This is a genomic window from Chitinilyticum piscinae (assembly GCF_015223195.1).
GTDB classification, from domain to species: Bacteria; Pseudomonadota; Gammaproteobacteria; order Burkholderiales; family Chitinibacteraceae; genus Chitinilyticum; species Chitinilyticum piscinae.
Map to the genome: position 1 here is coordinate 1 of NZ_JADFUA010000010.1, position 56016 is coordinate 56016.

A 56016-nucleotide genomic window follows, 5' to 3' on the forward strand; every position below is an offset into this window, starting at 1 on the left:
TTGCTCTGGCTTGTACTTTTTTTGTACCCATGAGCTAGGGGGGACATGTCAGGATTGAGCAGAATGTAGATTTCATGCGGGTTTGAAGGGCAAAAACTGGACTACTCGAAGTTCAAGTACAAAACATCGAATAAGACGTATGGGCTCACAAACCATACAAGGAAAGGGGGATATGGCAATACCCAACCAAGTATTAGCAGTACGCACTGCCACTGAGCCGGCAGAAAAGCGCAATTGCTGATACAAGCCCTGAAACGGCTACGATTAACATATCCCTGTTCATCGTAGCCGTCGCCATTTCATGCCCCTGCCCTCGCTCTTTCGCAACCGCAACTTCCTGATGCTCTGGCTTGCCACCATCATCGGCAATTTCACGCTAGCGGTGGCCATGCTGGCCGAGACCTGGTATGTCGTCAAAACGCTGGGGGCCAAAGAGCAACTGGGCTACGTGATGATCGCCGCATCCGTGCCCCGCATCCTGCTGATGGCAGTCGGCGGTGTCATGGCCGACCGCATCAAGCGCAGTCATATCCTGATGATGTCAATGGGGGTTCGCGTCATCCTGCTTCTGGCCGTGGTGGCACTGCTGAACTTCCAGATGCTGGGAATTGTCGCAATTACTGTGTTTGCCTTCCTGTATGGCGCTCTGGATGCCTTCTTCTGGCCCGCGCAAGGTGCGCTGGTACCCAGCATCGTGCCGGAACAGGAGCTGACCCGGGCCAACTCGATCATGCTGACCACCAACCAGATCGGGCTGGTCTTCGGCCCGGTACTGGGCAGTGCAATGCTGGTGTGGTTCGATTATCAGGAAGTTTTTGCGATTTCTGCTGGAGGCCTGCTACTGGGCGTACTAACCATGCTGGCAATGATGGAACCGCCAGTTACCCCGCAGAGCAAGCAAAGCAATCTGCTCGTCGAATTGCGCGAAGGCATCACTTACACGCTCAATACACCGGAACTGCGGGCGATGATGATCATCTACGCCTTTGCCAACCTGCTGTTCATGGGGCCGCTGTCGCTGGGGATTCCACTGGTGGTTACCGAACATCTGGATGGCCTGCCAGAAACGCTCGGTTATCTGCAAAGCGCGGGGGCCGCAGGCATGGTGGCAGGCGGTCTGCTGCTGACCATGTGGCCTCCACGGAAAAAGCGTCTGCTTATGATCGCCTTGGTCATTACCGTCGAAGGCGTATTACTGGCACTCCAGGGGCATACCTACTGGGTGTGGGCGGCAGTCGGGGTACAGTTCCTGCTCGGGCTGGGCATTGCCTCCAACAATGTACCGATGATGTCAGTGATCCAGCAATATACCGACCGGGAGAAAATCGGTCGGGTGATGAGCCTGAACACGATGGCTGCGATGGGACTATCGCCGCTTTCCTATGCAATGGTTACCGGCCTGCTGGCGATTCATGTGAGTATTGGCTGGATCATGCCTGTCTTTGGGCTCGTGATGTCAGCAGCAATGCTGTGGTGTATCGCTGCAATGCCCGTTGTACGGCAAAGCGACTGAGGCCCTCGTTCTTCAAAAGGCAATTCTTTACATCGCGCGACAGTGCAGGCAGGATGCCGGCACAAGGAGATAAACCATGTGGCGCGTTTTTACTTTGCTGACACTCTGCTTCGTCAGCATGGCCGTACAGGCTCGCAGCGTATTACCGATATTCCAAAAACAGGTTGGCGACCTGGTTGAGCTGCGCTCGGAAGCCTACCGGTTTGCCCAGCAAAACGGCATCCTCACCCAGAAAGAACCCAAGCTGACCCGAGCCCAAAGCAATCAATTGCGTGAACTCGCTCAGCGTTATATCAACCTGCGGGCTGAACTCTTACCCAATGCGCGTGCCGTGGCTCCGCTTTTTCAGCTGGGCACACGCATCACGCTGACCAGTGATCGCCCTACAGGTGAAGATGCCAGCGCGGTAACACTCAGCACCAGTCGTGGTGGCCTGCAACGTCAGATCTGGATCAACCCCGAAGATCGTGCCGGACGTGAACTCCTGCTAGATATCCAGTATGGGCTGACAACCGCTTTGGTGTTGATGGACAGCTATCAAATCGCGGTCGAGCCCTATGCCAGCAACAAAAGCATCGATTACCTGCTGACTTATGATGTGAAAAGCGACGCCAATCTGCGCCAGTTGGCAGATAACTACCATTCAACGACTTTCCGCACCCAGATAAGTAGTGCAACCCGGTTTATCGATGAATACATGGCTTGGCGACGCAAGTCAGGCAAACCGGCCTCACCGGAAGAAGACTATCTGTATAGCCTGACCCAAAGCACCGTATGGTATGTTGCCCTGCATGGCAGCAAGGGTATTAGCGTGGTTGATCGCTTGAATTACCTGGGCCGCGATCTGGAAATTCGCAATCAGAATATCCAGAACATACTCAGCCAAGGGCTGAGTATGGGCTTTGGCAACATGGTCGGGGTAGTCCAGACTCGCAATGGAAAATTAAGCCGGATGAGCGCAGCAGAGCAGGCAAACCTGGCCGCAGAGCTGAAACCGCTGGATATATTGCTGGAAAAAACCCCATTTCGTCTGACTGATAAAATGATTCCCGGGCATTATGGCCATGTGGCTATATGGCTTGGCAGCGAAGCTGAGTTACGTGAAATGGGTGTATGGGAACGCATTCCCTCCAGCTATCAGCAGCAGATCCGTCAGGGTGGACGGATTGTCGAGGCTCTGCGGAGCGGCGTAACTATCAGCACCTTGGAGCACTTCCTGAATATTGATGATCTGTTGGTATTGCGCGATCGCCGCCCGCTCGATACGCGCTACCGTCAGCAGGCGGTACTGACGGCGCTCGAACAGGTGGGCAAGGAATACGACTTCAATTTCGACGTGATGACCCACGAAAGGATTGTCTGCTCCGAACTGGCCTACGTCGTATTCCCGGACGTTGCTTGGCCACTCGAGCGCACACTTGGCCGCTACACCATCAGCCCGGATAATGTAGCCCAGCTGGCTATCAGCACACCGGCGCTACTTGATCCGGTAATCTTGTACCGTGACGGCACACGCAGTAGTGCGGAACTTCGTGAGCAGCTGCGCACATTGATTGGGACAAATGAGGCCAGCAAAACCGCCGCCATCAGCATCCCGCAACCACGCAATAACAAGAAATAGAGTCAGATCGATGACCTGCCTGCCGGAGTTCATCAGGCAGGCAGGGTAATCTGTGCCAGTAACCCACCATCGGGATGGTTAGCCAGCGTCAGCGTACCGCCATGGGCCTGAATGATGTTGCGGGCAATCCCCAGCCCGAGCCCCAGCCCGTGCCGATTGCTGTTGCGTCCGTGATCGAGCCGCACATAGGGCTCATACAGGCGGGCAAGCTCTTCCTCGGCAATTCCAGGGCCGTGGTCACGCAAGGAGATCACGATTTTGCTGACCCCCTCATCGCAACGGATATCCACCTGCTGGCCATAGGTCAGGCCATTATTCAGCAAGTTGGAGATAGCGCGCTTGAGTGCCAGGGGTTTGGCCATAACAGACAATCCCGAAGGCTCGAAACTGGCATGCTGTCCTGCCAGTTGGGCATCTCGCACCAGCCTGCCAAGCAAGGCATCCAGACTGACCCGTGTCCGGTTTTCGTGAATGTCGCTATCTTTCACGGTCTGCAGAGCGCCCTTCACCATGACATCCAGCTCATCCAGGTCTTCATGGAATTCGCAGCGAGCCAGCGGATCATCAAGCATTTCGGCTCGAAGCTTCAGCCGTGTGATCGGCGTGCGCAAATCATGTGAAATCGAAGCGAACAGTTTTTCCCGATCTTCGATATAGCGCTGAATCCGCTCCTGCATCGCGGAAAATGCCCTTGCCGTACGAACATATTCCCGGCTGCCCGTTGGAGGAAGTACCGGTTGATCACCTTTGCCAAAAGCTTCCGCGGCATCAGCCAGATCATCCAGGGGCCGGGTAAGCCAGCGCACCACCAGCAGCGACAACAGCATGACTGCAGCCAGCGTAATCAGCTGAAGCACAATTCTATCGAGCGTAAAAGGATTGTTGTTCTCAAGAAAATAGGGATCCGGCATGACCGTCGCCAGATACAACCAGTTTCCGGGCTCGATTTCAGTCTGGATCACCAGGACAGGTGCCGGACGCGGCTTGATGAGCAAAATATGCTGCACCCAGTTATCGGGAAGATCCTGCACCAATACACGGTCATCAGAAACCGGCAGACTCTCAACCGGTGCAAACGCAATCTCGAAACGAGACGGGGGCGGCAACTCACGCCGCAGTACCGTACCGACCTCATCGGTCACCAATCTGATCAGCGGTTCATCCAGTTTGAAAGGCAGGAACACCGGCTCCCGGTTCACGTTAATAAAAAAACGCGTGCCGCCCATTTCATGCAGCTGCTCCAGCATCAGCGGGCGATATTTGGGCGGCAGGCTTTTGAAGAAGCGCAATGCACTAGCAGCGCTGAAAGCAATGTGCTGGGCAGCAGAACGTGTTTCAGTTTGCGCGTTGTTGCGCAATTGCGTGGCCCACAACAAGCTGACGAGCATCTGCGTACCGAGCACGCCTGCAACCATCACCAGCGACAAGCGCCCATACAGCGACTCAGGCCACAATTTATCCAGCCAGCGTCGCAGCAGCCGGCACTCAGGCAGATGCAACACTCACCTCGGCGGAGAAGACATACCCGGCTCCTCGGACTGTCTTGATAATGGCCGGCTGCTTGCCATCATCATTCAGACGCTGCCTCAAGCGGCTGACCTGGACATCGAGGGAACGATCGAGGGGGCCTGCATCTCGCCCCCGGGTTTCTTCGGCCAGCAAATTGCGATCAAGAATTTCGCCGGGGTGTTCGACAAACAGCTTGAGCAACTGAAAATCCAGACCGGTCAGTTTTACGGTGTCTCCGGAGGGATCGGAAAGTGACCGTTCGATCATATCCAGTGTAAAGCCGAGGAAACGGTAATAACGAACCGGAGCAGCCGTTTCCCCACCTGTCCGGCGCAAGATCGCCTTGATGCGGGCTAGCAGCTCCCGAGGGTTATATGGCTTGGCAATGTAATCGTCTGCCCCCATTTCCAGGCCGACAATCCTGTCCGTTTCATCAGAGCTGGCTGTCAGCATGATGATGGGGATACTGCTACGCTTGCGTACCATCTGACAAAGCGCGAAGCCATCGGTATCGGGCAGCATCACATCAAGAATGACCAGCGAAAGTTCGTCGCGATAGGTCTCGAATTCGCTTTCAAAACTGCTGCCATCATGCGCTAGCCGGACAGCGTACTGGTTTTTCTCCAGATACACCTTCAGCAGGTCGCGAGTTTTCTGGTCATCATCCACGATCAGGATCTTGCGCATAGCTACTTTTTCCCTTCCATGGCCAGTGCCCTTGCCTGAGCCTCCAGCCTGCGCTGCACCTCGGCAACGCTGATTGTTTCATCCATAAAGAAGCGGTGTATCTGGGCAACCACGGCGTCCTTGAACGGCTCATCACTGGCCATACGATGTACCAGACTAGGCGCCTGCATCGCACTTCCTCTTGCAAAGGCCTGCCAGGATGCACGAGAACAGACATCAAGTGCCCCGATATCCTGATCCTGCCTGACTGGGATTGATCCCTTGAGCCTTGAAAAGCCCAGCTGCACGGCCGGTTGCTGCAAGAGTTGAGCCATCCTGAATTGTAACGGTTTCAGCTTGTCATCCACCGCAAACATCGCCAACGTATCGATACTGTAGAGATGATAGTCTGCCGTTTCTGGAACCGGAACACAGCTGAATTCGTCACCAGTAGAAAGTCCAAGCGCATTAAGCTCCCCCTTGAACCAGTCCCCCATCACCACCATTCCAACCTCGCCGGCGGCCAGCTGCCTTGCCACATCTGTCCATGGCCGCTCTCGCAATGGCCCCATGGCACTGCGCAAGTCGCGCAAACGCTGCAATGCCTTTGCCAGCCGGGGATCCTGATAAGCCCTGAGATTACGCTTTACCAGCAGTTCACGATAATATGCCGGCCCGCCCTCAGCCAGCAGCAAGGTTTCAAAAAGTGTCGCAACTTGCCAGGCCTCGCTGCTCTGCCCCAAAGGGGTAACCCCTGCGGCCTGCAACCGCCGAACTACTTGGTCAAACTCCTTCCATGTGCGCGGTGGCCGCAAACCAAGCCGCTCGAAGATCTGCCGATTGTAATGCAGCGTATTGATGCGATGGATTCCCAGCGGCACCCCCAGGACATGCCCCTTGTACTGCACCAACTGCCAGGTTGTAGGGAAAAAGTGATCCTGCCAGTTGCCAGCACGGGCGACCTCATCCAGTTCGACGATCAGACCCAACTGGGCCCACTCTGCCAAAGACGGGCCAATCAGCTGAGCCACCGCAGGAGGCTGATTGGCGAGAAAGCGGGTTTTCAATACCTTGACAGCGCCGACACCGGCTCCCCCTGGAATTGCGACGTCCCTCCAGGTGATACCATCCTCTGCCAACCGGCGTTCAAGGAAAACTGCGGCCTTTCTTTCACTGGCGGAAGTCCACCAATGCAATACATCGAGGGTTTCCGCGCGTGCCGATGAACATACGCCGCCCACAAACACGGCGATGGCCATCACGGCAAGCCAACAGCCTTGTCTGATCTTTGCAGCTTCGCTCACGCACGCTCCCCCATTACAAGAGATGACTATAACGTAAGCAACTACTAATGAATGTAAAAAAATATGTCTACCACACAGCCAACTGACTAGGCATAAGAACTCCAGCCTGCCCCGCCTGTCATTACATCAGTGGCAAGCGGGCCTGGCTGCGCACCAGCTCAACAAAATCCGGCTCAGGAACAGGCCTGCTGAATAAAAACCCCTGAATCGAATCGGTTTCAGCCTCTCGCAGGAATTTGAGCTGCGCCTGTGTTTCCACCCCCTCAGCAAGCACTGACATTCCCAGTGTTTTACCCAACCCGATAATGGCGAGCACAATCGCCGTATCATTGGGATCATCTGAGAGGTCACGGACAAAGCTCTGATCAACCTTGAGCTTGTCAAAGGCAAAGCGCTTCAGATAAGACAAGCTGGAATATCCCGTACCAAAGTCATCAATCGACAGCTTCACGCCGAGTGCGTTGAATGCATCCAGTGTTGCAGCCACCTGATCGACATCCTGCATCACCACCGATTCGGTCACCTCCAGCTCCAGCCGCTCTGGCGGCAAGCCATAGCGCTCGAGACAGTCACGCACCTGTTGCACCAGCCCCGGCTGGCTGAATTGCATCGGCGAAAGGTTCACCGCCACGGTCAGCGGCGGCAAACCCTTGGCAACCCAGCTCGCCGCATGCCTGCACGCCTCCTCCAATACCCAGGACCCCAGGGGCACAATCAAGCGGCTCTCTTCCGCAACAGGGATGAATTTCCCAGGCGGAATCATCCCCTGTTCGGGATGCTGCCAGCGAATGAGCGCTTCCGCCCCGACGATCCGGCCATCTTCGAGGCTCGCCTGCGGCTGGAAATACAGCACAAATTCGTTTTGCACCAACCCGCGCCGCATGCTCGTTTCCAGCACCAGCCGTTCAGAGGCACGGGTATTCATGTCCGCAGTGAAAAACTGATAATTACCGCGCCCACTGGCCTTGGCTTGATACATGGCCACATCAGCATTTCGGATCAAGGTATCAGCATCAGCACCGTCATCGGGAAAGATACTGATACCGATAGAGGTCGATGAGGCAAAGCCCCCTGCCTCCAGCTCGAACGGCACCGCAAACGATGCAAGAATCCGGTCGGCTATCGCACTGGCCGCCAACGGACCGGCAATATCGGTAAGCACGACTACAAATTCGTCGCCACCGAGACGGGCAAGGATGTCGGCCTTGCCGACTTCGGCACGCAAGCGGCTTGCCACTTGCGACAGCACCATGTCGCCGGCAGTATGACCCAGCGAATCATTGATGGTCTTGAACCGATCCAGATCCAGGAACAACACGGCAAGATGCCGACCAAACCTTTCTGCGGCAGCCAGTGCAAGGCGCAACTCGTCTCGCAGCAGATTACGATTGGCCAAACCGGTGACCAGGTCAAAATTCGCCAGCTCGGTTATCCGCTCCTGCGCTTCCTTGCGTTCGGTGATGTCAGTCATCGTCCCGATCAGGCGTGTTGGCTTGCCGCGATAGTCGAATTCAACAAAACGGCCGCGCGAGAGGAACCAGCGATATTCGCCGCTTTTCAGGCGACGCCGGTATTCAACGGCAAACTGCGTCGAATTGCCGACAAAGTAATCACGCAAGGCGCCAATTGTCTGCTCGCGATCCTGTGGATGCACCTGATCCTTCCACTTGTCAAAGGTTTCGGCCAGCTCACCGGGCTGATAACCCAGCATCCTGTCATATTCCGGGCTGGTAATGGCGGCACGCCGTCCTTCCAGTGGCAAATCAAACAGGCCGGTATTGGACGCCTCCAGTGCCAGGCGCAGCTGCTGCTCACTTTTGATGACCGCCTGCTCGGCAAGGCGGCGCTCCGAAATGTCGCGCACCACTGCGCAGTTATATTCCTCGCCGTTGAACTGCACGTAGTTGGAGTAGGCCTCGACGGGAAAAATCTCACCCGCTCGCGTGCACAGCTCCAGCTCATCAAACAAGTGTTTCTTCTCGCGCAGATGCTGCCAAAACTTGGGCCAAGAGTCGGGATGAAATTCAGGGTTGATATCGCGGAAACGCATATCCAGCAACTCACGCTCGCTATACCCCAGTCTGCTTGAGGCAGTGGCATTCACGTATCGGATATGTCCCTGCATATCGAGCCAGATTGCCATGTCAGCGCCCCGCTCAACCGCAACCTTTGTCAGATACAGATCGGCTTCGGTACGTTCCATCCTGCGCAGTTGGGCAAAGAGGTAAACCAGCAACGCCAGAGCCCCTACGCACAACAGCACGGCGACGCCAAGGTTGATGGCAATCTCTTCGTACCATGGCTGCAGAGCTCGTTCGGTTTCCAGCGTCAGCAACACTCCGAGTGGCCAGCCGTTCACCTTGCGCCAAGCCATCAGACGGTTGATCTGGTCAACCTTACCGGTTTCATACTGCACTCCGGAGGGCTGCTCCCGGTAGCGATCGGCAAAAAAATCCATGTGGGCAATGCTGCGCCCGAGATCAGCATTATCCGGAGGGAAACGCGCCAAGGTGACGCCATCATCACGAAACATGCGGATGATCACGCCGGGCTTGCGACTGACCGAAGCAAAAAAGCGCTGCAGTTCATCCTGATTGATACCAGCCACCAGAACGCCGCCGAACGAACCATCCCGGTTAAGCAAAGGCACACCAAATTGCAGACCATCGCGCTGCCCGCTCGGGTCGGGCTGATATTCGCCCAATACAAAGGGGCGCTCGGGGCGCGCACGGGCATTGCGAAAATACGGCAGCTGGCTGACATTGAATGCCGGAACAGGATGCTGCAGGCTGGATCCGAGCAACAAGCCCTCTTCATCAATCACAGCCAGCGAATTGAACAGTGGATTGATGTCCGACTGGCCTTTGAGGAATGCATGCAGGCAGGCTCGGTCACGTCCGGCTACACAGGATCGGAATACCCCATCCTCGCGAATCTGCTGCAACGTGCGCTGGCTGCCCTCCATGGTTCTGGCAATGTGTTCGTCGACTGAAAGCGTCAGAACATCCAGCTCGTTTTCCGTCGTGTGCAGTGTCTCATGGTAATCACGCAGACTGGACCAGCCGACCACTGCCAGCGCCCCCAGCAATACCAGCCCGGACAGCACGGCCAGCAGACGGCGAATCCGGCTGAACGAATACCGGTGGTCGTCACGATGGTTATTGGTCAGGGCAGTGGGCACAGCAAAGTCCTTGCACGGAAAGCCGGTCTGCGAATGCGCGCCGGTGCTTTATTATTGGTCATTCTTCCGAAAATGCTGGTGACTGAGCAAGCTTGACGACTGACTGCGCCGGCATCGGCGAGACAAAGCCCTATTGAATTGACATTGCATTTACACGGGAATGACAATCAACACCAACCCCTGCCTGCGGACCCACCATGCCACTGGACACCCTGCTCACCTTCATTGCCACCACCATGTTCATATCGGCCACACCGGGCCCCAATATGCTGCTGATGCTGAGTCACGGCGCACGATTCGGCTGGCGTGCCACGTTAGCCACCATGGCCGGCGCCCTCAGTGGGCTGGCGCTGCTGATCGGACTGTCGGCGCTCGGACTGGCTGCGGTTCTGGCGGCATCAACCACGCTGTTCACGATTCTGAAACTGGCTGGCGCCGCTTATCTGCTGTATCTCGGCTGGCAGTGCTGGCAGGCTGGCGTCGAACTGAACCTGCCAACAGCCTTTGGCGAAACGGGACTGGCACGCTATCGCACCGGGCTGGCCGTGGCACTCTCAAACCCCAAGGCCATCCTGTTTGCCAGCGCCTTCCTGCCACAATTCATCCAGCCCGCGCTACCACAAGGGCAGCAATGGGCGGTACTACTAGTGACCTTTTTCCTGATCGAATCGGGCTGGCAGCTGGCTTATGCCGTTGGAGGCGTTAGTCTGGCGCGCTGGCTATCCGCCCCGCGACGCGTGCGATTTTTCAACCGGAGTTGCGGTATTGCCTTCTGGGCAGTTGGCGGCATGCTGGCATTGGCACGCCGCTAGATACATAACAACCTATATACCACCATCCATTTATTCATAGAGCCCGTAGGTGCATACCCATCAAATCACAAAATCCATATTGTCGATGAGTCGGGTCTTGCCCAAGCGGGCGGCCACCAGAATCACCAGTTCGTGGTCTGTATGTGTCGCGGGTTTCAGGGTCTTGCTGTTGCGCACTTCAATGTAATCGACCTCAACCCAGCCACGCGCCTTGAGATCGTCAATCGCCTCCTGTGCCAGCTTCGCATAATCGCGCTCGCCACCACGAATGGCCATTTGCATGCGATCCAGATGGAAATGAATGCGCGGCGCCTCCGCCCGCTCGGCCTCGGACAGATAGCCGTTGCGGCTTGATAACGCCAGCCCGTCGGCGGCACGGCCAGTATCGACCGGTACGATCTGCACCGCCATGTTCAGATCTTCGACCATGCTCTGGATCACGAACAACTGCTGGAAATCCTTCTTGCCAAAGCAGGCCACATCCGGCTGCACGATATTGAACAGCTTGGTGACGACAGTGGCAACGCCACGGAAATGCCCGGGGCGGAAAGCGCCGCACAGCTCGTCCTGGATCGCCGGCGGTTCGACCTTGTATTGCTGGATCACGTGCGGATACAGCTCCTTCTCGTCCGGCGCGAAGATCACCGCGTTATCGCAATGGGTGGCGACCAGCGCGGCGTCTTGTTGCAGCGTGCGCGGATAGCGGTCGAAGTCCTCGCCCTGCCCGAACTGCAGGCGATTGACGAAAATGCTGACAACGACCGCATCCGCGTGCTTCCTGGCCTCGTCGACAAGCGCCATATGGCCAGCGTGCAGATTGCCCATGGTCGGAACAAACGCCACGCGGGATTGCTGTTTGCGCCAAGCCCGCAGCTCAGCGATGGTGTGGATGATTTGCATGGTAGAGATCACTCAGAGTTCGGTAATCATTGGCAGTCCCTGTGGGACCAGATCAATCGGATGTTTGCGAAAGGCACTGGCAACCGGCAGTGCGCGCAATGCCGATACCAGTTCGGCAGGTGGCTCGGGCCACAAACCGGGGTAGGTGCATTCGCCGGGGTAGTCGACCGGATAGGCCAACTTTTCGTGGCCGGGGGTAAACTCGCAATCGATACCGGGCTTGCTGTTGCCGCGCGGATCACAGCGATACCAGCCATGATCGACCAGCCATACGGCAGCAAAACCGTGCACACAATACGGCGGATTGGGACCATCGAGCGTCAGGCGCTGATATCCCAGCGCTGCTGGCAGGCTGTTGGCGCGCCACAGGGCCACCAGCAGGTGGCTTTTGGCATAGCAGAACCCAGTGCCGGCCAGCAAGGTTTCCGAGGCACTCACCGGCACCTCGTCGCGCCGGAAGTCCAGGCAATGCTCGACACGATCACGCACCCAGTCGAAACAGTGGCCTGCCGTAGCCTGCGCATCATCGGCACGCAGGGAAGTCGCCAGCGCCATCACCGCAGGGTGGCGAAAATCGATGATGACACTGTCAGCCAGGCAATCAGCCGGCGCAGGCAGGCTCATCAGAAAGAATGCTCCTCAGCCGGAAAAGTCGAGGCCTTGACGGCCTTCACATAGGCTTCGACGGCCCCCTGAATGCTGTTCGCCCCCTGCATGAAATTCTTGACGAAGCGCGCCTTTTTACCCGGATATACGCCTAGCATGTCGTGCAACACCAGCACCTGGCCATCGGTATCTGCTCCGGCTCCGATGCCGATGGTCGGTACACGTACCGCGGCAGTTACCGCACGCCCCACGCTGGCCGGCACCATTTCCATCAGGATCATGCCAGCACCGGCCGCCTCAAGTGCCTGCGCATCGCGGATCAGCGCCGCACCGGCATCATCCTTGCCCTGCACCTTGTAGCCACCGTAAACATTCACCGACTGCGGCTGCAATCCAATGTGTGCACAAACAGGTATTCCCCTGGAAGTCAGAAATTCAACTGTCTCCAGCATGATACCCCCACCTTCGATCTTGACCATCTCCGCGCCAGCGGCCATCAGCTCGGCCGCATTGGCAAAGGTAGCCTGCGGGCTGACCTGGGATGTACCAAAACTCATGTCGGCCAGCACCAGTGCATTGGCATTGCCGCGCGCAACGCAGGCGGTGTGGTAGACCATGTCACGCTGCGTCACCGGCAGGGTCGAGCCGTGCCCCTGGATGACATTACCCAGCGAATCACCGACAAGCAGGATGTCGACACCGGCATTGTCCAGTAACGCGGCAAAGCTCGCGTCATAACAGGTGAGCATGGCGATTTTCTGGCCGTCCTGCTTCATTTTGGCCAGGGTTGTCAGCGTGATCTTCATGGTCGGTTTCCCATTTTCACAAGGTGCGGCTACTGCTTTTGGCGGCAGCCGGAATAATCGGTTCCCGGCGCGGAGCGGATGCTGCACCGCGCAAGAGGTGCAAGTGTACCCAGCCTCAGTCCAGCCGCGTCAAGTTCTGGTCAGCGACCGCAGCCAAATACTCACGCGCAGCCCCCCGGCCCGGGATGATGATCTCCGGGTCAAGCTCCAGCAAAGGCAGCAATACGAAAGCCCGCTCGTGCATGCGCGGATGTGGCAACGTCAGCGTCACGCTGTGCTGTACCTGTCCGCCATGCAGCAGCACGTCCAGGTCCAGCGTGCGGGGCGCATTGCGAAAGGAGCGGACACGTCCCAGCTGCTGTTCGATATCCAGCAAGGCCTGCAGCAAGTCTTCCGGCATCAGCAGGGTAGTGACTCGAGCCACCGCATTCACGAAATCGGGCTGATTGGCATAACCGACTGGCGCACTGGCGTAAAACGACGACGCAGTGATGCTCAGAATGGCCGGATGCGCACTCATTGCCGCGAGCGCGGAGCGCAGCTGGGATTGCGGGTCGCCCAGATTGGCACCAAGGGCGACATAGGCAGTAAAGGGGGATGTCATGCAGCAACCCGGATCATGCGGCCCTACCCTTGCCGGGATGAACCGCACTGTCGAGGAAAATAATCGGCTTACTCGCCGCTCTGACCACCAGCCGGCTTGCGGCGGCGCGGCTTGCGGCGTTTGCCGGCAGCAGCCGGCTGGCCGTCACGCGGCACCGCAGCGATCAGGCTGGAGCGCGTTGCTTCATCGGCAAACTGGAATTTGCGCCACCATTCGGCCAGTTCCTTGTCGGCCAGGCCGCACTCGGCACGCAACTCGAGGAAATCATAAGCAGCACGGAAGCGCTGCTGCTCAAGCAACCTGAAAGGACGTTGGCCAACACGTTGTTCGAAACGCGGCTGCAGCAGCCAGATTTCCTTCATCGCGGCACCGTAGCGGTTGGGGATGGCCAGGCGGCGGGTCACCTTGGCCTCGACATCATTCATCGCATCGACCAGGGCCGGGACGGCGTGCTCGCCAGCCGCCTTTTTCTTCTGCCACAGGGCTTCGACTTCGTGCCACAAGAGGGTCGCAAACATGAAGCCGGCGGATACCGGCTTATCGTCACGGATGCGCGCATCGGTGTTGTCCAGCGCCTTTTTCAGAAAGGCCGCGGTTTCGTGTTGCGATACCAGCTTGTCCAGCAGCGGGAACAGCGGCTTGTGCAGCGCGTTGGCGCGCAGTGCGGTCAGGCAATCCCAGGCACGCCCGGACAGCAACAGCTTCATCATTTCGTCGAACAGCCGCGCCGAGGGGATGTTCTCCAGCAAGCGGGCGTGCTGGGCAATCGGCGCCAGCGTCGCCGGCGCAATCGTCAGATCCAGCTTGGTCGCCAGCCGGATTGCCCGCAGCATGCGCACCGGATCTTCGTGGTAACGCTTGACCGGGTCACCGATCATGGCCAGCTTGCGGCTTTCCAGATCAGATACACCATGATGGAAGTCAATGATCACTTCCTGATTCGGGTCGTAGTACAGCGCATTGACAGTGAAGTCACGCCGCGATGCGTCCTCCTCGATCGTGCCGTACACATTGTCGCGCAGAATACGGCCACTTTCGTCCGTCGGTGCATCACTCGCGCCGCGGAAGGTCGTCACCTCGATGATTTCTTCGCCATCACGGTCGTAGAAGGGCACATGAACGATGCGGAAACGCTTGCCGATGATGCGCGAGCGATGAAAGACATGGCGCACCTGCTCGGGAGTAGCGTTGGTCGCCACGTCGAAATCCTTGGGCGACTTGCCCAGAACCAGATCACGTACCGCACCGCCGACGATATAGGCCTCGAAGCCCGCATCCTGCAAACGGTCACAGACCTTCAGTGCTGCGGAATGCAGCTGCTCACGGCGGATGCCGTAATGCTTGGCATGCAGAACTTGCTTGCCGGGACGGCGCAACACTTTGCCGATCAGTTTACGAATCATGGGGCGGCCTGAAAAACGAGCGCGATAAAACCGCATAGTATAACGCCAGAATGCGTGCGTTTTATTTATTATCCTCCAGAGCCCTCGCTCGGCCGACTGTAACGCCCGTGCCACCCCGGCACTGTCGCTTGCCCCAGCCCGGGCATTCGCCGATGCTGAGGGCATTTTCGCCCGCAAGGATCGCGCATGACCGCCTACCGCTACCAGCTGCTGAATGTATTTGCCGAAACCCGCTTTGGCGGCAATCCCCTGGCCGTGTTTCCCGATGCGCGCGGGCTCGACGACGTGCAGATGCAGGCCATTGCCCGCCAGCTCAACCTGTCCGAGACAACCTTTGTCTTCCCTTCAGCGACGGCAAGCGCACGGGTACGCATTTTCACCCCCGGCTACGAAATGCCCTTTGCCGGCCACCCCACCCTGGGAACCGCCTGGCTGGTAAATCGTCTGCAGGGTACTGATGGCGAGGTGACACTTGAGCTTCCGGCCGGCCTGATTCCGGTCACGGTATCGGAAGATCGCGCGACACTCACGGCACAGCCGCCGCGCTACCGTGCAGGCCCGGACCGCGCCGCCTGTGCAGCCATGCTTGGCATCCAGGCCGAAGAGCTGGCTGGAGAGCCGCTGTTTGTGGACTGCGGCGTCGAGCAGCTGATTATCGAGCTGACCAGCCGCGAAGCCGTGAGCCGCTGCAAACCCGAACGGACAGCGTTCGAGGCACTGGCAAGCAATCGCGATGGCATCAGCGGCACCTATGTGTGGGCTCGCGACGCTGAAATCTGGCCGGCCCGCTATTTCTGGTCACAGCATGAACAGCTCAGCGAAGACTATGGTACGGGCTCGGCCTGCGCCAACCTGGGAGGCTATCTGCTGCGCCAGCAGCCCGCACTCCCGATCGAGCACGTCATTACCCAAGGGTATCTGACTGGAAGGGAAGCTATTCTGCGCCTGCAAGTCGATACAAGTTGCAGTATCAAAGTATCCGGCCGAATCATCGACATCGGCGGCGGTGAATTGCTGCTGGGGTAACGGCAAACGATTCCGGGCCGCATGGTGCGGCCCGGCAGCGCATCAGCTTGCGGCCAGATCCTCGATGTAATCCAGCCACTGGGTAATCCAGGCGGGCAGTGGCATGACCTCGTTCCAATAAACACAGACCGAATAAAGACAGCGATCGAAGTAAACGACCATCAAGGCCATTCGCGTGCGGATGCAGCCCAAAATGCCGCATCCAGCACCCACTCCCGCTGCTGCTCTGGCTCTCCCGGATTCGCCAGCCACACTCGCAACACGGGAGTTCCATGCACGGGCAACATCATCTGCCAGCCCGCCAGCGTCACTTCGCGACCACTGCGCCACAGGCTGTCATCCGGCCCGGCCGCCTGATCCCGACTGAAGCGGGACAGGTCATCGAGCGTTAATGCGCCTGCAGTACCCGCCAGCAGGCTGCGGATGCGCTGCAGACGGATCACACTGCTCTCACCCTGACGGTCCAGCCCAGAAACCAGATCCGGGTCGAAATAATGGTTGGTGTGCGCCAGTCGCCCCATGGTTTCACGGGTGAGCAGAAAGCGCCCCTCTGTGCCGACTTCGACCAGCAGCATTTCGTGCGCATCACCCAGCAGATAAAAGCCTGCCCTTGCCGAGCCAAACAGCGCCGGTGCGGCAGCCACTACTTCTGCCACCGAGTGGTAGCGCTCCAGAATTCGGGCAATCTGCCCGTTTTTGCCCGGCTGCGTGGCTCGCAGCGCACGCAGCAGGCCGCTGGCCGCCGCAGTCACGACGGTCAGCCCTGCCTGATTGACCCCAGCCTTGATCCCGGGTTCGCGCCCACCCACGGCAAACAAACCCAGATAGGGCAGCCCTTGCGCAGGATGGATCAGGCGCAGCACTTGCCGATGATCCGGCGCCCAGTCGCGGTTTTTGGCCAGCAAAACACCCTGTGAACTCGCCTCGCCCCAGAGGGTGCAGGCAGGGCTGGTCAAGGGCACCCACAACAGTGGCAATAGCAGCAGAATGGCAGAACGCGGCATGCAAATCTCTCCGGACGTGTCCAGCCCAAGACTAGCAAACAAATTCACGCGCCAATGTGAACGCTTGGTCATGGGCAGGGTCAGATGCGGCACGTATAATCGCCGCTCCCGATCCCGCCCCACTGAATAGAAGCACCCGCCCATGAAGTCCCGTACCCTGCTCGTCTCTGTCTCACTGCTGTTTGCCGGTCTCGCCCAGGCTTTTACGCCTCCTGCTCCCGACATTGCCGGCCGCGCCTGGCTGCTGATCGACGCGCAAAGCGGCCAGACACTGACCGTCAAGGACGAAAACACCCGTATCGAGCCGGCCTCGCTGACCAAGCTGATGACCGCCTACGTGACCTTCAAGGCCATCCGGGAGGGCAAGCTCAAGCTCGACCAGAAACTTACCGTGTCGGAGAAAGGCTGGAAAACCGAAGGTTCGCGCATGTTCCTCGATCCCAAGGTACCCGCCACGGTCGATGACCTGATCAAAGGCATGATCGTGCAGAGCGGCAACGATGCTTGCGTGACACTGGCCGAGGCCATCGCCGGCAGCGAGGAAGTCTTCGCCCAGGTCATGAACAAGGAAGCGAAACGCCTGGGCATGACCGGCTCGAACTTCGAAAACAGCACCGGTCTGCCAGGCGCGAACCACTACATGACCGTGCGTGATCTGGAAATCATCGCACAGGCCATCATCAAGGACTTCCCCGAGTTCTACCCGATCTATGCGATCAAGGAATTCAAGTACAACAATATCAGCCAGCCCAACCGCAATCTGCTGCTGTACCGCGACCCGAATGTCGACGGCATGAAAACCGGCCACACCGAATCGGCAGGCTACAATCTGGTCGCCTCGACGCACCGTGACGGCCGCCGCCTGATTTCCGTCGTCGTCGGCACCAGCAGCCCGGAAGTTCGCGCCACCGAATCGGGCAAGTTGCTCAACTGGGGCACGCAGTTCTTCGACACCCCCAAGCTCTATTCGGCCAAGCAGGCGATCAGCCAGGCCAGGGTGTGGAAGGGGGAGAGCAATGAAGTGGGCGTCGGCTTCCTCGAAGACCGCTACATCACGGTTCCCAAGGGCGACGCACAGAAACTGAAACTGGAACTGGTCACGACCGAACCGCTGATCGCGCCACTGAAAGCCGGTCAGCAGGTTGGTACCGTCAAGGTGACACTGGATGGCAAACCGCTGACCGAACTGAAGGCCGTCGCACTGAATGACGTCCCGGAAGCCGGCTTCTTCGGCCGCGCCTGGGATGCGATCAAGCTGTGGTTCAAGGGCCTCTTCGGCTAAGTCTGGAGCACGGGTATCTGACGCAATCAGTTATTTGTTAGGCCCTACAAGCCCATACCCGGACAGGCATACGTCCTGTCCGGCACAAGGGCTACACTGAAGGCATCCTCTCTTCCCGCGTGGAGACTGCCATGCCCCTGCCCACCTTCAATGCCTACCTGAACGGCCGCTTTGCCCCGCTGGATTCGCTGGCGATTTCACCAATGGATCGCGGCTTCCTGTTCGGCGACGGCGTCTACGAGATGATTCCGGTCTATGGCCGCCACGTATTCCGGCTGGATCAGCATCTGGACCGGCTTGACACCAACCTTGCCGCAATCGGCCTGACCAACCCGCATACCCGTAGCGAGTGGCACAAACTGATCAGCCGCCTGGTCAACGAGGAAATCTTCGAAGATCAGCAAATCTACCTGCAGGTCACCCGCGGCGTAGCGTGGCCACGCAACCACGCCTTCCCGGCAGCCACCACTCCGACCGTTTTCCTGTTTGCCGACGAATTACCGGCGCCGGCTCGCGAGCAGGTTGAAACTGGTGTGTCCGCCATCACCATTGAGGATCTGCGCTGGCAGCGCTGCAACATCAAGGCCATCTCGCTGCTGGCCAATGTGCTGGCCAAGCAGGCGGCAGTCGACGCTGGTGTCGCGGAAGCCATCCTGCTTCGCGACGGCCAGCTTGCCGAAGGGGCTGCCAGCAACATCTTCATCGTGAAAGAAGGTATCCTGCGCGCCCCACCCCCGTCGACCCAGATGCTGACCGGCATCACGTACGACGTGGTGATCGAGCTGGCGCAAGCACACGGGATTCCTGTCGAACTGGCCGCAATCAGCGAAGCAGCATTGCGCAATGCCGATGAAGTGCTGCTGACCTCATCCAGCAAGGAAGTACTGGCAATCACCACCCTGGATGGGCTGCCGGTGGGCACTGGCAGCCCCGGCTCGCTCTACCGACAGCTTTTCCTGTATTATCAGGACTTTAAAACCGGCGTCATGCGCGCCGGCAAGGATTTTGCATGACCAAGACCACATCGCCCCAATCGCTCCCTGCTTCGGCACGTCTGGAAGACCTGCTGGATTTTCCGGCCCTCATCCCCGCCAAGGCGGTCAGCCACAAGGGTGTCGCCCGCGACGAATTCCACACCGCCTTGCTGGAGCTGACCATCCTGCACGTACCCGGCTTTCACGGCGAGCTGATCAGTATCCGGGAATCCAGCTCGGGCAATTATTACTCGGCCACGCTATCGGTGACTGTCGAAACCGCCGACCAGTTCCGGGCGCTGGATGCTGCACTGCGCGCACATCCGCTGGTGAAGCTGGTGCTGTAACCCCAAACCGATTAACCACCGGGGCCAGCCCCGGCTGTCGCTGTGACTGCTTTTGATGTCTCCACTGATCAAACACCTCGGCCTCGTCGAATACCCAGCCACCCTTGCCGCCATGAGCGAATTCACCATGAACCGGCAAGCAGATACCCCCGATGAAATCTGGACCCTGGAACACCCCCCGGTATTCACTCAGGGCCAGGCGGGCCGGCCTGAGCACATCCTGATACCCAGCGACATTCCCGTGGTGCAGATCGACCGCGGCGGGCAGGTGACCTATCACGGCCCGGGCCAGCTGGTGGTCTATACCTTGCTCGACCTCAAGCGGCTGGGCCTGGGCGTGCGCGAATACGTGCGCATGCTGGAAAATGCGGTGATCGGCCTGCTGGCCGACTACGGCATCACCGCCTATGGCAAGGTCGATGCGCCCGGCGTGTACGTGCAGATGGAATTCGAAGAAGCCAAGATCGCCTCGCTGGGCCTGCGCATCCGCAATGGCCGCTGCTATCACGGGCTGGCGCTCAATGTAGACCTCGACCTCACGCCGTTCCACTACATCAACCCCTGCGGCTACCAGGGACTGGCCGTCACCCAGATGGCCGATTTCGGCATTGCCGAGACACCGGCGTCGTTAGCCGCTAAAATGGCCGACAAAATTACTCAACAAATCAGCAGGCAAGGCTGACCCGGCCTTCGTTCTACCGGATTCCCATCATGAGCAACGACAGCAAAACCCCCTCGAATGCCGCCGGCGTCAAGCACAAGGGCGAGGCCAAGACCGCGCGCATCCCGATCAAGATCGTGCCGCTGGAAGAAAAGCTGAAAAAGCCGGACTGGATCCGCGTGCAGGCGCCGACTTCCGGTAGCCGCTTCTACGAGATCAAGGACATTTTGCGCTCCCAGAAGCTGCACACCGTGTGCGAGGAAGCGACCTGTCCGAACATCGGCGAATGCTTTGGCAAGGGCACGGCCACCTTCATGATCATGGGCGACATCTGCACGCGCCGCTGCCCCTTCTGCGACGTCGGTCACGGCCGCCCCAATCCGCTCGACCCGCAGGAGCCGCAGAATCTGGGCGAAACGGTCGCTGCGCTCAAGCTCAATTACGTCGTGGTTACCTCCGTTGATCGCGACGACCTGCGTGACGGCGGCGCCCAGCACTTTGTCGAGTGCATCTCGAAAATCCGCGAGCTGTCACCGAAAACCCAGATCGAAGTGCTGGTGCCGGACTTCCGTGGCCGTCTCGAAATCGCACTGGAGCTGTTCGGCAATGCACTGCCCGACGTGATGAACCACAATCTGGAAACCGCGCCGCGCCTGTACCTGCAGGCCCGCCCGGGATCGGACTACCTGCATTCGCTGAAGCTCTTGAAAGACTTCAAGGCCATGTACCCGCACGTGAAGACCAAGTCCGGCATCATGGTGGGCCTGGGCGAAACCGACGAGGAAGTGCTTCAGGTCATGCGCGACATGCGCGAGCATGATATCGACATGCTCACCATCGGCCAGTACCTGCAGCCGTCCAACGGCCACCTGCCGGTGCTGCGCTACGTGCACCCGGACAAATTCAAGGAATGGGAAACCCAGGCCTATGAAATGGGCTTCCTGCACGCGGCCGTGGGCGCGATGGTGCGCTCGTCGTATTTCGCCGACCAGCAGGCGCACGGCGCCGGCGTTACGGCCGAATAAGGGGTACCAGGGGCGGCAACGCCCCTTTCTTTTTGCCCATGCCCCGCAGACCGGCACCCCCCCAGCACTTCTGGCGCGACCCCGCCCTGCCCTTCGCCGAAAGCCGCCGGGCGCAACAGAGCCGCGCATGCTACCGGCCGCATTCGCATCCGGCGCTTTCCATCGGCACAGTGGATGCCGGCAGCAGCATCCTGCTGCTACCCGGGCAGCCCGCGCACCCCCTGGCAGCCGGTGATGTGGTCGTCATCCCCGCGCACTGGGTGCACTCCTGCAATCCCGCTCCCGGCTGTGCATGGAGCTACCAGATGCTGTACCTGGACGAAGCCTGGTTAATCCAGCTTTTTGCCGAAGCAGATCAGCCGGCAGGTCCGCAACAGCTCGTACCAGCCAGAGCGCTCTGGCAAAATGATCCGCTGCTCTATCGTGCCTTCTGCGAACTCAATACCCTGCTATTCAGCCCGGCCCCCGCCGAGCTGAAAGAAGCACAGCTGATCGACTTCGCCGGACTGGTCATCCGGGGACTGCTGCCCGCCACGCAACAGCAGCCAGACTGGGTTTCACTTCTACAGCAACAGCTGCGGGCCCATCCAGCCGAGCCCTGGCCACTAGCCGAACTGGCCGGCCTTGCCGGGGTCAGCCGCTATCATCTGGTGCGCACCTTCAAGAGCCGGACAGGGCTGACACCCCACGCCTACCTGCTCGATTGCCGCATCAATGCCGCACGACAGCGCCTGCCGGACTGCAGCTCGCTGGCACAACTTGCCAGTGAGCTGGGCTTTGCCGACCAGAGCCATTTCGTCCACGCCTTCAAACAGCGGGTTTCGGTGACCCCGGGTGAGTACCAGCGACTGCAGAGCTGCGCAATTTCCTGCAATACCCTCTGACTCTACCTCGCGATACTGCGGCTTTCACCTCCGAGGAAGCCATCATGAGCTGGCAACATTTTCTGGCCATAGCCAGTGCGCATTTCCTGGCACTGCTCAGCCCCGGTCCCGATTTCTTCCTGCTGGTACAACAATCGCTCAGCAAGGGACGGACCGCCGGAATACGCCTGGCCGCCGGCATCGCCATCGCAAATCTGGTCTTCATCCTCCTGGCTGTCGCGGGCATCGCGCTGATCCGTGAAGATGGCATCCTGTATGCCTTGCTGTACTGGGGGGGCTGCGCCTATCTGGCCTGGCTGGGCTGGCAATTCTGGCAGGCAAGACATGCCTGCCTGACGCTGGGCGAGGCCGGAAACGCACCTGAGCAGACGAGCCCGAGCTTTCGCACGGGCTTGCTGAGTGGCCTGCTCAATCCGAAAAATGCCCTCTTCTACCTCGCGCTCTTTACCCTGCTGGTACCTGCAGACACCTCGCTGCTGGCACGCGGCGCCACCGGACTGTGGATGTTTGCACTGGTGTTCGGCTGGGATTGCCTGATCGTCAGGCTGCTCACCAGCGGCGGTCTGCCCCAGCGCTTCAGCCCGCGGCTGGGCTGGCTTCACCTGAGCAGTGCCCTGCTGTTATGGGGCGTCGTTGGCACGATGTGCTGGCACGCACTGGATCGTTTTGCTTTTCACTGAAGCCCCGAGCGCCCGCTGGTGAATTGGGCTGTCATTCACAGTCAATACTTGGAAAAATGCTTGCCTGTCTTGCTCCGCCAGCTATAAAGCAAAAACTCATCAGTTCGCTAGCCACGAAAAGGAACTCCCAATGATGTTTCTGCTCCGCCTTGCCACCACATTGCTTCTATCGCTGTGTGCTGCCTTTGCATTCGCGGGCAGCTTCGCCATTTATAACAACTCGGATATTACTCTTCAGTTCCAGACCTATGACCCTGCACGGGGCACCTGGAAAGAGCAATCATTAACCCCTTACGAAAACAAGAGTTACACAATTACTGAAGGTGTGAATCGCGCCAAATTCCGGATAGCCACCCAGAATCGCGGCCAGGTTGAATACCTGGTTGGGGTTGGCGGAGTCTACCGATTGAGCTGGAATCAGAAACGCGGCTTATGGGATTTGAGCTGGGATACTCCGGGCTATGGCGATACGCGCAATCCAGCGCAACCAGCTGCCCAAAATAGTGCATACCGACTGGGTGATGCCGTGCTCGTCAAATGGAAAAACAAGTGGTACAACGCTACCGTCATCCAGGTGAATGGCCCACACACCTTCATCCATTACGATGGCTATGACAACGGCTGGGACGAATGGGTCGGCAGTGACCGCATCCGGCCACGCTAAGCTCCTGCGCCCCCGTTGAAACTGTGGCGACTGGAACGAGGTCATGCCGGCGATGTTGCGCTAGCCCTGGCGGCTAGTAGAGAAGCAGATGCCGGATATCCACTCTGTCTGGGAGATCTCTTAGGTCCAGTAACGCGGATCAGAAAGTGCAGCACAGCCCCTCACTGCCTGGCGCACGGGTCTTGTTTCCGGCTAGCCTTCTATAAACTCATCGAAAAATCGACTGCCCGCTTCAGCTCTAGCTAAAGGGCTGCGGCGGTTGCCGGATTCAGGCGGCACGCGAACGGTCCTGCTGTGCATACAGCGTGGCGAGTTGCTCTACCGCGGCTAGTACAAAATCTTCGGGAAGGTCCTGAATGATCCGGCTGGCATCGAGAAACACGTCTGGGCCATACTGGTCCTCGATGACTTCAAGCGCGGCATGGCGCTCAGTGCGTTCGAGCGAATATTGATCCCCGAACACGGCGAGCGCGGAGGTCAACGCGGCCAGCGTAAGCGGCGCCTGCACCCGGTTTAGTCCGGAAACAGCAAGCATGGCCATATCGCCTGAACTGTTCCAGAAAAATTGATCCAGTGTGCCATTCATGGTTTCTGTTTCCAGCCAGTACAAAGCGATGGTTTCCTGCTCGTACAGGGTTAGAGTATCAAAACCATTCTGCCAGTTGCGCTCAAGCCTGTTCCAGGCAGGGGATTTAAAGACATTCATCTCGGTCGACCTCTTGGCCCTCTGTGCAACTCATTGATGGACCGCGCATGCGGCATGCGTGCGCACAGATTCTGCGCACCACCATCAGACACCGCCAGCGTATACGATTCTGCGCCTTGATAATATTAGCCTTTACGCCAATACGTGCACCCGTATACACCAGACAACCTCAGTCATGCAGGATCTGCTTAATCAGCGCGTGCAGGGCCCCGCGCCACTCGCTGCAGCGCGGGTCGTTTTTCAGACTGGCCATCACCCGCCCAGCATCAGCCGGCTTGCTGGCACCACAAGCCGCAATGGCGGCCTTGGCGACGGCCGGCAGATCAGTCTCCCGCCAAGGCAGGATCAGCCGGGTTTCCAGCACGAAATCCGTCTCGGCGTAGTCAAGGGAACAGGGCTCGGGAGCAATGCAGCCAGTCACCTTGAGTGGCAATTCACCGGCCTCCTCGACACAAAAGGCCAGTTGCAACACATCCACCGTATGATGCCGGGTGCGCAGATAAACCGAGCCGTCGATAAACCCCTCCTCCGGATTGAGCGGGAACTCGAATGTCCGCCCGGCCAATTCGAACAACTCGTCAACCGGCAAGTCGATCTGGTCCAGCCGCAACGGACTATCGACCTCGTCGCCGTCGAGCTCGTAGGGAGCCAGCTCAATCGTCAGCGATGCCCGCCCGCAGGGCCCGCAGAATAACTCGCCGAGTGCACGCAAGGGCTGCCAGCGTTCCACCGGAAACGGTTTCGCGCTCATGCGGCAACTCCGGCACGCCCGAAAAAGGCGTAACGCACCTGCTCCAGCTCGTCGTCTTCCAGTTCACGGCGCGCAAGCTCGGCTTCAAGCCGCTCACGATCGCCCGGCTGCAAATACTGCGCTAGCTGCTCCGGCAGATCGCTGATATAGCAGGCTGTCAGCGCCACATCCACCAGCATCGGCAGCGTCGCCTCGGCCAGTCCGTAGCGGCGCACCAGCGCCAGCAGGAACGGTGTCGTCGCCGGCTGATGGCCGCCATCAACCAGCGCGCAATAGCGGGCCAGCAGTCTGGCGGCGTCCGGCGACGCCAGCGCCAGCCCGAATACCGCGTAGCTCGACGGCATCAATTCCTGCCCGCCCGGCTCGCCATCGGTGTACCAGGCATATTCGAACATGGCCGTGCGGGCGTAACGGTCGAGCAAGGGGTGCAGCTCGGCAAAGCGCAGCGCATCGGCAAAGAAATGGTGCGTGCCGCTCTCGGCCAGCCCGGCGACCGGCAGCAAGCTGCGGGCACGACTGGTGTAGACCAGTTGATAGTTGCGCGGGAAGCCGCCCTCAATGATTGCAAGCAGTTGCTGCAACGCGCCAGCGAAGCCCTCGGGGCCGTCGTCATGCAGCTCGATGGCAATCTCTGCGCGGATGTCATTGGCGCAGACGGTACCCCAGCCAGCCTCCAGCCGCTGCAGATGCGGCGGCAAGCCGCCACTCCCCTGCTGCAGCAACTGCGCGGCCGCCGCGATGCCGAGCTGGGCGAGCAGTTGCAAATAGAGCTGCAGCTGCTCGCGGTCGTAGGCATCCGCTTTCTTGAGCAGGCGCTCGAACAGCAGCATCGCGAACGCGGCCTCCTGCCCCGGCACCGTCACGCTGTCCTCCCGGCGCTGATAATTGCGCAGCTCGCGCCCCATGCCGGTCACCGCAAACCAGTGCCCCAGCCAGCGCCGCAACCAGGTTTTGGCGGCGGAATTGAAGCTGCTCTGCCAGCGCTCCTCCCAGACTGGATCCTCGCCCACCAGCAGATCCACAAAATACAGGCGTGAATGCAAAGCGGCGTAATCGATGGGCGCCAGCAGATCGTCGAACAGATTGCCGGCAAAGCAGCTCAGCGTGCGCAAGGGCTCGGGATCGTCCGCCAGATCGGTGCCAGCGAAGGCCTGCTGTTTTGCCAGCAGCGCCAATCGGGCAGCCTCGTCGATCAGCATGCGTCGGCCGCTAAGCTGCAACTGGCCACCCAGATGGATATCCAGCCAGACGTAGAGCGAGAAATCAAAATGGTTAATCGCACTGCGATCGGCATGCAAACGGCCAATCCGGCGCATCAACTCGGCAAAAAGCTCGCGCAGCCACGCCGCTTCGCCCTCCGGTGTACCGCTGCGCAGATTGGGGCCATCCGCCAGACGCTGCAGCAGGGCATCAGCCGGCTGCGGCGGATGCGGGTTGTCAAAACGCTTGAATTCGACTTCACAGCGTACCCCCATCCCTCCGGCCGCCGCGCGATAGCGCAACTTCAGCATGCCCTCCCTGCCCACCTGCAACCGGCCCGGCGTCCATGGCGTGCTCCACTGCCGGTCTAGATAATTGAGCAGGCTGCTTTCGATGGCATCGGCGGTACGCTGCAGATCCGGCAGCGTGGCGGATGAGGTCTCACCCGATATACTCATTAATGTATTAATCCATAAACCTTGATTTTAAATCGATGCAGCCATATACCCACATCAAACTGCAGCAACGCGGAGTTGCGAATCCAGGCCTGCAATCAGATCGCGCTCGTTGAAGCGGATCGTCAGCGGCTCGCCACTGCGCAGCGTGATGGTGTAATCGTCCCGATCCGGTACCGCCGGGTAGCCCAGCTGGCGGAATAAATGCTGCAACATCGCCCGATGATTGATCTCGTATTCACTGATCACGCGGTTGATCGCGCCGATGAGCTGCATGGCGCCCTCATCCTGCGCGTCCAGCGGCGGCGCATCCTGCACCAGAAGATACGCCGCACCGTTGTCGTAGCCACCGCGATAGAAACCGCCACGCCCAAGCACGCCACACGCGACCAGTGCCAGTCGGTAGCCATCAACGTGTTCATCCACATCGATCTGACTCTGCGCCAGCTCGGCGATGTTCTGATCTTCACCCTGCTGGCGCAGCGCCAACGCGTCACTCATCGCGGCATCAGGCAGACCCATTTGGGCATTCGCCCAGCTCCACAGCCAAGTCTGGCTCAGCAGTGATTCGGTGCCCAGCAGCTGCACCGGCACCGTATAGCCGTTGTCGAATGACAGCGTGCCGGCATCAAGATCGGCATTCCAGCGATCCCCCTCGCCAATGTGCCGCGCAAAGGCCTGCTGCTTGAGCATCCCCATCGCGGCATGCTCCTCGAACAAACTGGCAAAGCTTGGCGTCGCCGGGATGGATTTGCCGCCAAACAGCGAAGAAAACAGGCCCATCGTTTACTCCTGAAATGAAACATGCGGATTGATTATTGCGGTGCGGCGACAGGAACACTCTGGCCATCCAGACTGATGGCACTGATGCGCTCCTTGCGGTCAAAGCTCAGCCGGAGCGTCCCGCCTTCCGGCAAACTCACCACCAGCGCCTCCGGCTCAGGCTGAGCAGCCAGTTCGAGCTGACTGAAAAAATGCTCGACCATGCGGCGCTGGTTCACCGGACAACACGCTGCAGCCCGGCGGATCGCCGCGACCAGATTGCCGGCATGACATTCCGCCGCAGTCAGCGGCAGCATATCGCTCAGGGTGAACCAGCTGTGGACCGTGCCATACGCCAGCGTCGATGAGGTGCGCACCAGCCCATGGCGCCCGCAGATGCCGGCCGCGATGAGCGCCAGATGCTCCGCCTGCAACCTGCTTCCGAATTGCAGCTCCTTGCTGGTGAACTCGGGGATACCCTGCTCCTCGCCCAGCGCCTTGAGCTGCAACACATCCTGCTGATATTTCAACGGCGGCCCGAGCAAGCGGTTGGCCCAGGGCCATAACCAGCTGTTTTTCTCTGCGCTACCCGATCCGATCATCTGTGGTCGGGCCTTGAAACCATCTCCCAATATCAGCAGGCCGCGATCCATATCGCAATCCCATTGCGTGATATCACCGGGAACGCGTTGCGCCAGCACGATCTGCTTGAGCATGCCCAGAACCGCATGCTGCTCCAGCAGCGCGGAAAAACCCGGACCAGGGCGCGTGCCTGCGTTTGCTCCCGCCCCGAACAGTGTCGCGAACATCCCCATTGAAACTCTCCCCTGCCTGCGCGCGGCCTGCTTACTTAACAAGAAACCGGATAAACCATACCGGATTCACGATATCGTCACCATCAGGCAAGCATCAAACTGTGAATTGCACGACGTTTACATTTGTATTTCAACAGATGCTTGGATACCATCGTCCGGAAATGCTCCCTGATTGAGCTCCCCCGATGCCCACCCTGTTTGCCCCAGGCCAGCTGCAGGCCTTGACCTTCTTCACCGGCGCGATCCATCTCGGGATCGGCACGCTACTTTGGCTGGTCTGGCGCACACGACGAACCGGGCCGGGCTTTGGTAACTGGGTGCTGACCGAATGGTGCATGGGGTTGGCCTGGTTGCTGGTACTGGTACAGGCTGTGGCACCACAGCAGTGGTTACCGGTGCTCTACACACTGCTATTGTTACTGGCTCCGGCTTTCTACGAGCAGGGCTTGCGCCGTTTTTTCCTCCGTCCGCCCGCATGGCATCCACAGCAAAGTCTGCTGTTCGCCCTGCTGTTTACGCTGCTCTATGCCGTTGCGGTCGCGCAGGGCGCCAATCTGCATCAACGCATCGTGGTGTTCACTGCCCTGCAACTTCCCCTCTTGGCGAGCATCGTGCGCCAGCTTTGGCTCATCACGCACGAGCGGCCGGCCTATCGCATCCTGTGGCTGCTGCTGGCCGCGTTGTGCCTGCAGATCACAGCACAGAGCCTGCGCATTGTCGAACACCTGCAGTCACCTTCTCTTCCCGAGGTCAGCAGTAACAACCCGCTGGCTGATCATACGGTCGGCATGGTGCTGCTATTTTCGGTGGTATTCAGCCTGCTGCGCAGCAGTGTGGACCTGATCAGCGTGCAGATCCGCACCGAGCAGGCTCTGCAGACCACCTTGCAGCAACTGGAGCAACGAGCCAATTTCGACGGCCTCACCGGACTGGCCACGCGCCAGTACATGGAGTCTGCATTGCCGGCTCTGCAACAGCGCTGCCTGCGCCATGAGGAACAATTGACTCTGATTCTCTTTGATCTCGACGAATTCAAGCAGATCAACGACAACTACGGGCACCCAGTCGGTGATGCCATTCTGGCCGCGATGGGTGCCTGCGTGCGCGAGCATTGCCGTGGTGATGATCTGCCAGTGCGCATCGGGGGCGACGAAATTGCGCTGCTGGTGTACGGCGGTCGCCCAGATCAGCTTGCCAGCCTGTTACAGCGCCTGCGCCATGCGATCCGCGCCGCCTGCAGCGGCCTGGTCGAGCAACCGGTTACCCTCAGCATCGGCATTGCCTATTTCCAGGATGCGGAACCGTTTGCGCCGGTATACCGCCGGGCGGACCAGGCGATGTATAGCGCCAAACGTAATGGGCGTAACTGCGCCTACGTGCATACCCCGGAGAGCACCCCCACCCAGCTGGAGCTGGGCCACCTTCCCGCCACCGGCATGCCGCTTACCGCCTGAACAGCGCCAGTGCTGCTTCACGCTGCACCGCGTGCTCAACGATGGGTAGCGGGTAATCAACGCCCAGCGTGATGCCCGCCGCCTGCATTTCCAGCGGCTTCGACAACCAGGGGGCATGGATGGCTTTCGCCGGCAGCATGGCCAGCTCGGGACAATAGCGCTTGATGAACTTGCCCTCGCTGTCGAATTTCTCCGACTGGCTCACCGGATTGAAAATGCGGAAATACGGTTGCGCATCGCAGCCGGTCGAGGCCGCCCACTGCCAGCCACCGTTGTTTGCCGCCAGATCGAAGTCGATCAGCTTCTCGGCAAAATAGCGCTCACCCCAGCGCCAGTCGATCAGCAGATCTTTCACCAGAAAGCTAGCTACAATCATGCGCAGGCGGTTGTGCATGTAGCCGGTCTGGTTCAGCTGGCGCATCGCGGCATCGACAATCGGAAACCCTGTCCTTCCCTCACACCAGGCGGCAAACCAGTCCTCGCGGTTCGGAAACGGCAGGGCATCGTATTCCGGCTTGAAGGCGTGCTCGACCACCTCGGGTCGGTGCCAGAGTATCTGCATGTAGAACTCGCGCCAGATCAGCTCGGACAGCCAGGTCTCGGCCCCCGCGCCACCGTGGCGATAGGCGTAAGTTGCCAGCTCGCGCACGCTGACCGTGCCAAAGCGCAGGTGCACCGACAGATACGACGGCCCCTTCACCGCCGGAAAGTCGCGCGCTTCGTGGTAGCGATCGATGCGCTGGCAGAAGTCGGCAAACAGCTGCTCACCACCCGCAAGCCCCACCGGCATGTTCAGCTCGCCCAGATTGCTGCGCGCAAAGCCCAGCTCTTTCAGGCTTGGAAAATACTGCGCCGGCAATCGCGCCAGCTGCTGTAGGTAGCGCACGACCGGATAGGGCTTGAGGTAGAAATCGTTGAGCTGCGCCAGCCAGGCGCGCTTGTACGGCGTAAACACCGAATACATGCCGCCGGTTTTGCTAAGCACCTCGGCGCGCTCGAACACCACCTGATCCTTGAATGTATGCAGTGCAATGCCTTTCTCTGCAAGGGCTGTAGCCACACACTGGTCACGGTATATCGCAGAGGGCTCGTAATCGTGATTGGCATAGACGGCACTGACGCCAAATTCGGCCACCAGTTGCGGGATCAGCTCAACCGCGCGGCCATAACGCACCACCAGATCGCCACCGTGTTTCAGCAGCTCGGTTTTGAGCTGCTTCAGGCTCTCCCAGATGAATTCGACGCGGCGGTCATCCTGCGGCAAGCCGGCGAGGATGTCGGTATCGAACACGAATACCGGAATCACCGGCTGGCCGGATTTCAGCGCGTGGTAGAGCGCCGCGTGATCATGCAGCCGCAGATCGCGGCGCAACCAGACCAGAACGGGTGACATGCCTTGCTCCTTCAGTACAGCCATTTGCGCACCAGCACAGCGCCGAAACGCTCGGTCAGCAGCCGCTCGGCAGCGGCATCGTCATCGTGGATCTCGCCCAGAGTGCGGAGCATCAGCGCATCCAGATAGGTCTCCACTTCAGTAAAAAACAGGGTCAGCAACGCATTGTCGTCATGATCGAAGTAATACACTTCACCGCTTTCCCGATGAAAGCAGAACAGATTGCCATTCCCCAGATAATCCCCGAAAGTCACCAGCTCTTCAGCCAGCGCCAGCAGCTCAGGGGCTTCGTCGCACAAATCCGGAAACCCCGGAAAAGCATCCAGCAGCGGCTCGATGGGCGTGTAGCCTGCGGGGGCCACACTGCAGAGGGTTTCGCCCAGCTTGAGCACGCCAAACTGCAGATGCCACTCACGCAAAGCCTGGGGCAAGCGGCAAGCCAGCCGCTGCTCCAGCTCCGCAAGTGCGGCCTCGCTAACCGGAGCCAGCACCGGCGCGGCGGGATGATCACCCCACAGTTCCGCGTAGGCATTGATCGTGCGGCGATACCAGTCCAGGCGGGTAGCGGCGCCTTCCAGCGCTGGCCAGGCCAGCGGCGGGCAGTCGGGAGGAGGCCATTGTTCAGTGTCTGGCAAGAAAGAATCCATGCGAACTCCGGCGTTGATTCGGCTATGCCGCATTGTGCTGGCGATGCCGTATCAGCGGCAAGACCGCCGCGATCGCGCGCAGTTTGCCGGCCGACTGTGCGATAATCCCGCGCATGGAAAAAGCGCAGACCATGAACCTCACCCATCACTTCCTGATCGCCATGCCCGGCCTGACTGACCCCCTGTTTTCCGGGGCACTGGCCTTTGTCTGTGAGCACAGCGAGAAAGGTGCAATGGGCATTATCGTGAACAAGCCGCTGGATCTCACGCTCACGCAGCTGTTCGAGCAGATTGACACCGAACTGCACCGACCGGATGTGGCCGAACAGCAGGTCTGTTTCGGCGGCCCGGTACAGACCGATCGTGGCTTTGTACTGCACAGCCCGCTGGGGAGCTGGCAATCTTCACTCGCGGTGAGCGACGAGCTGGGGCTGACCACGTCCAAGGACATTTTGCAGGCGGTTGGCGAAGGGCACGGCCCGGAACAGCTGATCATCACGCTGGGCTATTCCGGCTGGGAAGCCGGCCAGCTGGAAAACGAAATCGTGCAGAATTCCTGGCTGACCGTGCAGGCCGATCCGGCCATCATCTTTGGCAAGCCCCCGGAAGAGCGCTTCGACGCCGCGCTGGCCTTGCTGGGGGTGAATTACTCGATGCTGTCGCAGGAAGCCGGACATGCCTGAGCGCAATAGCAAAGGGTATCCAGCTCCAAGCCATAAACTCCAACCATTGCAAACACATCCACTAAGGGGTATGCAATGGGCTGCGTAATGGCCTTCGATTTCGGCACCAGCCGCATTGGCGTGGCCATGGGCAGCACCGAGCTGGGTATTGCCCACCCGCTGGAAACCATTGCCGCCGTCGACAACGACACGCGCTTTGCCCGCATCGCGAAACTGCTCAAGGAATGGCAACCCGATACGCTGGTGGTCGGTCTTTCCACGCATGTCGACGGCACCCCCACCGAGATGACGCAGCAGACCACGCGCTTTGCGCGCCGGCTGCACGGCCGTTTCGGGCTGACTACGCTGCTGGTGGACGAACGCCTTTCATCTGCCGCGGCGACCGAGCACCTCAACGAGATCGGCGTGCGTGGCCGCAAGCAGAAACCAGCGCTTGACCAGGTTGCTGCCATGCAGATTTTGCAAACCTATTTTGACACCCCCGACAGTGCGATCGATCCGGCCAGCCGGATGGACGTGCCGCAAGGAGACACCGATGCTTAACCCGCAACTGAATGCGCAGGGCGAGCTGATCCACCTGCTGACAACCGAAGGCCTGTCACGCAAGATCCTCACGCAGATTCTCGACAAAGCCGCCGAATTCGTTGAAGGCGGCGAACTGGTGAACAGGAAATTCACCGATCTGGCCGGAACCTCGGTCTTCAACCTGTTTTTCGAGAACTCGACCCGCACCCGCACCACCTTCGAAATCGCCGCCAAGCGCCTGTCGGCCGACGTGTCGAGCCTGAACATCCAGGCCTCCAGCACCGCCAAGGGCGAAACGCTGCTCGACACCATTCACAACCTCGAAGCGATGGGCGCCAATCTGTTTGTCGTGCGCCATTCCGAGTCGGGCGCGGCCCACCTGATTGCCCGCCACGTGAAGCCCGGGGTCTCGGTGGTGAATGCCGGCGATGGCCGTCATGCACACCCGACACAGGCCATGCTCGACATGTTCACCATCCGGCATTACAAGCAGGACTTCACCAAGCTGCGCGTGGCGATTGTCGGCGACATCCTGCATTCGCGCGTTGCCCGTTCGCAGATTCACGCCCTCTCGACGCTGGGCTGCCCGGAAATCCGCGTGATTGCGCCGAAAACCCTGCTGCCGACCGCCGTCGAACAACTGGGCGTCCACGTCTACCATGACATGGCAGAAGGCCTGAAGGACGTGGATGTCGTCGCGATGCTGCGCCTGCAGAACGAACGCATGAGCGGCGCCTACCTGCCCAGCACGCAGGAATTCTTCAAGTACTACGGTCTCACCGAGGAAAAACTGGCGCTGGCCAAACCCGATGCCATCGTGATGCATCCGGGCCCGATGAACCGCGGCGTGGAGATCGACTCGGTCGTCGCCGACGGCAAACAAGCCGTGATCCTGCCGCAGGTGACCTTTGGCATCGCCGTGCGCATGGCGGTGCTTTCCATCGTGACGGCCAACCAGCGGAGTGCGAAATAATGAAAAACATCCACATCCAGAACGGCCGCCTGGTTGACCCGCTGGCCGGCACCGAGCAACAGGCCGACCTCTTCGTCGCGAACGGCAAGATTGCGGGCATCGGTACTGCGCCGGCCGGTTTTGTGGCTGACGAAGTCATCGATGCCAGCGGCCAAATCGTCGCGCCGGGCCTCGTGGATTTTGCCGCGCGCCTGCGCGAACCGGGCAATGAATACAAGGCAACGCTGGCGTCCGAGATGGCTGCGGCGGTGGCCGGCGGCGTGACCAGCGTGGTCTGCACACCGGATACCGATCCGGCGCTCGATGAAGTCGGTCTGGTTACCATGCTGCGCCAGCGCTCCAAGACACTGGACCTTGCCCGCGTCTACCCGGTCGGCGCGCTGACCGTGGGCCTGAAGGGCAAGCAGATCACCGAGATGGCGCTACTGAAAGACGCCGGCTGCGTGGCGTTTTCGCAAGGCGATGTACCGATTGCCGATCTGCAGGTGCTGTATCGCGCCATGCAATACGCCGCCAACTACGACTTCGAGCTGCGCCTGCGCCCGGAAGAAGCCAGCCTGGTGAACGACGGCGTCGCACACGACGGCCCCTATGCCTCCCGCCTGGGGCTGACCGGCATTCCGGTGATTGCCGAGACCATCGCCATTGCACAGATCCTGCAGCTGGTGAAGGCCACCGGTTGCAAGGTGCACCTCGCCCGCATCTCCAGCGCGGACGGCCTGGCGCTGATCCGTGCGGCCAAGCAGGAAGGCCTACCGCTGACCTGCGATGTGGATATCAACCACATCCATCTGGCCGACGTGGATATCGGTTTCTTCGACTCGCAATTCCGCTTTGACCCACCGCTGCGCGCGGTCTCCGACCGTGACGCGATTGTGGCGGCGCTGAACGATGGCACCATCGACATCATCTGCTCCGACCATGCGCCGGTCGACGACGACGGCAAGCTGCTGCCCTTTGCACAGGCCGAGCGTGGTGCGACCGGTCTGGAGCTGCTGCTGCCGCTGACGCTGGCCTGGGCGAGCCGCAACGGCATCAGCCTGCCGGCCGCACTGGCCAAGATCAGTACCGTTCCGGCCAAGGCGCTGGGGTTCGCAGCGGGCCTGTCGGTCGGCATGCGCGCCGACCTGGTGCTGTTCAATGCCGGTGAAGCCTGGCAAGTCACGCCGGCGGCACTCAAGAGCAGCGGCAAGAACACCCCTTTCCTCAATCACGAAGTGGTCGGCCGCGTGCGCCACACGGTGGTCAAGGGCAAGGTCGTGTACAGCGCCTGAGCATCACAACAAGAGCCCGGCCGCGCGCCGGGCTTTTTGTTTTTTAAGGGTATATCAATGGAAGCAAATAAAAACAACGCTACTAGCCACATACCCAAGCACCAATCCCGCCAGATCCCGCGTGAGGAGCTGAAAACCTATCCGGTCTATCCCGGCCTGCCGCTGGCACAGATCACGCTGGTTCAAACCGCCGAACAGCTCGCCGCCGCACTCGCCGACCTGCAGGCCAGTACGGTCGTCGGTTTTGATACCGAATCACGACCAACCTTTCACCCCGGCCAGAAAAGCGACGGCCCGCATCTGCTGCAGTTGGCCACGGCAAGGCACGCCTGGCTGTTTCCGGTGCTGAACCACAGCTTGCCCGAAGAACTGAAAATGCTGCTGGAGTCGGGAAAGGTCAGTCTGATCGGCTTCGAGACCGGCGAGGATCTCCGGCGGCTACGCGAGCGCCTCGGCGTGCACTGCGCCAGCGTGCTTGACGCCGGCACCTTGTTCGCCAGCGAGAAGCGCATCACGGTCGGCGCGGTGCAGGCTGTCGCTCGTGTATTCGGGCAGTATCTGCGCAAATCGAAAAAGGTGACGACGTCGAACTGGTCGAAGCTGCCCTACAGCGACGCGCAACTGAGTTATGCCGGCAACGATGCCTGGGTGCCGCTGCAAGTCTACTTGGCGCTGCAAGAATGCTGATTCACGGCCAAAGGCCAAACCCAATCGCCATGCATTGAAAAAGGTCGCGCCCCGGAGCGGAGACGCGACCTGCACAGGGGGTGACCGCCCCCGGGTAAACCGTGGCCCGCCATCACGGGCAGAACGGCCTACTTCTCGACCAGATCCTTGTAGGCATACCAGGTGGCATGCCCGAGCCACGGGAAGATCACGATCAATCCGATCATCATCGTGGCAAAACCAATGGCCGTGAGCACCGCCAGCAAGGCTGCCCAGATCAGCATCGGCACCAGATTGTCGCCCACGCTACGCAGACTTACCATCATAGCAGTCACGGCATCAATATCGCGATCAGCAAGCATCGGGATCGATACCGCAGTCAGGGCGAACACCACCAGTGCCAGCACAAAACCCAAGCCGGCCCAGATCAGCGTAAAGGTCAGAAATTCCCCGGTCAGCGCCTGCAGGATCGCATCCATCCCCACTCCGCCTCCGCCATAAAACAGCGCGAAGAGGATGGCCGATGTGCGTTCCCAGGCGATGGCAATCATGCCTAGGCCCACGCCAAAAAATGCCAGCTGGCCGAAGTTGTGTTTCATGTCGCGCAGCGACTGGGCGAACGAGGTTTCGCGCCCTTCATCCCGCTCGCTGGTCAGTTCGTAGATGCCCGCCGCTCCCAGCGGGGCCAGCAGCAGAAATCCCGTCACGAAGGTCGTCAGCAGATAGGGATAGCCTGCGGCCAGCGCCAGCAGGATTGCCCCCACCGCGACCACCAGCACGCCATACGCCAGACTGGGCCCCGGATGACGCATCATGTCCTGCCAGCCGCGCCCCAGCCATTGCAGCGGTCTGCCTGCGTCGATCTTGCGGATGCCCGGCATCTGAAAATGCCGGTCCAGATTGTCCATGTGCAGATCCATGATGCACCTCCTGTTCATCTGCGCAGAAAGTGCGCAGCTTTCTGCTCATTTAGACCAGCTCCGAGCTCTGTGCCTCCCTCCTTCCGACCGACGGTCATTGCTGCAAAGCAGCAAAATAACCCTTCTTATTCAATGGTTTGTATTTGGCAAAGTCTTCGCCTAGCGTGGAAAAACCAACCCGATCCGCAGCGGAGGCTCCATGCAGCAGATCATGCGCGGGCTGCCCATTCTAGCGGTGCCTGCAGCGAATGCAGCAATCTGGGATTTCCAGCCCGCCGTCACGCCGATCGCCCGCGACATCAGCGAGCTACATGTCTGGCTGATGATCGTCATTCTCAGCGTCGCCGCCATCGTGTTTGGCGCCCTGTTCTACGCCATCCTGCGCCATCGCCGCTCGCTGGGACACGAAGCCCGCCCCTTTCACGAAAACACCACCGTCGAGATCGCCTGGACGCTCATTCCTGCCATTATCCTCGCCGTGATGGCCTGGCCGGCTGCCCGGGTGGTGCTGGCACAGAAGGACAATCGTGGCGCCGAGCTGACGATCAAGGTCACCGGCATGCAGTGGCAATGGCAGTACGACTACCTCGACCACGGCTTCGGCTTCAAAAGCCGGCTCGCCACCGAGCGGGCGCAGATCGAGAATTATTCCCCAGGCACCCCGCCCAGAAAATCATCGACGTATCTACTGGAAGTCAACGAACCACTTGTCGTCCCTGTCAATACAAAGGTACGTATTCTGACCACCAGTCAGGATGTCATCCATTCCTGGGGCGTACCGGCCTTTGCGGTCAAACAGGATGCCATTCCCGGCTACATCCGCGATACCTGGTTCCGCGCCGAACAGACCGGCACCTATCGCGGCCAGTGCGTCGAGCTGTGCGGGCGCGATCACGCCTTCATGCCGGTGGTGGTCAAGGTGGTCAGCAAGGATGAATTCCGCAGCTGGGCCAGCGCGCGTCAGGCCCGCCAGCAAGCCGAGGCAGGCAATCCGGACCGAAACTGGACGCGCGAGGAGCTGCTGGCACGTGGCGAGCGCGTTTACGCGGAAAATTGCGCGACCTGCCACCAGCCCCATGGCGAAGGACTCGGTCCATTCCCGGCACTGCACGGCTCGAAGATCGTGAATGGGCCGATCGAGGCACATCTGGCCATCGTGCTGAAAGGCCGCAATGCCATGCCGGCCTGGACCAGCCTCTCCGAGGTCGATATCGCGGCAGTCATCAGCTTCGAGCGCAATGCACTGGGCAATAGCAGGGGTGATCTGCTGCAACCTGCGGTCGTCAAGGCCGCGCGCCAGCAGGAGGGCAAGTGATGAATGATCACACGCATGACAGCAGTCACGCGACAGCCCACGGCTGGCGCCGCTGGCTGTACGCGACCAATCACAAGGACATCGGCACGCTCTACCTGTGCTTTGCCGCCGCAATGTTCTTTACCGGAGGTCTGATGGCGCTGGGCATCCGGCTGGAGCTGTTCCAGCCCGGCCTGCAGTACTGGCACCCCGAGTTCTACAACCAGCTGGTAACCCTGCACGGCGTCATTATGGTGTTCGGCGCCATCATGCCCGCATTTACCGGCCTGGCAAACTGGATGCTGCCGCTGATGCTGGGCGCCCCGGACATGGCCTTTGCGCGGATGAACAATTGGAGTTTCTGGCTGCTACCCCCGGCTGCCGCCCTGCTGCTGATTTCGCTGGTGGTTCCCGGCGGTGCCGCTGCCGCGGGATGGACCTTCTACCCACCCTTGTCCATCCAGGGTGGCATGGGGATGGATCTGGCCATTTTTGCCATTCATCTGCTTGGCATCAGCTCGATCATGGGCTCGATCAATATCGTCGTCACGGTGCTGAACATGCGTGCGCCCGGGATGACGCTGCTGAAGATGCCGCTCTTTGCCTGGACCTCGCTGATCACGGCCTACCTGCTGATCGCAGTAGCGCCGGTACTCGCCGGTGCCGTGACCATGCTGCTGACCGACCGTCACTTCGGCACGCATTTTTTCAAGGCTGCCGGTGGTGGTGATCCGGTGTTGTTCCAGCACATTTTCTGGTTCTTCGGCCATCCGGAGGTCTACATCATGGCGCTGCCGGCATTCGGCATCGTCAGCCAGATCATCCCGACCTTCGCACGCAAGCCGCTGTTCGGTTACGTGTCGATGGTTTATGCCACCTGCGCCATCGGCATTCTGTCTTTTCTGGTCTGGGGGCATCACATGTTCGCCGTCGGCATGCCGGCAGTGACCCAGCTCTTCTTCATGTTCATGACCATGCTGATCGCCGTCCCCACCGGCGTAAAGGTATTCAACTGGATCGCCACCATGTGGCAGGGCAGCATGAGCTTCGAAACCCCGATGCTGTTTGCGGTGGGCTTTGTCTGCCTGTTTACCGTTGGCGGTTTTTCCGGGCTGGTGCTCTCGGTCGCCCCGGTCGACACGCAGATGCAGGACACGTACTACGTGGTGGCCCATTTCCACTATGTGCTGGTGGCCGGCGCCTTGTTCAGCCTGTTTGGCGCGGTGTACTACTGGCTGCCGAAGTGGTCCGGCAACAACTACTGCGAACCACTGGGCAAGCTGCATTTCTGGTGGTCGATGATCGCCTTCAACATCACGTTCTTCCCGATGCATTTCCTGGGGCTGGCCGGCATGCCGCGGCGCATTCCCGACTACGCGCTGCAATTCACCCACTTCAACCAGCTCGCTACCGTCGGCGCCCTGTTATTCGGGCTGGCCCAGATACTGTTCATCTACAACGTTGTCCAGTGCATCCGGGCACGCTACGGGCCGGCAGACGAACGTCCGTGGGATGGGGCCCATACGCTGGAATGGGACGTGCCGACTCCGGCTCCGCATCACACCTGGGAGAGCCCGCCGGATATCGCGCTGGTGCGCAAGGGCTTGCGCGCCCAGGCGCTGGAGCATGGCCATGAGTAAGAATTTGCGTACCGCACTCTGGCTGGTCCTGCTGGCGCTGTTTTTCTTTGTTGCCAGCATCGTCCGGCAACTGGCCGGGGGCTGACATGCGCGGCGCGGAGCTACAAATGCGTAACCGCCGGCTAGCCTGGAAGCTGGGGCTGACCGCACTGATCATGTCCGGCTTCGGGCTGGCGCTCGCGCCGCTGTATGACCGGCTGTGCCGCGTGCTCGGACTGGATCGTGCCCGCGCGGAACTGGCCAGCAGCAGCGAGGTGCTTCGCGTTGAATTCGACACCAATGTCGCCGCCGGCCTGCCCGTCCGTTTTACCGCCCTGACACCCGTAACCGTGATGCACCCGGGCAGCCGGCTGCAGGGGCGCTTTCTGCTGGAAAACTACGGCAAGCACCCGGTCACGATCCGGGCAATCCCGAGTTTTGCGCCGCTACGCGCTGCAGGTGTGCTGCACAAGATCGATTGCTTCTGCTTTAACGGCATGACGCTGGCGGCAGGCGAGACCCGCGAAGTCAGCGTCTTGCTGCAAGCCGGCCCACTCCCCGAAGGACTGGGGGCCGCAACGCTGTCATACGTCCTGCAGGGAGAAGCAACATGATGCGGGCACTGCAGACGGTACTAGCGGCACTGTTTGGCGTACAGAGCCGCCGGGCGGCTTCCGGCGCCGTCAAACCCTGGCAGTTGCTGCTGGCAGCATGCTTGCTGCTGGTACTGCTGGGTTGTGCCGTACGCTGGCTGGCTGGCTGGCTGGCCAACGAACAGGCGTCATCCCGACCGGCTGGGACACCCGCCACAGGAGATCGGCCATGAATGTCGAAAAAGGTCTGCACGACGCACACTATTTCGTTCCCGCACCATCACGCTGGCCAGCGGTTGGTGCGATTGCGCTGTTCTGCCTGGGGCTGGGCGCGGCACTCGCCATCAACGCCGTGCCCGCTGGCTGGCTACTGCTGGCGAGCGGCGGCGGGCTCTTGCTGTGGATGCTGTTCGGCTGGTTTGGCGACGTGATCGCCGAGAGCGAAAGCCATGCCTATGGCCCGCAAGTGGGCTGGTCGTTCCGCTGGGGGATGGCCTGGTTCATTTTCTCGGAAGTGATGTTCTTTGCCGCGTTTTTCGGGGCGTTGTTCTACACCCGCAGCATCGCCGTTCCGGAACTCGGCGGAAGCGGGCTAAGCCATGACTTGCTGTGGCCACGGTTTTCCGCCGAGTGGCCACAACAGACCGGCCCCTCGGTAGCCAGCTATACACCAATGGGCGCTCACGGTATTCCGTCGATCAATACCGCCATCCTGCTCAGCTCGGGCGCGACGCTGACCTGGGCACACTGGGCGCTACTCAAGGGGCAGCGACTGCAACTCATCAGCGGGCTGGTCATTACCGTATATCTCGCCGCGCTTTTCCTGGCGCTGCAGGCCGCCGAATACCACCACGGGTTTGCCGAACTGAATCTCACACTGGCTTCCGGTGCCTACGGCGCGACCTTTTACCTGCTGACCGGCTTTCACGGCCTGCACGTGCTGGTGGGATCATTGCTGCTGTGTGTGATCCTGGCCCGCAGTGCGCGGGGCGACTTTGACGAGCGCCATCACTTTGCCTTTGAAGCCGCAGCCTGGTACTGGCACTTCGTCGATGTGGTCTGGCTGCTGCTGTTTGTGACGGTGTACTGGCTATGACTGCAAGCAGCGTCAGCCCCCGGCCAGCCAGCCCAGCCTGGAGGCCAGCAGAATCAGGGCAAACAGCCCCAGCGACAGCAATACACGCCAAGTCAGCGTGCGCGCCAAAGCCTGCGGCTGTGCATTCCCGCGGATCAGCTGGACAAAACCACGCGCGAGCAAGGCGATGATGAGCAGCAGAATAAGCAGCAGCAACACTTTCATGACGGCACCTCCTGCCTCCCATGCTAGTCCTGTCCGGCCACGGCGCCAAGCGGCCCTGCTTTGCATGGCAGCACTGATTGTGTTCACGCTGCTCCTGGGGGGCTGGCAAACCCAACGGGCTCTGGTGCGAATCGCGCAGGAGCGCGCGACACCCGCGCCCCCAGCTCACTGGCGGCACGGCGCCCCTCCCGTACCCGCCAGCCTGCTGCTGGCTGGCCAGTGGCGCAGCGAATCCTGCCTCGAGGTCGGACCGCAATGGCGGCAAGGCCGCGCCGGCCACTCGCTGGTCTGCCCGCTGCAACTGGAAGATGGCCTGCTGCTGCTCGTCAATCTCGGCTGGCTGCCGCAAGGCAGCCGCGCGCCAGCACTACCCCCATTGCCACTGGCCGTCCATACGCAGCCTTGGCCGCGCTATCTGGAGCTGGCCGAATCCCCCCCTCGCGGGCGGGTGTTCCAGAATCTTGACCCGCTGCGCTTTGCCCTCTGGTCGAAATTGCCAGAGCCCGCCGGCTATGCGGTCGTGGCATTTCCGGCGGCACCACTGCAAAGCAGCCCGCGCCGCGAACCGCTGCCCTCCTGGCGCCACTGGGGCTATGCGTTAAGCTGGTTTGCCATGAGTGCGTGCGGCATGGCGCTATGGCTACGGCTGCGCAAGGAGGCATGGTGAACCCGAAAATGACGCTAACACTGCTCTTCGGGCTGAGTGCCCTGCCGATACTGGCAGCGCAGTTGCTGTATGTGCATTACCGGAACAATCCGCGTCCGGCCAGCCATACGGTCGGGCAATTGCAGATTGCGCCCGTCGCCGCTGCTGACCAGCACTGGCGCCTGCAAGTCGAACCCGACTGCAGTGCAGGTTCTGTCAGCGCCCAGCGGCTGGAACAAGCGCAGCGGATTGGGCGCAGTCTCGGGGCAAAACGCGCGCTGCCGGTGCTGGCGGCAGCAGCCTGCCGGAATAATGGCCCGGCCGGACTGACGCTGGTTGATCCGCGGGGAAACAGTGTGTTGTTCTACTCGGCGCAGCAGCTGGATGACCCGCAGCTTCGCAAGGCTGTTCTTGCCGAAATCGGCCAGGTATTGCGCAACAACCCAATCACCGGAGAGAGGCCATGAAACGGCTGCTACTCAGCCTGATTGCACTGTGCTGGCTGCTGATCATGCTGGGTGCCTTTGTGCGGCTGTCCGATGCCGGGCTCGGCTGCCCGGACTGGCCAACCTGCTATGGGCATCTGTATTTGCCCGATGAGCATCACGAAATTGCCGCAGCCAGCCAGCAGTTCGGGCAGGCTGTTGATCCGTCGCGGGCATTCAAGGAAATGCTGCACCGCTATGTTGCAGGTAGCCTCGGCCTGCTGTTGCTGGTGGTCGTGTTCGGCGGCTGGCGCACCGGCTGGCCACGCCTGCCGCTGCTGTTGCCCTGCATCATTGTTCTGGGACAAGCGTTGCTGGGGATGTGGACCGTCACGGAAAAACTGATGCCTGCCGTTGTAACGGCTCACCTGCTGGGTGGCATGCTGCTGCTGGCCAGTCTGGTCTGGCTGGGCGCACGCAGCAACACACTCCCCTCTTCCCCGTCAGGCTCCGTTAGCGCGGGATGGCTGGTTGCAGCTGTCTTGCTGCAAATCATGCTGGGGGGGTGGGTATCCAGTAATTATGCCGGGCCGGCATGCGCCGATTTCCCGCTCTGCCAGGGTGAACTGCTGCATGGCAATGGCCTGCTGCAAGCACTTGATCCGGCCCGACCGCTGGGGCTGAATTCCGACGGCAGCATCATCCGGCTGGAGCAGCTCGCCGCCATCCATACACTGCATCGCGCCGGTGCGCTGCTGGTGCTGCTCTGCGGACTGTGGCAGGGGCTGCGGCTGTGGCAATCCAGGCGGCAAGAACTGGCACTGTTGCTGGTCGCACTGCTGGCAGGGCAGGTTCTGCTGGGCATCCTCAACGCCCTGTGGGCACAACCACTGCTGCTGGCTGTGTTGCATAACGGGCTGGCAGCACTGCTGCTGGCACTGTCGGTCTGGCTGGCCGCCCGGCCAGCCCCAATCCGGGAGAACCTCCATGAGCTCGCTGGCCCTGTCATCCCGGCTGCACCTCGCTGAATACTGGCAACTCGGCAAGCCGCGTGTGGTTGCGCTCATCGTGTTTTGCGCGCTGGCCGGCATGCTGCTGGCGCCACTGCCGGCACACCCCACCCGCCTGCTGCCGGCATTGGCCGGAATCGCGCTGCTGGCCACGGCGGCGGCGGCGGCCAACTGCCTGTTCGAGCGTGATCGCGACGCGCAAATGCGGCGCACCAGCCAGCGCCCGCTGGTACGCGGCTCACTGGCCCCCGCTGGTGCAGCCGGCTATGCATTGCTGTGTCTGCTGGCCGGCAGCGCGCTGCTGGCATTGCACGGTTGGCTGCTGCTGACCCTTACGCTGGCCACTGCGGCAGCGTACAGCATCGTCTACACCCGCTGGCTGAAACCTGCCAGCCCGCAAAATATCGTCATCGGCGGCGCAGCCGGTGCCATGCCGCCGCTTCTGGGCTGGGTCGCCGCCACCGGTCACCTCGACCCGGAGGCGCTGAGCCTTTTCCTGATCATCTACGCCTGGACGCCGCCGCACTTCTGGGCGCTGGCGCTGTATCGCCGCGACGATTATCTGCGTGCAGGCCTGCCGATGCTGCCCGTGACCCATGGCCCGGCCTTCACCCGGCTCAGTATCCTGCTCTACAGCGTGCTGTTGCTGGCAATCAGCACAATGCCCTTCGGGCTGGGGCTGGGCAATTGGCTCTATCTGGCAGGAGCCATACTACTTGGAGCACGTTTTCTGCAACTGGCATGGCGCCTCTACAGCCACAGCGATGATAGCGATGCCCGCGTGCTCTTTCGCTTTTCCATCCGCTACCTTGGCTGGCTGTTTGCACTACTGCTCGCCGAACACTGGCTGATCATCATGCAGGTATTGCCTTATAAGCCATGAAAAACAAGGAATAGATAGCAATACCCTAGACCACCAGCGCCGCAACGGCCTTGCAGCAGGCCTGCCGGAGCATGCCCAGCAGCAGGAGTGCATATACGAGCAGCACGCCCCCAGCCGCGGTCGCGGCAACGCCCCCCCAGGGCCAGCACAGGCCGGCAACCAGCGCCAGCCAGCCCAGGTACTTCAGCCAGCGTTCGGGAAACAGCTGCCCCATATGGCGCAGCGGCCCGGCCAGAGGACGCTGACGACGGTAATCCAGCCACAGCAGAAACGGAATGATCTTGCCCAGCATGGCGGTAAAAATCGGCAATAGTCCGCCCAGCAGGAACTGCCCGCCAAGCACCACGGCATCAAGGATTCCGTCCTCTGCCTGCCAGGGGCTCAGGCCGAACACCAGCAACAGATTCAGTCCCCCCCAGGCCCACAGCCAGCGCGCCGGATCGACGCAGCGCTTGCTCTGCTGCAACAAGCGCCACAGTGGCAGCACCAGCGCCGCAGCAGGCAAAACCAGCAACGGCATCAAGACCGGCCAGCACAGCATCGCCAGCAGCAGCAAAAATGTGCCGGGAACCAGCAGTCGCACCAGCTTCGCCGGCCAGGGCGGCGTCACCAGAAACATCGGTACTACCGTCACTGCCACACTGGTCAGCAGCATGCCGGCCCAGCCCGCACTCCCCCACAGCACATGCTGGCGCAGCAGCGCCGCAAAGGGCAAGGCGGCACCGCGCGTCAGAACCAGGACCAGTGCACTACCCAACAATACTGTTGTCACCAGCGCGAGCACACTGAAGGCCAGCCCGGTGCTGGTCGGATCACAGGCAGGGCTGCGACACAGACGCACGAAAAGCCAGCCGGCCAGCGGCAGCAACGTCAGCGACAGGCTCAGTGCCGCCCCCTGCAGCAGCAACGGCTGCATGAACCACAGTCCCGCCACCAGCAAGGCCACGCCCAGCTGCAGCCCCAGCCACACCATCAAGCCCGCCAGCCCGGCTCTGGCCGCTCGCACCCCGGCAACCACCGCGGCCACCTGCAGTAGCGCCCCCAACATGATGTTGCCGGCAAAACCCAGCATCAGGGCATGGGTCAGCGCCAGCGCTTCCGGGGCATGCCGGCTGGACAACACCGTTGAGGGCTCAAGCAGAAACAGCACGCCAGCCAGCAGCAGCCACAGTGGCGCAGTACGGAAAAAACGCAGCGGCACTGCCAGTGGCAGGCTGAATTCGGGGTTGATCATCCGCTACTGCCGCACAATCCGCACCAGCGCCGTCCCATCTGCCTGCTCGGTGGTATCCCAGCAGCACGGCCGCAATGTCAGATGATCGAACAAGGGGTATGGCACATGCGGCAGGCGGAATGTGGCGACTTCATCGGGCTCGGCAGCATCCAGCCAGACCAGAATCCGTTCCAGCGGTTCGGGAGGCGCAAGCCCGCACAGGTCGGTGACATTCATGGCAGCTCCTGCAGACAATCCGGAACGGTGCGATCACACATCGGGTAGAGGATGTTCTCTTCCTTGAGATTGTGCTGCTGCAGCAGGATCAGCAGTGTTTCACAGCAGCCGGCAAAGTCATCGGCATCCCGCGCAGCAAGCGCCTCGCCCAGCCCAGCCATCAGACTGCGTGCCTCGGCGTGCTCCATGCGCATGACCTGAGTCGGGCCACCGCTCATGCCGGTCGCCGCCTCGAAAGCAGGAAAGAGCGACTCCTCTTCCAGCCGGAAATGCGCCTCGGTGTCACTGATAAAGGATTGCGTCACACTGGCACAGGCAGCCCAGTCCCGGCGCCGGGCAGCAGCTTCCGCGCTGGCCAGCAGGCTGTCGCAGTCGCGATGCTGTTGCTGCAATACGGCAGTAATGGTCATGGAGCCTCCGGTATGACGATCAGCAAAAGCTCAAGGTAGCGCCAGAGCTGCCCGATCCGCTTGACGGGAATCAAGCGCATGCGACAGCCCAGACAAGCCGGACCAGCAAGTTAGCAAGAGCGGTACAGCAGCCAGAGACGGAATCGATTAACGTGCCAGCATTCCGATTTGTCCCAGCCTGCAGGATTACGCATGACTCCCCGCTTTCGCCCCCGCACCTACTGGTTTTTTGGCGCCGGCCTGCTCACGCTGGCCATCGGCAGCTGGCTGCTGCTGAAGCCGGCCACCAGCACCGCAACGGCCAGTGCACCTGTGGTGCGGCCACTGGAGCTGGCAGCCGCCGATCTCGCTCGTGTTACTCGGGGTCCGTTTGCCCGCTCGCTGACGCTGGCAGGCGAACTGCAAGCCGTACGCCAGACCGTGCTCAATGCGCAAATCGAAGGGGAAATCGAGCAAGTGCTGGTACGCGCCGGCGAGCCAGTCAAGGCCGGGCAACCGCTGGCGCGCTTTGCCACGCGCGACTTGGCGCAGAAGGTCGCGGTGCAGGAAGCCTTGCTGGCCAAAAGCCGCGAACAGCTGCAGCAGCAGCAGAAGGTCGAGGCGCGCAACCGCCAGCTTCTGGAGCAGCGCTTCATCTCGCAGAACGCGTTCGACGCGACACAGAGCCAGTCGGCGGTCTTGCAGACCGAGCTCAAGGCCAGCATCGCCGAGCTGCAGCTAGCGCGACAGGCCTTGGGCTATGCCACCGTGAGCGCGCCCTTTGCCGGCATCGTGGCAGAACGCGCCATCGATCCGGGCCAGCATGTCGGGATGAATGCACGCCTCTTCAGCCTGGTCGACCTTGATGAACTGGAGCTGGCCCTACAGGTGCCGGTACGGGCGCTCGCCGCCATTCAGCCCGGCCAGACCGTACGCTTCACTGTCGAAGGCTTTGCCCAGTCTTTCACCGGCAAAGTCGCCCGTATCGCGCCGCAGGCCGATGCCAGCCGCAGCGTGCCGGTCTATGTGCGCGTCGACAACCGCAACGGCCCGCTCAAGGGTGGCATGTACGCGCAGGCACAGCTCGATCTGGCTGCCACCGCCGATGCGCTCAGCGTGCCGCAGGCCGCAGTGCGCGACGAGCAGGGCGCGACCGTCGTCTACGCCGTGGAAAACGGCAAGGTCATGCGCCGCAAGGTCGAAGTGATCGATAGCAACCCCTCAACCGGCATGGTGGCCATTGCCAGCGGCCCGGCGGCAGGGGCACTGGTGCTGCGTATTGCTCCGCCGGGACTTGGCGATGGCCAGACAGTGCACCTCCCCAAAGAGCACTAAATACATCACGCCGTATTGCCGTACAGGCATTTATTAGTAATGCATAGCGGGATATACCCGGAGCTTTGCCATGTGGTTTACCGAAGTCAGCCTGAAAAACCCGGTGTTTGCGACCATGATGATGCTGTCGCTGTTCGTGCTGGGGCTGTTTTCCCTGCAGCGTCTGCCGGTTGAAGAATTTCCCGATGTGAAATTCCCGGTGGTATTCGTGCAGACCAGTTATCCGGGGGCCGGGCCGGAGGTTGTGGAGTCCGAAGTCACCCGCAAGGTCGAAGAAGCCATGAACACCGTAGGAGGCCTCACGCAGCTGTATTCGCACAGCTATGAAGGCGTATCGGTGGTCATCGCCGAATTCGATCTGAGCGTTGACCCGACCAAGGCCGTGCAGGATGTACGCGAGAAAATGGCCGGCGTAACGCCGCTGCTACGCCGCGAAGTCGAAACACCCGTCATTCAGCGCTATGACCCGACTGCGCGGCCGATCGTGTCGCTGGCCATCAGCAGTGACCGGCTGGGGGCGCGCGAGTTGACAACCCGCAGCGAACAGCTGATCAAGAAGCGCTATGAAACAGTCCGCGGCGTCGGGCGGGTCGAGCTCATCGGCGGTCGCAGCCGGGCGGTGGAAGTGCAGCTCAAGCCAGCCGAACTGGCCGCGCGCCAGCTCACGGCCACCGACATCATCAACACCATCAAGCTGGAAAATGCCGAGCTGCCAGTCGGCACGCTGGAATACCAGCAACAGGAGCGACTGGTTCAGATCCGCGGCCGGCTTAAAACTCCCACGGACTTTGGCAATCTGGTCGTCGCTCAGCGTCAGGGCAGCCCGGTGTACCTGCGCGATGTCGCCAGCGTACGTGACGGGCAGGCCGAACAGGAATCGCTGGCACTGGTGAACGGCAAGCCGGCACTCTCGCTGGATATCGTGAAAATTGACGGCGCGAATACGGTGCAGGTGAGCGATGACGTGCGAGCCATGACCGACGAACTCAACAATGCGCTTGCCACCGAAGGAATCAGGATCACGGTATTGAACGACACCTCTACCGGTATCCGCAATTCGCTGAAAGACGTCCGCACGACCATGCTGGAAGGGGCCGCGCTGACCGTGCTGATCGTATTTCTGTTCCTTGGCTCGTGGCGTTCGACGGTGATTACCGGACTGACGCTGCCCGTTGCGCTGATCGGTGCCTTCTGGGTGCTTAGCCTGGCCGGTTTCACCATCAATGTGATGACGATGATGGCGCTGTCGCTGTGCGTGGGGCTGCTGATCGACGATGCCATCGTGGTGCGCGAGAACATTGTCCGGCACGCCGCGATGGGTAAAAGCCACTTTCAGGCGGCCCTGGACGGCACCCGCGAGATCGGCCTGGCCGTGCTGGCCACCACCTCGACCATCGTTGCCGTCTTCCTGCCGGTCGGCTTTATGGGCGGGATCATCGGCCAGTTTTTCCACCAGTTCGGCCTGACCGTATGTGCCGCCGTGCTGATTTCGATGTTCGTCTCGTTCACGCTGGATCCGATGCTCTCCTCGGTCTGGCCTGACCCGCATGTGCACGGCGGTAAGAGGCCACTGGGGCGCCTGCTGGACTGGTTCGAGGACGGCATGGACAAGGCCGGGAAACTGTACAGCAGGGTCATTGCCTGGAGTCTGGCGCACCGCAAGAGTGTGCTGGCCATCGGGCTGGGCAGCCTGGTCGCCGCCTTCATGCTGGCGCGCTTCATCGGCAGCGAATTCGTTCCGAAATCCGATCTCTCTCGGCTGGCCATCAACTACAGCGTGCCCGTGGGCTCGGCACTGGATTACACCGCCGAGAAAACCCGCCAGATTGACGCGGCCATGCGCGAGTTTCCGGAAGTGATCCAGACTTATGCCACCCTGAATGCTGGTGAAGGCGGCAGCAAACACGACGGACGCTTGACACTGATCCTGAAGCCCCGCAAGGAACGTGAGCGGTCGCAAGCCGAACTGATTCCACTTCTGCGTGAACGGCTTTCCCGGATTGCCGGCGTCACCATCAGTGATATCAGCAGCCTGGGAGGTGGTGGGCCGGACCAGAAACCGATCGCGATCTCGCTGCAGGGCAGCGATCTGAAAGAGCTGGAACGACTGAGTCTGGATTTTGCAGACAAGCTGGCCAGGATTCCCGGCGTCGTCGATGTGGAGTCAACCCAGAAGCCAGGCAAGCCTGCGCTCAATGTCGAGATCGATCGTCCGCTCGCGGCAGATCTTGGCCTCTCTCTCACCAGCATCGGTAACGCCCTGCGCCCACTGGTCGCCGGGGAAAAGGCGACGACCTGGCAAGCGCCGGATGGCGAAAACTACGACGTGATCGTGCGCCTGCCTGCCGACGCCCGCCAGACCGGAAATCAGCTGGAAAGCATCTATCTGCCTTCCTCCCGCACGGATGCGAACGGCAAGCCCGTGCTCGTTCCCCTCTCCAGCGTGGCCGAGCTGAAAAGCAATGTGAGCCCGGTGCAGGTGAACCGCCGTGCCATGCAGCGCGAAGTGTGGATCACCGCCAACGCGAGCGGCCGGACGACCGGTGAAATCCAGGCGGACATCCAGAAGCTGAAAAATAGCTTCAAGCTGCCTCCGGGCTATCGTTTCGACGAACAGGGCGATGCCAAGGACATGGCCGAATCCGCCAGCTACGCAGTTGCCGCATTGGCGCTGGGCGTGATCTTCATTTACATGATTCTGGCCTCCCAATTCGGCAGCTTCCTGCAACCCCTGGCCATCATGACCTCGCTACCCCTGTCGATCATAGGCGTGCTGCTGGCATTGCTGCTGTGGCGCAGTACGATGAACATCTTTTCGGTCATCGGCATCATCATGCTGATGGGGCTGGTCACCAAAAATGCCATTCTGCTGGTCGATTTCGTAAACCACCTGCGCCAGCAAGGCTACCAGCGCGCAGCCGCGATTGCCGAGGCCGGCCGGGTACGTTTGCGCCCGATCCTGATGACCACGGCGGCAATGGTAGTCGGCATGTTGCCACTCGCACTGGCGATTGGTGAAGGTGCCGAAGCACGGGCGCCGATGGCTCATGCCATTATCGGCGGCCTGATCACCTCGACACTGCTGACGCTGGTGGTCGTACCGGTCGTGTTCACCTACCTGGATGATCTTGGCTGCTGGCTGCTGCGCCGCTGGCGCAAGGATTCATCAGTACCGAGGGTATCCTGACCCAGCCACTACTATACAAGACACCTACGAGCATACCCGTAGGATAAAAATTGCAACCGGATTCATCTGGCGCCACGCACAACCTGCCCCTCTTCCTAAAGCCGGGGATGAATTGGCCGAAATTGCAGCTATGCTGAAACAGCAATCGCCGCAATATTTCGGAAGGAGCAGGACATGACGTTACGTCAGAAAGCGTGGGCACTCACCGGCCTGGTGTTCTTGGCATTGATTGGGGTAATGCTGATCGGGCTGTGGGTCATGCGTGACGCCAGCGATCAGGATAATCGCGCCCGCATCAAGCAGCTGATGAGCAGTACCTATCTGGGCATTGTCCAGCTGGAAGAAATGGCCGCGGCTGGCAAGTTGCCAGAAGACCAGGCCAAGGCCATCGCAACCCAGATTCTGCGGGAAAACAAGTACCACAAGAGCGAATACGTTTATGTGGTGGACGATAAACTGAACTTTGTCGCAACACCGCTGGATCCCCAGCTGCACGGCACGTCCTTCAATGACTTCAAGGATGCACAAGGCAAAAGCGTGGGCGCCATTGCTTTGGAGGCACTGAAAAAGTCGGGCGGAGCCATGACCGAGTACGAATGGAACTCCAAGCGTGATGGTCAGGTCGTCGATCTGCTTTCCGTCGCCCAGAAGACGCCGCGCTGGGGCTGGATTGTCGGCAATGGCATCAGCATGGCCGAAGCCGATGCCCGCTTCTGGAGCAATGCGCGCTGGCAGGTACTGATCTGCCTGGCCGTAGCGGCAGTGGTCGGTGTACTGCTGGTTGGTGCGGTGCATAGCATTCTGAAAAATCTGGGCGGCGAACCGGATGAAGTGCGCAGACTGGTTCTGCAAGTTGCGGACGGCAATCTGCAAACTACGGAAGCGCTCAAGAGCGGCGATCCGAACAGCATCTATGGCTCGGTACTGCGAATGCGCGAATCACTGCGCACCGTACTCACACAGTTGGCCAGTGCGGTACAAACGCTGCACAACACCAGCAATGACATTGTCAACAGCGCACAGAGCAGCAACCATCTGATCGAAGCACAAAGCGACGCAGCCAACCGGATTGCCCGGACTGCCGAACATTTTGCCGAGCAGACCCAGATGGGGGCCGAACAGGCTCAGACCGCCCGCTCGCAGAGCGAGTCGGCCACCGGCATTTCTGCCCAAGGACAGACCGTCATTACGTCTGCTGTGAAACGGCTAACCGAAACAGAACAGGCTGTCGGCGAAACGCAGAACGGCATCGATGAACTGGCTCAGCGTGTCACCAGTATTTCTGCGGTCATTGCCGTGATCCGCGATGTTGCTGACCAGACCAATCTGCTGGCACTCAATGCCGCCATCGAAGCAGCCCGCGCCGGTGAACAGGGACGCGGCTTTGCGGTGGTGGCCGACGAAGTTCGCAAACTGGCCGAGCGCACCAGTACTGCCACCCAGGAAATCGGCCAGACCATCAATGCCGTGCAGAACAGCAGCCAGAATGCCAAATCACGCATGGATGAAATGGTGACCCAGCTGAAAGAAGCCATTCGCCAAGCCAAGGAAGGGGGCGAGGCCGTGAAGGCCATCCGCCATGAAACGGAAGCAACCGCACACGTCGTCGGGGAAATCGGGCAGGCATTGAGCGCCCAGGTGGAAGCGGCTCACACCATCCGCAATGATGTCGACGAGGTAGCCCGCTCCTCCAGCGGCACGCTGGCAGCGGCACAGGGAACCGTCAGTGCGGCACGCTCGATCAAGGGAGTATCCGAGCAACTGGAAACTCTGGTGAAACGCTTTAAGATCTGATTTATCACACAACAAAAAACCCCGGCTTGCCGGGGTTTTTTGCCCCTGAGGTTTACTTTTCCGCCTCGTCACCAGCCTCGGGGACCTTCAGCATGGTCGCGCCAGCCGGGATCGGGTCTGTAATCCCGTCGAACAACCAGCCCTTGGTTAGCGCATAGAACACCGCCAGCATGGTTGGCCCCAGAAAGACCCCGAGCACGCCCATCGATGCTGCGCCCCCCAGGACACCGAACATGATCAGCACAAACGGCAGATCGCTGTTTTTGCCAATCAGCAATGGCTTGACCACATTGTCGGCACTGCCAACGAGCCCCACCATCCAGACCGCGATAAAGATGGCCCAGCCACTGGAACCATTGTGGTACATCCATGCTGCCACCGGTAACCCCAGCAAGGAGGGTCCACCTGGCAAAACAGACAGGAAGCAGCTGGCAAAGCCGAATGTGGCCGCATTGGGCACCCCGGCGATCAGATAGCCAACATAGGCTAGCGCCCCCTGTACCAGCGCGGTACCGACAAAGCCATTCACCACACCGCGAATCGATGAACCGGCAATCCCCAGCAACTCATCGCCACGCGTGCCTGCAATCTTGACCATCAGCGCACGCAACCACCGCAGGACATGCTCGCCTTCAAGATAGAAAACCAGCGCAATCAGCAGGCTGAGTGTCAGTTCAAGCACGCCACGCCCCAGCGCAGCCAGCAGGCTCAGCAAAAAGGACGCGACAGGGGATGCGTACTCCTTCACCTTGGCCATCAACTCCGGATCGCCCTGCCCCAGCAACTGCCAGTGGCGCTGGATTGGCTGGCCGACCCACGGCAGATTAGCCAGCCAGTTCGGGAGCTCAGGCCAGCCATGCGAGAAGGCATCCCGCAAGCGAACCACCAGCGCACCGGCCTGCTCGACAAACTGGCTACCACCGATGACCAGAGGCATCAGCAGCAAACAGGACAGCGCCAATAACATCAGCAAACCGGCAATCAATCCGTTCCCACGGCAGTACCCGCGCAGCAAAACAAATGGTCGCCAGGTTACCAGTACCAGAATGGCTGCCCAGATAATGGCGCCAATAAATGGACGCATTACCTGCCAGGCCATCATGAAGATGGCAAGAATCGCACACAGGCCCAGAGCCGGTGTGATGAGGTCAGACGTTCTAATCCGCATGCTTTCATCCCGAGGAAAACTTTCCCGCGAGCATAGCGGAAACGGCTGACTGATGCCGCAATAAAACCTTTTGCGCAGACTTGCCGCAACACGGTCCGTACTTAGTGGGTGCGATGACCGGCCAGCCGTCGCGCCCTGACGGCCATTTCACCGATTACCGATGCCACCTGGCGCCGAACAGCCAGTGACTCCACCGAACAGAAATAGCGACTCAGGATGTCGTGGGTATCGCGTACCAGCAAAAACAGGATTTCCTTCTCCAGTGGAGAAGCTACAGGCAGATAGTCATGAATTTCAGCAACGATCTGATCCGCCAGCTCATCTGGCTGGCGCGCCTCCGCCGTCAGAATACGGTCAAACAGGCGAATACCGATCACTCCCATACCGAGCAACTGCAGCGACATGATCCTCTCCTGTATTCCGATATTACCAATCTAGAAAGCGCAGGCTCATCCGCCATCACCGTCCGTCGAGTGGCGTGGGGCAATGCCTTAGGGGGGATGATTTATCGCACTGCAACATAAGAGCACGTATAAATCAGGAATAACCACCAGAATGGAGATACCCTGTCATGTGCGGAATTGTTGGCGTACTGTCCAACCGGAATGTCGTACCGATGCTACTGACCGGACTGGAACTGCTGGAATACCGTGGGTATGACTCAAGCGGGATCGGCCTGCTGGACGAGCATGGCCTCAAGCGTATCCGCGTCAAGGGCCGGGTAGCCGAACTGGCGCAGGCCAGCCGTGATGCCAGCGCCCAGATCGGTATTGCCCATACCCGCTGGGCCACGCACGGTGAACCCAGCGAAGCCAATGCCCACCCGCATCTGGGCGGCAGCAGCGTGCTGGTCGTACATAACGGCATCATCGAGAATCACGCTCTTCTAAGAGCCCAGCTGACGGCCGAAGGCTACCAGTTCAGCTCCCAAACCGACACCGAGGTCGTCGCACACCTCATTGACGCCGAAATGCAGCGCGGCCACGACCTCTTTGCGGCCGTCTTCGCCACCGTGCGCCAGCTCGAAGGTGCCTTCGCGCTGGGCATCGCCAGCTCCAAGGCCCCTGATACGCTGATCTGCGTGCGCCGCGGTAGCCCACTGGTACTGGGCAGCGGCTTTCAGGAGCATTTCTTCGCTTCGGATATCGCCGCCCTGTTGCCCTTTACCCAACGAATCAGCTACCTAGAGGAAAACGATATCGCAGTACTGAACCGTGATGGCATAAGGGTTTTCAATGGAGATGGCCACCCTGTCGAGCGTCCCAGCCGTACACTGGATATCAGCCCTGAGTCGACCGAATTGGGCCATTACCGCCATTACATGCAGAAAGAAATTGCAGAGCAGCCAGCGGCACTGGCCAGCACGCTTGAGCGGGCGCTGCAGCTGGGCTTCCAGCCCGGACTATTCGGCCCGCAGGCCGAAGCGATATTCGCGTCGGTTACGCACATCCGCATTCTGGCCTGCGGTTCGAGCTATCACGCCGGACTGGTTGCCAAATACTGGATCGAAGAAATGACCGAATTGCCAGTCAGCGTCGACATCGCCAGTGAATACCGCTATCGCCTGGCCCGCGAACCAGCCAATACCCTGATCGTCGCCATCTCGCAATCTGGTGAAACGGCCGATCTGCTGGCCGCAGTCAGGGCATCACGCGAACGCGGCAATGTTGCCGTATTGGCCATCTGCAACGTGCCGCACTCCTCACTAACCCGCGAAGCCGAACTGGTGGCGCTCACCTACGCCGGCATTGAAATCGGCGTTGCCTCGACCAAGGCCTTCACCACCCAGCTGGGGTTGCTCTTTACACTCGCCGCAACGCTGGCACAACAGCAGCTGAGCGCCCCCCCAGAGAAGATGGCAGAGTATCGCCACCAGGCTCTGGTCCTACCGAAGCTTTGCGCAGATACCCTAGCCATGGAGCAAGAACTGGCGCAGTGGGCGCATGAACTCAGCCATGCCGGGAATGCCCTCTTTCTGGGACGGCACCAGCTATATCCGATCGCACTGGAAGGCGCGCTCAAGCTCAAGGAAATTGCCTACATCCATGCCGAAGGCTACGCCGCAGGGGAGCTGAAACACGGGCCACTTGCCCTGGTGGATGAACACATGCCGGTGATCGTCTGCATGCGCAATGACCGCCTTGCCGACAAGGTGCTGAGTAATTTGCGTGAGGTTGAGGCTCGGGGCGGCCAAATCTATCTGCTCGGGGAAGCCGGTTGTGCAGCC

56 protein-coding genes (1 of these 56 only partly in view) are annotated in these 56016 nt (G+C 60.4%); 32 read left to right on the top strand and 24 right to left on the bottom strand.

The annotated features are described in order from the left end of the window. Positions 1–301 precede the first annotated feature (301 nt). A complete protein-coding gene (locus INR99_RS14050) occupies positions 302–1513 on the top strand; it encodes an MFS transporter (protein ID WP_194117004.1) in 1212 nt (403 codons plus the stop codon). Between the two features lie 76 nt (positions 1514–1589). Continuing rightward, complete coding sequence (locus tag INR99_RS14055) at positions 1590–3134, top strand: YiiX/YebB-like N1pC/P60 family cysteine hydrolase (RefSeq protein ID WP_194117005.1); 1545 nt, start codon at positions 1590–1592, stop codon at positions 3132–3134. A gap of 32 nt (positions 3135–3166) precedes the next feature. Here the strand turns inward: INR99_RS14055 and INR99_RS14060 are convergent, their stop codons facing one another. From INR99_RS14060 to INR99_RS14075, 4 genes are all read right to left on the bottom strand, one after another. Continuing rightward, complete coding sequence (locus tag INR99_RS14060; RefSeq protein WP_228098334.1) at positions 3167–4633, bottom strand: ATP-binding protein; 1467 nt, start codon at positions 4631–4633, stop codon at positions 3167–3169. Further along, positions 4620–5330: a response regulator gene (locus INR99_RS14065; RefSeq protein WP_194117006.1), complete on the bottom strand. Its 711-nt coding sequence runs from the start codon at positions 5328–5330 to the stop codon at positions 4620–4622. The genes INR99_RS14060 and INR99_RS14065 overlap by 14 nt, the downstream gene beginning before the upstream one ends. A 2-nt stretch (positions 5331–5332) precedes the next feature. Continuing rightward, positions 5333–6613, bottom strand: coding sequence for an ABC transporter substrate-binding protein (locus INR99_RS14070; RefSeq protein ID WP_308431502.1), 1281 nt, complete (start codon positions 6611–6613; stop codon positions 5333–5335). A 121-nt stretch (positions 6614–6734) separates the two neighbouring features. Beyond that, the gene (locus tag INR99_RS14075; protein WP_194117007.1) at positions 6735–9794 is read right to left on the bottom strand and encodes a bifunctional diguanylate cyclase/phosphodiesterase; all 3060 of its coding nucleotides are present in this window, start codon (positions 9792–9794) and stop codon (positions 6735–6737) included. A gap of 197 nt (positions 9795–9991) precedes the next feature. Here INR99_RS14075 and INR99_RS14080 point away from each other — a divergent pair, with 197 nt between their 5' ends. After that, positions 9992–10606 (top strand): LysE family translocator, encoded by a 615-nt coding sequence (locus INR99_RS14080; RefSeq protein ID WP_194117008.1) that lies wholly within the window; start codon positions 9992–9994, stop codon positions 10604–10606. A 60-nt stretch (positions 10607–10666) separates the two neighbouring features. Here the strand turns inward: INR99_RS14080 and panC are convergent, their stop codons facing one another. From panC to pcnB, 5 genes are all read right to left on the bottom strand, one after another. Then, positions 10667–11506, bottom strand: coding sequence for a pantoate--beta-alanine ligase (gene panC / locus INR99_RS14085; RefSeq protein ID WP_194117009.1), 840 nt, complete (start codon positions 11504–11506; stop codon positions 10667–10669). 12 nt (positions 11507–11518) lie between these two features. Next, positions 11519–12130, bottom strand: a complete 612-nt coding sequence (locus INR99_RS14090) for a transglutaminase-like domain-containing protein (protein WP_194117010.1) — start codon at positions 12128–12130, stop codon at positions 11519–11521. Next, positions 12130–12918, bottom strand: coding sequence for a 3-methyl-2-oxobutanoate hydroxymethyltransferase (gene panB, locus INR99_RS14095; protein ID WP_194117011.1), 789 nt, complete (start codon positions 12916–12918; stop codon positions 12130–12132). The genes INR99_RS14090 and panB overlap by 1 nt, the downstream gene beginning before the upstream one ends. Positions 12919–13033: 115 nt before the next feature. Further along, positions 13034–13522, bottom strand: a complete 489-nt coding sequence (gene folK, locus INR99_RS14100; protein ID WP_194117012.1) for a 2-amino-4-hydroxy-6-hydroxymethyldihydropteridine diphosphokinase — start codon at positions 13520–13522, stop codon at positions 13034–13036. 68 nt (positions 13523–13590) lie between these two features. After that, on the bottom strand, positions 13591–14925 hold the full coding sequence (gene pcnB / locus INR99_RS14105) for a polynucleotide adenylyltransferase PcnB (protein WP_194117013.1): 1335 nt from the start codon (positions 14923–14925) through the stop codon (positions 13591–13593). A 186-nt stretch (positions 14926–15111) separates the two neighbouring features. On the opposite strand from pcnB, the gene INR99_RS14110 reads away from it, so the two are divergent. Further along, a complete protein-coding gene (locus tag INR99_RS14110; RefSeq protein WP_194117014.1) occupies positions 15112–15951 on the top strand; it encodes a PhzF family phenazine biosynthesis protein in 840 nt (279 codons plus the stop codon). Positions 15952–16112: 161 nt separating this feature from the next. On the opposite strand, the gene INR99_RS14115 is transcribed toward INR99_RS14110, so the two are convergent. Next, complete coding sequence (locus INR99_RS14115) at positions 16113–16955, bottom strand: carcinine hydrolase/isopenicillin-N N-acyltransferase family protein (RefSeq protein ID WP_194117015.1); 843 nt, start codon at positions 16953–16955, stop codon at positions 16113–16115. A 142-nt stretch (positions 16956–17097) separates the two neighbouring features. On the opposite strand from INR99_RS14115, the gene INR99_RS14120 reads away from it, so the two are divergent. The 8 genes from INR99_RS14120 (at position 17098) to INR99_RS14155 (ending at position 23472) form a co-directional block, all read left to right on the top strand. Then, the gene (locus INR99_RS14120; protein WP_194117016.1) at positions 17098–18237 is read left to right on the top strand and encodes a D-alanyl-D-alanine carboxypeptidase family protein; all 1140 of its coding nucleotides are present in this window, start codon (positions 17098–17100) and stop codon (positions 18235–18237) included. 131 nt (positions 18238–18368) lie between these two features. Beyond that, positions 18369–19250: a D-amino acid aminotransferase gene (locus INR99_RS14125; RefSeq protein WP_194117017.1), complete on the top strand. Its 882-nt coding sequence runs from the start codon at positions 18369–18371 to the stop codon at positions 19248–19250. Beyond that, positions 19247–19558: a YbeD family protein gene (locus INR99_RS14130; RefSeq protein ID WP_194117018.1), complete on the top strand. Its 312-nt coding sequence runs from the start codon at positions 19247–19249 to the stop codon at positions 19556–19558. The genes INR99_RS14125 and INR99_RS14130 overlap by 4 nt, the downstream gene beginning before the upstream one ends. A 55-nt stretch (positions 19559–19613) precedes the next feature. Next, complete coding sequence (lipB, locus tag INR99_RS14135) at positions 19614–20240, top strand: lipoyl(octanoyl) transferase LipB (RefSeq protein ID WP_194117019.1); 627 nt, start codon at positions 19614–19616, stop codon at positions 20238–20240. A gap of 29 nt (positions 20241–20269) precedes the next feature. Continuing rightward, positions 20270–21244, top strand: coding sequence for a lipoyl synthase (gene lipA, locus INR99_RS14140; RefSeq protein ID WP_028452199.1), 975 nt, complete (start codon positions 20270–20272; stop codon positions 21242–21244). A gap of 38 nt (positions 21245–21282) precedes the next feature. Beyond that, a complete protein-coding gene (locus tag INR99_RS14145; protein ID WP_194117020.1) occupies positions 21283–22128 on the top strand; it encodes a helix-turn-helix transcriptional regulator in 846 nt (281 codons plus the stop codon). Positions 22129–22172: 44 nt separating this feature from the next. After that, a complete protein-coding gene (locus INR99_RS14150) occupies positions 22173–22808 on the top strand; it encodes a LysE family translocator (RefSeq protein WP_194117021.1) in 636 nt (211 codons plus the stop codon). 130 nt (positions 22809–22938) lie between these two features. Beyond that, positions 22939–23472 carry a Tudor-knot domain-containing protein gene (locus INR99_RS14155; RefSeq protein ID WP_194117022.1) on the top strand — a complete coding sequence of 178 codons (534 nt, stop codon included), beginning with the start codon at positions 22939–22941 and terminating at the stop codon, positions 23470–23472. A 268-nt stretch (positions 23473–23740) separates the two neighbouring features. On the opposite strand, the gene INR99_RS14160 is transcribed toward INR99_RS14155, so the two are convergent. The 5 genes from INR99_RS14160 to INR99_RS14180 all read right to left on the bottom strand — a co-directional run bounded on the left by INR99_RS14160 (position 23741) and on the right by INR99_RS14180 (position 28161). Then, positions 23741–24178, bottom strand: a complete 438-nt coding sequence (locus INR99_RS14160) for a DMP19 family protein (protein WP_194117023.1) — start codon at positions 24176–24178, stop codon at positions 23741–23743. Between the two features lie 169 nt (positions 24179–24347). Next, positions 24348–24929, bottom strand: a complete 582-nt coding sequence (locus INR99_RS14165; RefSeq protein ID WP_194117024.1) for a hypothetical protein — start codon at positions 24927–24929, stop codon at positions 24348–24350. Next, positions 24926–26587, bottom strand: a complete 1662-nt coding sequence (locus INR99_RS14170; protein ID WP_194117025.1) for a DUF6138 family protein — start codon at positions 26585–26587, stop codon at positions 24926–24928. Before INR99_RS14170 ends, INR99_RS14165 begins: the two co-directional genes overlap by 4 nt. A 54-nt stretch (positions 26588–26641) precedes the next feature. Continuing rightward, on the bottom strand, positions 26642–27367 hold the full coding sequence (locus INR99_RS14175) for a DUF6882 domain-containing protein (RefSeq protein WP_194117026.1): 726 nt from the start codon (positions 27365–27367) through the stop codon (positions 26642–26644). A 32-nt stretch (positions 27368–27399) separates the two neighbouring features. Next, on the bottom strand, positions 27400–28161 hold the full coding sequence (locus INR99_RS14180; protein WP_194117027.1) for a DUF6882 domain-containing protein: 762 nt from the start codon (positions 28159–28161) through the stop codon (positions 27400–27402). Positions 28162–28346: 185 nt separating this feature from the next. Here INR99_RS14180 and INR99_RS14185 point away from each other — a divergent pair, with 185 nt between their 5' ends. Further along, positions 28347–29615: a GGDEF domain-containing protein gene (locus INR99_RS14185; RefSeq protein ID WP_194117028.1), complete on the top strand. Its 1269-nt coding sequence runs from the start codon at positions 28347–28349 to the stop codon at positions 29613–29615. Here the strand turns inward: INR99_RS14185 and INR99_RS14190 are convergent. Beyond that, the gene (locus tag INR99_RS14190) at positions 29605–31008 is read right to left on the bottom strand and encodes a cryptochrome/photolyase family protein (RefSeq protein WP_194117029.1); all 1404 of its coding nucleotides are present in this window, start codon (positions 31006–31008) and stop codon (positions 29605–29607) included. The genes INR99_RS14185 and INR99_RS14190 overlap by 11 nt on opposite strands. 11 nt (positions 31009–31019) lie before the next feature. Further along, complete coding sequence (locus INR99_RS14195; RefSeq protein WP_194117030.1) at positions 31020–31655, bottom strand: SMI1/KNR4 family protein; 636 nt, start codon at positions 31653–31655, stop codon at positions 31020–31022. A 113-nt stretch (positions 31656–31768) separates the two neighbouring features. Here INR99_RS14195 and INR99_RS14200 point away from each other — a divergent pair, with 113 nt between their 5' ends. From INR99_RS14200 to INR99_RS14220, 5 genes are all read left to right on the top strand, one after another. After that, positions 31769–32338 carry a YqgE/AlgH family protein gene (locus INR99_RS14200; RefSeq protein WP_194117031.1) on the top strand — a complete coding sequence of 190 codons (570 nt, stop codon included), beginning with the start codon at positions 31769–31771 and terminating at the stop codon, positions 32336–32338. A gap of 75 nt (positions 32339–32413) precedes the next feature. Continuing rightward, the gene (gene ruvX, locus INR99_RS14205; protein ID WP_194117032.1) at positions 32414–32881 is read left to right on the top strand and encodes a Holliday junction resolvase RuvX; all 468 of its coding nucleotides are present in this window, start codon (positions 32414–32416) and stop codon (positions 32879–32881) included. Continuing rightward, a complete protein-coding gene (locus tag INR99_RS14210) occupies positions 32874–33836 on the top strand; it encodes an aspartate carbamoyltransferase catalytic subunit (RefSeq protein ID WP_194117033.1) in 963 nt (320 codons plus the stop codon). The genes ruvX and INR99_RS14210 overlap by 8 nt, the downstream gene beginning before the upstream one ends. After that, the gene (locus INR99_RS14215) at positions 33836–35110 is read left to right on the top strand and encodes a dihydroorotase (RefSeq protein WP_194117034.1); all 1275 of its coding nucleotides are present in this window, start codon (positions 33836–33838) and stop codon (positions 35108–35110) included. Before INR99_RS14210 ends, INR99_RS14215 begins: the two co-directional genes overlap by 1 nt. A gap of 57 nt (positions 35111–35167) precedes the next feature. Further along, the gene (locus INR99_RS14220) at positions 35168–35797 is read left to right on the top strand and encodes a 3'-5' exonuclease (protein WP_194117035.1); all 630 of its coding nucleotides are present in this window, start codon (positions 35168–35170) and stop codon (positions 35795–35797) included. Between the two features lie 128 nt (positions 35798–35925). Here INR99_RS14220 and INR99_RS14225 read toward each other — a convergent pair whose 3' ends face one another. Next, entirely contained in the window at positions 35926–36696 is a 771-nt protein-coding gene (locus INR99_RS14225; RefSeq protein WP_194117036.1) for a DUF2189 domain-containing protein, read from the bottom strand. A gap of 199 nt (positions 36697–36895) precedes the next feature. Between INR99_RS14225 and coxB the strand changes: the two genes are divergently transcribed. The 6 genes from coxB to INR99_RS14250 are packed head-to-tail and all read left to right on the top strand — an operon-like array spanning position 36896 to position 41298. Beyond that, on the top strand, positions 36896–38011 hold the full coding sequence (gene coxB / locus INR99_RS14230; protein WP_228098335.1) for a cytochrome c oxidase subunit II: 1116 nt from the start codon (positions 36896–36898) through the stop codon (positions 38009–38011). Then, a complete protein-coding gene (gene ctaD / locus INR99_RS14235) occupies positions 38011–39630 on the top strand; it encodes a cytochrome c oxidase subunit I (protein WP_194117037.1) in 1620 nt (539 codons plus the stop codon). Before coxB ends, ctaD begins: the two co-directional genes overlap by 1 nt. Further along, positions 39623–39715: a cytochrome oxidase small assembly protein gene (locus INR99_RS17510; protein WP_228098336.1), complete on the top strand. Its 93-nt coding sequence runs from the start codon at positions 39623–39625 to the stop codon at positions 39713–39715. Before ctaD ends, INR99_RS17510 begins: the two co-directional genes overlap by 8 nt. Before the next feature lie 22 nt (positions 39716–39737). Continuing rightward, a complete protein-coding gene (locus INR99_RS14240; protein ID WP_194117038.1) occupies positions 39738–40223 on the top strand; it encodes a cytochrome c oxidase assembly protein in 486 nt (161 codons plus the stop codon). Then, positions 40220–40435, top strand: coding sequence for a DUF2970 domain-containing protein (locus tag INR99_RS14245; protein WP_194117039.1), 216 nt, complete (start codon positions 40220–40222; stop codon positions 40433–40435). The genes INR99_RS14240 and INR99_RS14245 overlap by 4 nt, the downstream gene beginning before the upstream one ends. After that, entirely contained in the window at positions 40432–41298 is an 867-nt protein-coding gene (locus INR99_RS14250; protein ID WP_194117040.1) for a cytochrome c oxidase subunit 3, read from the top strand. The genes INR99_RS14245 and INR99_RS14250 overlap by 4 nt, the downstream gene beginning before the upstream one ends. A gap of 12 nt (positions 41299–41310) precedes the next feature. On the opposite strand, the gene INR99_RS14255 is transcribed toward INR99_RS14250, so the two are convergent. Continuing rightward, positions 41311–41502 carry a DUF2909 family protein gene (locus INR99_RS14255; RefSeq protein ID WP_194117041.1) on the bottom strand — a complete coding sequence of 64 codons (192 nt, stop codon included), beginning with the start codon at positions 41500–41502 and terminating at the stop codon, positions 41311–41313. Positions 41503–41566: 64 nt separating this feature from the next. On the opposite strand from INR99_RS14255, the gene INR99_RS14260 reads away from it, so the two are divergent. From INR99_RS14260 to cyoE, 4 genes are read left to right on the top strand one after another with little or no spacing between them, the layout of a single operon-like run. Continuing rightward, positions 41567–42169 (top strand): SURF1 family cytochrome oxidase biogenesis protein, encoded by a 603-nt coding sequence (locus tag INR99_RS14260; RefSeq protein ID WP_194117042.1) that lies wholly within the window; start codon positions 41567–41569, stop codon positions 42167–42169. Next, positions 42163–42615: a hypothetical protein gene (locus INR99_RS14265; RefSeq protein ID WP_194117043.1), complete on the top strand. Its 453-nt coding sequence runs from the start codon at positions 42163–42165 to the stop codon at positions 42613–42615. Before INR99_RS14260 ends, INR99_RS14265 begins: the two co-directional genes overlap by 7 nt. Further along, positions 42612–43601, top strand: a complete 990-nt coding sequence (locus INR99_RS14270; protein WP_194117044.1) for a COX15/CtaA family protein — start codon at positions 42612–42614, stop codon at positions 43599–43601. Before INR99_RS14265 ends, INR99_RS14270 begins: the two co-directional genes overlap by 4 nt. Next, entirely contained in the window at positions 43561–44466 is a 906-nt protein-coding gene (cyoE, locus tag INR99_RS14275; RefSeq protein ID WP_194117045.1) for a heme o synthase, read from the top strand. Before INR99_RS14270 ends, cyoE begins: the two co-directional genes overlap by 41 nt. A gap of 25 nt (positions 44467–44491) precedes the next feature. Here the strand turns inward: cyoE and INR99_RS14280 are convergent, their stop codons facing one another. From INR99_RS14280 to INR99_RS14290, 3 genes are read right to left on the bottom strand one after another with little or no spacing between them, the layout of a single operon-like run. Beyond that, positions 44492–45700 carry a hypothetical protein gene (locus INR99_RS14280; RefSeq protein ID WP_194117046.1) on the bottom strand — a complete coding sequence of 403 codons (1209 nt, stop codon included), beginning with the start codon at positions 45698–45700 and terminating at the stop codon, positions 44492–44494. A 3-nt stretch (positions 45701–45703) separates the two neighbouring features. After that, complete coding sequence (locus INR99_RS14285) at positions 45704–45916, bottom strand: DUF2249 domain-containing protein (protein WP_194117047.1); 213 nt, start codon at positions 45914–45916, stop codon at positions 45704–45706. Further along, the gene (locus INR99_RS14290) at positions 45913–46326 is read right to left on the bottom strand and encodes a hemerythrin domain-containing protein (protein WP_194117048.1); all 414 of its coding nucleotides are present in this window, start codon (positions 46324–46326) and stop codon (positions 45913–45915) included. Before INR99_RS14290 ends, INR99_RS14285 begins: the two co-directional genes overlap by 4 nt. A gap of 192 nt (positions 46327–46518) precedes the next feature. Between INR99_RS14290 and INR99_RS14295 the strand changes: the two genes are divergently transcribed. From INR99_RS14295 to INR99_RS14305, 3 genes are all read left to right on the top strand, one after another. Further along, positions 46519–47640 carry an efflux RND transporter periplasmic adaptor subunit gene (locus INR99_RS14295; protein ID WP_194117049.1) on the top strand — a complete coding sequence of 374 codons (1122 nt, stop codon included), beginning with the start codon at positions 46519–46521 and terminating at the stop codon, positions 47638–47640. Positions 47641–47710: 70 nt separating this feature from the next. Next, the gene (locus INR99_RS14300; protein ID WP_194117050.1) at positions 47711–50827 is read left to right on the top strand and encodes an efflux RND transporter permease subunit; all 3117 of its coding nucleotides are present in this window, start codon (positions 47711–47713) and stop codon (positions 50825–50827) included. Between the two features lie 174 nt (positions 50828–51001). Further along, positions 51002–52621 (top strand): methyl-accepting chemotaxis protein, encoded by a 1620-nt coding sequence (locus tag INR99_RS14305; RefSeq protein ID WP_194117051.1) that lies wholly within the window; start codon positions 51002–51004, stop codon positions 52619–52621. 52 nt (positions 52622–52673) lie between these two features. Here the strand turns inward: INR99_RS14305 and INR99_RS14310 are convergent, their stop codons facing one another. Further along, a complete protein-coding gene (locus INR99_RS14310; RefSeq protein WP_194117052.1) occupies positions 52674–53789 on the bottom strand; it encodes an AI-2E family transporter in 1116 nt (371 codons plus the stop codon). A gap of 101 nt (positions 53790–53890) precedes the next feature. After that, positions 53891–54193, bottom strand: coding sequence for a hypothetical protein (locus INR99_RS14315; RefSeq protein WP_194117053.1), 303 nt, complete (start codon positions 54191–54193; stop codon positions 53891–53893). Between the two features lie 167 nt (positions 54194–54360). Between INR99_RS14315 and glmS the strand changes: the two genes are divergently transcribed. Continuing rightward, a protein-coding gene (gene glmS, locus INR99_RS14320; RefSeq protein ID WP_194117054.1) for a glutamine--fructose-6-phosphate transaminase (isomerizing) crosses the window boundary here: on the top strand, positions 54361–56016 show its 5' portion. It continues 165 nt past the right edge of the window; only the first 1656 of its 1821 coding nucleotides appear in the window; it begins with the start codon at positions 54361–54363; the stop codon falls past the right edge of the window.

Coding starts and splice junctions, on each gene's coding strand:
- INR99_RS14050 (WP_194117004.1), top strand. CDS start 302: ATGCCCCTGCCCTCGCTCTTTCGCAACCGCAACTTCCTGATGCTCTGG.
- INR99_RS14055 (WP_194117005.1), top strand. CDS start 1,590: ATGTGGCGCGTTTTTACTTTGCTGACACTCTGCTTCGTCAGCATGGCC.
- INR99_RS14065 (WP_194117006.1), bottom strand. CDS start 5,330: ATGCGCAAGATCCTGATCGTGGATGATGACCAGAAAACTCGCGACCTG.
- INR99_RS14080 (WP_194117008.1), top strand. CDS start 9,992: ATGCCACTGGACACCCTGCTCACCTTCATTGCCACCACCATGTTCATA.
- panC (WP_194117009.1), bottom strand. CDS start 11,506: ATGCAAATCATCCACACCATCGCTGAGCTGCGGGCTTGGCGCAAACAG.
- INR99_RS14090 (WP_194117010.1), bottom strand. CDS start 12,130: ATGAGCCTGCCTGCGCCGGCTGATTGCCTGGCTGACAGTGTCATCATC.
- panB (WP_194117011.1), bottom strand. CDS start 12,918: ATGAAGATCACGCTGACAACCCTGGCCAAAATGAAGCAGGACGGCCAG.
- folK (WP_194117012.1), bottom strand. CDS start 13,522: ATGACATCCCCCTTTACTGCCTATGTCGCCCTTGGTGCCAATCTGGGC.
- pcnB (WP_194117013.1), bottom strand. CDS start 14,925: ATGATTCGTAAACTGATCGGCAAAGTGTTGCGCCGTCCCGGCAAGCAA.
- INR99_RS14110 (WP_194117014.1), top strand. CDS start 15,112: ATGACCGCCTACCGCTACCAGCTGCTGAATGTATTTGCCGAAACCCGC.
- INR99_RS14115 (WP_194117015.1), bottom strand. CDS start 16,955: ATGCCGCGTTCTGCCATTCTGCTGCTATTGCCACTGTTGTGGGTGCCC.
- INR99_RS14120 (WP_194117016.1), top strand. CDS start 17,098: ATGAAGTCCCGTACCCTGCTCGTCTCTGTCTCACTGCTGTTTGCCGGT.
- INR99_RS14125 (WP_194117017.1), top strand. CDS start 18,369: ATGCCCCTGCCCACCTTCAATGCCTACCTGAACGGCCGCTTTGCCCCG.
- INR99_RS14130 (WP_194117018.1), top strand. CDS start 19,247: ATGACCAAGACCACATCGCCCCAATCGCTCCCTGCTTCGGCACGTCTG.
- lipB (WP_194117019.1), top strand. CDS start 19,614: ATGTCTCCACTGATCAAACACCTCGGCCTCGTCGAATACCCAGCCACC.
- lipA (WP_028452199.1), top strand. CDS start 20,270: ATGAGCAACGACAGCAAAACCCCCTCGAATGCCGCCGGCGTCAAGCAC.
- INR99_RS14145 (WP_194117020.1), top strand. CDS start 21,283: ATGCCCCGCAGACCGGCACCCCCCCAGCACTTCTGGCGCGACCCCGCC.
- INR99_RS14150 (WP_194117021.1), top strand. CDS start 22,173: ATGAGCTGGCAACATTTTCTGGCCATAGCCAGTGCGCATTTCCTGGCA.
- INR99_RS14155 (WP_194117022.1), top strand. CDS start 22,939: ATGATGTTTCTGCTCCGCCTTGCCACCACATTGCTTCTATCGCTGTGT.
- INR99_RS14160 (WP_194117023.1), bottom strand. CDS start 24,178: ATGAATGTCTTTAAATCCCCTGCCTGGAACAGGCTTGAGCGCAACTGG.
- INR99_RS14165 (WP_194117024.1), bottom strand. CDS start 24,929: ATGAGCGCGAAACCGTTTCCGGTGGAACGCTGGCAGCCCTTGCGTGCA.
- INR99_RS14170 (WP_194117025.1), bottom strand. CDS start 26,587: ATGAGTATATCGGGTGAGACCTCATCCGCCACGCTGCCGGATCTGCAG.
- INR99_RS14175 (WP_194117026.1), bottom strand. CDS start 27,367: ATGGGCCTGTTTTCTTCGCTGTTTGGCGGCAAATCCATCCCGGCGACG.
- INR99_RS14180 (WP_194117027.1), bottom strand. CDS start 28,161: ATGGGGATGTTCGCGACACTGTTCGGGGCGGGAGCAAACGCAGGCACG.
- INR99_RS14185 (WP_194117028.1), top strand. CDS start 28,347: ATGCCCACCCTGTTTGCCCCAGGCCAGCTGCAGGCCTTGACCTTCTTC.
- INR99_RS14190 (WP_194117029.1), bottom strand. CDS start 31,008: ATGTCACCCGTTCTGGTCTGGTTGCGCCGCGATCTGCGGCTGCATGAT.
- INR99_RS14195 (WP_194117030.1), bottom strand. CDS start 31,655: ATGGATTCTTTCTTGCCAGACACTGAACAATGGCCTCCTCCCGACTGC.
- INR99_RS14200 (WP_194117031.1), top strand. CDS start 31,769: ATGGAAAAAGCGCAGACCATGAACCTCACCCATCACTTCCTGATCGCC.
- ruvX (WP_194117032.1), top strand. CDS start 32,414: ATGGGCTGCGTAATGGCCTTCGATTTCGGCACCAGCCGCATTGGCGTG.
- INR99_RS14210 (WP_194117033.1), top strand. CDS start 32,874: ATGCTTAACCCGCAACTGAATGCGCAGGGCGAGCTGATCCACCTGCTG.
- INR99_RS14215 (WP_194117034.1), top strand. CDS start 33,836: ATGAAAAACATCCACATCCAGAACGGCCGCCTGGTTGACCCGCTGGCC.
- INR99_RS14220 (WP_194117035.1), top strand. CDS start 35,168: ATGGAAGCAAATAAAAACAACGCTACTAGCCACATACCCAAGCACCAA.
- INR99_RS14225 (WP_194117036.1), bottom strand. CDS start 36,696: ATGGATCTGCACATGGACAATCTGGACCGGCATTTTCAGATGCCGGGC.
- coxB (WP_228098335.1), top strand. CDS start 36,896: ATGCAGCAGATCATGCGCGGGCTGCCCATTCTAGCGGTGCCTGCAGCG.
- ctaD (WP_194117037.1), top strand. CDS start 38,011: ATGAATGATCACACGCATGACAGCAGTCACGCGACAGCCCACGGCTGG.
- INR99_RS17510 (WP_228098336.1), top strand. CDS start 39,623: ATGAGTAAGAATTTGCGTACCGCACTCTGGCTGGTCCTGCTGGCGCTG.
- INR99_RS14240 (WP_194117038.1), top strand. CDS start 39,738: ATGCGTAACCGCCGGCTAGCCTGGAAGCTGGGGCTGACCGCACTGATC.
- INR99_RS14245 (WP_194117039.1), top strand. CDS start 40,220: ATGATGCGGGCACTGCAGACGGTACTAGCGGCACTGTTTGGCGTACAG.
- INR99_RS14250 (WP_194117040.1), top strand. CDS start 40,432: ATGAATGTCGAAAAAGGTCTGCACGACGCACACTATTTCGTTCCCGCA.
- INR99_RS14255 (WP_194117041.1), bottom strand. CDS start 41,502: ATGAAAGTGTTGCTGCTGCTTATTCTGCTGCTCATCATCGCCTTGCTC.
- INR99_RS14260 (WP_194117042.1), top strand. CDS start 41,567: ATGGCAGCACTGATTGTGTTCACGCTGCTCCTGGGGGGCTGGCAAACC.
- INR99_RS14265 (WP_194117043.1), top strand. CDS start 42,163: ATGGTGAACCCGAAAATGACGCTAACACTGCTCTTCGGGCTGAGTGCC.
- INR99_RS14270 (WP_194117044.1), top strand. CDS start 42,612: ATGAAACGGCTGCTACTCAGCCTGATTGCACTGTGCTGGCTGCTGATC.
- cyoE (WP_194117045.1), top strand. CDS start 43,561: ATGAGCTCGCTGGCCCTGTCATCCCGGCTGCACCTCGCTGAATACTGG.
- INR99_RS14280 (WP_194117046.1), bottom strand. CDS start 45,700: ATGATCAACCCCGAATTCAGCCTGCCACTGGCAGTGCCGCTGCGTTTT.
- INR99_RS14285 (WP_194117047.1), bottom strand. CDS start 45,916: ATGAATGTCACCGACCTGTGCGGGCTTGCGCCTCCCGAACCGCTGGAA.
- INR99_RS14290 (WP_194117048.1), bottom strand. CDS start 46,326: ATGACCATTACTGCCGTATTGCAGCAACAGCATCGCGACTGCGACAGC.
- INR99_RS14295 (WP_194117049.1), top strand. CDS start 46,519: ATGACTCCCCGCTTTCGCCCCCGCACCTACTGGTTTTTTGGCGCCGGC.
- INR99_RS14300 (WP_194117050.1), top strand. CDS start 47,711: ATGTGGTTTACCGAAGTCAGCCTGAAAAACCCGGTGTTTGCGACCATG.
- INR99_RS14305 (WP_194117051.1), top strand. CDS start 51,002: ATGACGTTACGTCAGAAAGCGTGGGCACTCACCGGCCTGGTGTTCTTG.
- INR99_RS14310 (WP_194117052.1), bottom strand. CDS start 53,789: ATGCGGATTAGAACGTCTGACCTCATCACACCGGCTCTGGGCCTGTGT.
- INR99_RS14315 (WP_194117053.1), bottom strand. CDS start 54,193: ATGTCGCTGCAGTTGCTCGGTATGGGAGTGATCGGTATTCGCCTGTTT.